Origin of the sequence: Microbacterium alkaliflavum, from assembly GCF_044325405.1 — a bacterium.
Lineage (GTDB): Bacteria > Actinomycetota > Actinomycetes > Actinomycetales > Microbacteriaceae > Microbacterium > Microbacterium alkaliflavum.
The window spans coordinates 57,672-105,773 of record NZ_JBIQWL010000013.1 but is presented as its reverse complement, the minus strand read 5'-3'; the positions used below and the strand labels follow the sequence as shown (position 1 = coordinate 105,773).

Here is a 48,102-nt window from a genome sequence, read left to right as displayed (position 1 = left end):
CCGAGCCCGCACGTCCCGAGCTCTACCTCACCGCCTGACCACCACCCACCCTCAGGAAGCAACGGAATGACACCACGCCACGGGACTTGACCTTCGTGCGCACAGTGAACTGCTGCCCCTTGCGATGCAGACGGTGGCTGTCGGCGCCGTCGCGGGCGACAGCCATTCCGGGTGCTTGCGCCCACCCGAGCTTTCATGACCGCACCAGGCCCGTAGGGCCTCCGGTGATGCCAGGCCGCTTCGACCAGCAGCCGGCGCGCATGCGTGTTGCCGGTCTTCGTGATCGATGAGTTCCCGCAGCCCCAGCGAGGACGCTGAAGGCGCAGCTACGTGCTGCGGCGTCGGATGAGCGGGGTAAGATCGGTGGGAAACGCAGGCAGCGGTTCTTTGTCCAACTCGGCCCGACCTCGCGCGGCGAGGTGGGCACCGAAGTCGGCCATTTGGAGGCGCACGGTCGTGAGCGGCGGGTCGAGCAACGCTGCAAGCGGTTCATCATCGACCCCGACCACCGCCAGGGTGTCCGGAACGTCCCAACCCAGTTCGTAGGCTGCCCGGAGTACGACCGCGGCGCAGATGTCGTTGAACGCGGCTACAGCCGTGATGCCCGCTTCTCTCCATGCCGGGAGCATGCTCACGCAGTCCGATATCGCTCGTTCATCTGCCCTGTCGATGTCGAAGGTCTCGGCGCACTCGACGCCAAGGTTGGAGCATGCATCAAAGATCGCTGCCCGGCGTTGCCGCGCCATGTCGGACAATTCATCGAGGTTGCTGCTGACATATCCGATGCGATCGTGACCTTGTTCCTTCAGGTGCGCCACCTGCTGAAGCGCCAATGCGTCAGTGAGCATACTCAGAAGTCCCCGGCCGTCTGGCATGCATCCCGACCAGGGTATGCCTGCCTGCTCGACCGCCGCGCGGTCATCCGCCGACAGCCCCCCGGGTGCGAGCACGAGGCCCGGGGTTAGATACTTCAGCGCGGTAACGAGCGGAAAGTCGACGCCACAGGACACCAGTACCATCCCCCACGACTGGACCTCCCGAGCGACGGCATCTCGCAGCAGCCCGCCGGTGGAGCCCATCGCGAGAACGTCACGACCCTCGGGCGGAACCCTGGAGTACTCCTGCAACAACACAATGCGGGAACGCCCCGACCGCAGCGCGATGGCCGCTGGATCGGGCACATAGCCGAGCGACCGCGCGGCTCGAAGAACGCGTTCGCGCGTGGCTTCGCTGATTCGCCGGCCGGGCTTGTCGTTCAGGACGTAACTCACGGTCGCTCGGGAAACCTGAGCGGCCTTCGCGATGTCTTCGCTCGACACTCGGGTCCTCGGCATGACTCCCCCTCGATTCCACCACTTGACAAAAGGTTACACGTTGGTTCAACGTGGACTACACGTGTAACCATGGGCGGTTACACGAGACACAGACTTCGAACAAGGTCTGAGCCCAGCAGCAACCCCAGCCAGCACCTTCGGGTGCATGTTCAAAGGAGAACCCCATGACCGGTCTCGCTCGGTCCGCGTCCCGCACACCCAGCGTGTGGTGGGTCGCGGTTGTTGCAGGGATGGCGTCCTACATCGACGCGGCCGCCCTTGTGGCGAACGGTATCGCCCTGGTGATCTACCAGCACACCGTCGGTGTCACGCCTGGCGAGATCGGTATACTTTCCGCTGCGCTGACGTTCAGTGTTGCGATCGGTGCGCTGGTCGGCGGTCGATTGGGCGACCGGTTCGGGCGGCGTCCGGTGTTCCTTGTGACGCTCGCGCTGATCGTGATCGGCGGGACATTGCTGATTTTCGGGACGAGCCTCCCGTTGCTGCTGATCGGGGAGGTGCTTGTCGGACTGGGTATCGGAGCGGACATCCCGGTTTCCGTCGCGACGATCTCGGAAGCGGCATCGGATAAGAACCGGGGCGCGGTCGTCGTCCTGTCGAGCCTGCTGTGGGGCGTCGGCATCCTCGCCACCATTGTGATCTCGTCGTTCGTCGGCGGCATGGGGTACCTCGGCGGTCAGATCCTGTACGCACACTTCACGGTGATCGCACTCATCGTCCTGCTGCTCCGACTCGGTATCCCCGAATCCGAGACGTGGAAGGTTGCGCGGGAAGAGCGCCGCCACGGCGTGGAGACGATCCGCGCCGACAAGACCGCCGTCCGGGACCTTTTCCGGGCTCCGTATATCGTGCCGTTCCTCGCGCTCTTGGCGTTCGCCACGCTCACGAATCTCGCGGCGAACACCAGCGGACAGTTCAACGCCTATGTCGCCGTCAACCTCGCGGGCGTGTCCGTGGAGGCGTTCTCGCAGGCGGCGCTCTGGGTGTTCCCGGTCGCGCTTCTGGCGGGGATCTGGTTCATGAAGGTCGTCGACGGCCCGCACCGGATGCGGTACTACGCGGCGGGTGGCGTGATGATGGTGAGCGCCTATCTCATCCCCGTGGTGTTCGGGTTCAATTTCGTCAGCATTGTGGCGGTGCTGTTCCTGAGCGGTGTGGGCAACGCGTTCGCGTTCGACGCGATCAAGCGGGTCTGGACCCAGGAGTCGTTCCCCACGATGCTCCGCTCCAGCGCCCAGGGCGGCATCGACGCGGTCGCCCGGACCTGCGCCGCCCTGCTCGCCGCGGTCACTCCCGCGTTGCTGGCGGCAAGCCCGCAGCTGATGTACCTCTCCCTCGCGATCGTCACCGCGATCGGACTGCTCATCGCATGGATCACGTTCCGCAAGCGCACCCGCAACGAGTTCGACGTCGAGCAGGAGCTCGATCCGGACGCCGAGGCGGCGCAACCGGTCCCCGAATAGGATCCCGAACCGCCACCTCAGGGAGTGCTCGTGAACACCCAGTCACCGACACCGCCGCGGCTCGACAAGCTCCGGGTCGACCATCTGAAAGACCCGCTCGCCCTGCCGGTGCGGTCGCCCCGGTTCAGTTGGCAGATCGCCCCGGGCACCAACAGGGACACGACCCAGCGGAGCTATCGGATCCGGATCCATCGGCGTGAGCCCGGCGACGCCGCGGGACCGCTCGCAGCTGACACCGGTGAGGTGGCCTCTCCCGATAGCGTGACGGTGCGGGTGCCCGGATTCGTCGGCCAAGAGGGAGCGGACTACACGTGGACCCTTGAAGTGTGGACCTCGGATGCCGCCCGTCTCACGAGCGGGGGGACCTTCGGCATCGGCATCGGCATCGAGTCCACCTCCTGGCAGGCGCCCTGGGTGGAGCCGGAGCAGGACACCGTGATCGCCGAAGGCCCCCTCGGGCTCTCGCCTCAGGCTGCCGAGGCGGGCAAACCGGTCTTGCCACTGCGCGACCGGCTCCACCCGCCGCGTTTCCTGCGTCACGGGTTCTGGCTCGAGAAGCGTCCCATCCGGGCACGCCTGCGCATCACGAGCCAGGGGGTTCACCAACCGTTCCTGAACGGCTCACCGGTGGGAGACGAGGTCCTCGCTCCCGGGTACGAGAGCTACCACCGCAGCATCTCGGTCATGACGCATGACGTGACCAGGATGCTTGCGAAGGGCCCGAACGTCCTCGGCGTCATCCTCGGCGATGGCTGGTACGCGGGACGGATCTCGTTCCTCGGACGTAGCGCCCAGTACGGGGACAGGCTCCGTGCAACCTGGCAGCTCGAACTCACCGACCCCGACGGGAGAACCCACCTGATCCTGCCGGATGAAGGCGTGCTGTCCTCTCGCGGGCCGATCGACTGGTCCGACCTGTTCATCGGGGAACGATACGACGCGAACGCGGAAATCCCCGGCTGGGACACGACCGACTTCGACGACACTGACCGGACACTCTGGAAACCCTCCCGCACGGTGCCGGTCACCGTGCCGCTCACACCATTTGTCGGCGAGCCGATCCGGCGAGTGGCCGAGCTCCCGGCACGGCACGTCACCTCGAACAGCGTCGGGGAGACGATCGTGGACTTCGGCCAGGTGTTGGCCGGGCGGGTCCGCATGCGGGTGCGCGGTGAGGCCGGCACGACGGTGCGGCTCGAGCACACCGAGACACTCGACTCCGCGGGAAGCTTCGTCAACAACATCCATGGCGTGAACAAGGATCAAGTCGACGAGTATGTGCTGGCGGGTCGACCCGACGGGGAGACGTGGGAACCACTGTTCACCTTCCACGGATTCCGCTATGTACGGCTGAGCGGCTATCCCGGCACCCCCCGACCCGAGGACTTCACCGCCGTGGTGATCTCCAGCGATCTTGAGCCAACCGCAGCATTCACGAGCTCCGATCATCGACTGGACCGGCTGTTTGCCAACACGGTCTGGTCCCAACGGGCCAACTTCCTGGCCGTACCCACTGACTGTCCACAGCGCGAGCGCGCCGGCTGGACCGGCGACCTTCAGATCTTCGCCCCAACCGCCGCCACCCTGATGGATGTCGCCTCGTTTCTCGGACGATGGTTGGGCAACGTCAGAACGGACCAGCGCGACCACGGCGGGATCGTGCCGAACATCGTCCCCGAGCCGCCAGCACTCGCCGTTCTCGAAGACGACGGATCGGAGTTCGCCCAGATCACCGCCGCCGCCGGCTGGGGGGACGTCATCACCGTTGCGCCGTGGGAGCTGTACCGACACTACGGCGACATCCGATTCCTGGCCGAGAATTTCCAGGCCATGCGCGACTGGGTGAACTTCCAGACACGGGATGCCGCCGCGCTGCAGCCCGAACGACTACGCGGCGTCCACTTGAGCGGCGAGCAGGCCGCTCGACACGAGCTGCTCTGGAACGGCCGGCTGCACTTCGGCGACTGGCTCGCCCCTTCCACCCTGGCCGGGTACCTCGAAAACCCCGCCGACGCCGTGATGATCGCACCCAGACTGACATCGGAACTCGTCGGCCCGATGTTCCAGGCCCGATCCCTCGACCTGCTCGCCTCCACCGCGGACATCCTCGGCGAACACGCCATCGCCCACCGCAGCCGCGACCAGGCCGCAGCCGTGCGGGACGCGTTCGCCAGCGAATACATCAGCCCCGACGGGCGCATCAGCCCAGCACTGCAAGGCGTGTACGTCCTCGCGCTCGCATTCGACATGGTCCCGGCGTCGCTGGTCCCGGCGGCGACCGACCGACTCGTCGAACTCGTGCACGCCGCCGACGACCACCTCGACACCGGGTTCCTCTCCGTCCCCTATCTGCTCGACGTGCTCTGGGAGAACGGGCACCCCGAACTCGCGCGAACGCTGCTCTTGCAGGACACTCCGCCGTCATGGCTGTACGAGGTGAAGATGGGAGCCACAACGATCTGGGAGACGTGGCGGGCCATCCACGAAGACGGCAGCGTCGAGATGGCCTCGATGAATCACTACGCGTTCGGCTGCGTGGTGGACTGGATGATGCGACGCCTCGCCGGGATCCAACTGATCGAGCCCGGGTATCGGGCCGCCGCCATCGCCCCGGACCTTGACGGATTCCTCGACCGGTGCGAAGCGCACGTCGACACCCCCTACGGTCGACTTGCGACCCATTGGGAGCGACACCGTCACGGCGCGGTCCTCACCATCACCGTGCCCGTCGGCGGGCGTGCTCGGGTCGTGCTCCCTCCGGGTTGGGCGCTCCCATCGGGCCGTGACGACCTCGCGTCGGGCACCCATGTCCTTGAGATTGCACGCAGTCACGGTCCGGACACCAGGTCCGTTCCCGCCTGACAGATCAGGCCTGGCGGTGTTCCATTCCGCCACGAGCGACCGGATCGAACCGTCCGCGACCGCTTCCACCCTCAGAAAGGCCTCTCCACGCATGAACCCGGCACCCTTCTCCGCGCAGGTCGTCGCGGACCGCATTGCCCGGATCGAAGACCGGCTCGGGGTCTTCATGTACCTCATCGAAGGCGAAGACCACGCACTACTCGTCGACACCGGCTTCGGCGTCGACGACCTGCGGGGCTTCGTCCGATCCCTCACCAGCAAACCGATCACCGTGGTCCTGACCCACGGGCACGTGGACCACGCGTTCGGCGCCCACGCGTTCGACCGCGTGTACCTCCACCCCGCCGACATCGACGTCATGCGAACCCATGTCGACCCGGCCCTGGAAGCTCACGCCGAGGCCTCAGCACAAGGGCGGCCCGTCCAGCGCCTCCCCGACCCGGCCAGCTTCCGCACCCTCGAGGTAGGGACAAGCTTCGACCTGGGTGGACTCCGCGTCGAGGTCCACGACGGACGCGGCCACACACCCGGCTCGATCACCCTTCTCGTCGTCGAGGAACGCGTCCTGATCACCGGCGACGCCGCCAACCAAGGCACCTTCCTGTTCCTCCCCGAATCCAGCACCATCACCGAATACCGATCAATGCTGGAAGCGCTCGCTCACCGCCTCGAGGGGCGCTACGACCGTGTCCTCGTCTCGCACCTCTCAGGCGAAATGCCCGTCACCGTCCTGAGCGACCTGATCGCACTGTGCGATTCGATCCTCACCCGAACCGACGACGCACAACCGTTCGAGTTCATGGGCCTGCGCGGTCTCGCAGCCCGCCACGTCGACCCCAGCCTCCCCATCCCGTCCATCGCGAACATCGTGTACGACCCCGACCGCATCACGAGACGGTCGCCGACGAGCAAGTCTTCGACCACGCCGGGGAACAGCGCCGCCGCCGGGCCCGCCGTCGCAACCGTGCACGCGCAGGAAAGAACCTGAAAATGCCGATCGATCCGTACCTGAGGACGCAGTTGCGTCACCTCGATAGCATCAATTCGTTCACTGATCTGCTCTCCGACCCCTCCCTGATCGCATCCCTCGATCGTTCCAGAGAGGACCCGGGGCCGTGGGTGCCTCCGACCCTCACCATTGAGGAGGAAGACGTGCCGGGACCTCACGGGCCGGTGCGCATCCGCAGATATCAGCCACCCGGCAGGAACACGAACAGCCTGCCCCAACTCGTTTGGCTGCACGGCGGAGGCTTCGCGTCCGGCGACATCGACATGAACGAGGCCCACATGGTCGCCTCAGAACTCGCTGCAAGAACACCCGCCGTGATCGTCTCCGTCGACTACCGGGTCGCCGCCGGCGACGTCGTCCACCCGATCCCGCTCGACGATGTCGAAGCGGTATGGCTGCACCTAGATGGCTCCGATCATGTTCGGCGGGCTGCTCACTGCACTCTTATCCGTGACAAGTCAACACTGGCGGTATCGTCGTGCTGATCGTCGTGGGAGTCGGATCGTGAGGGCCTTGCTGCGGAAGCGCAGAGACCTTCATCGCCGCAAGTTCCATCGGTGGTGCCGGCATGGGCATGGTCACGTCCGCGACATGGGGATGCTTCTTCCGGACGCCGCCCAGCCCGATGAACTGGGCTTCTCGCTGACATGCGCGATCTCATTGGTCGCTGCCGCGATCCCTGGGCCCATCAGTGTGCGCACCGACCGCAGGTTCACGAGTTGCACCACTCCGTCCAGGCCGCGCGGGTCTGCACTTGTATCAGCTTTTCGCGGTGGCCGCCGAGTTCGCGGACGTAGTCGTATGCTTCGTCAGCCGTAAGTGCCCCGATGCGGACGGCCAGTCGGAGCAGGTCCCACGTGGTGTAGGTGCGGATGCCGTGCTCTTCGGCACGTTGTGCGGCGTCTCGGTCGTCGGTGACGAAGAACGCGGTGAGCCGCCGGTTGGTGATGATCGAGATGGTCTCCGCCTCCCCAAGATGCCGTGTGACAGGGTCGCCTGGGGCGGCGAGGGAGGTGCGGATCGTGGTGGTATCAACGATCTCCTGACCGGTCTGCAGCCGCAGAGGTTCGCCGAACATAGCGTGTGCCTGCGCCATGGTCTCGAGGCCGGGCTCCTGGGCGCTGCGGTCGCATTCGCCGGCGACGGTCCCGCACCAGCGGCCATTGCCGCGGACGAGCGCAGCCAGCAGGTCCATGCGTTGGACCCGCGCGAAGCGGACGAGGACGGTGTTGTCGGGGAAGAGGAGGTGGGTGCTCACGTGGCCACGAACCCGAGTGCCCGCGCAAGTTCGTCGATATCCGCGTCGGGGGTGTCGGGTTCGTCGATCTCGATCTCGTCTTCGTCCACGTCCAGCATCCACGCCAGGGTCGCTTTGGGGAGGCGTCCCTGGGAGATGAGCTCGATGTGGGCTGCCTGCAGTTCGAGGGGGAATCGTCGGGAGGCGGCGGCGTCCATGCGCTCGGTGATCTGATCGGTGCCGTCGTCGTTCCATCCGGGATACCGGCGCAGGATCTTCTGCGTCGTCCATCCCAGCATCTGATCGGTGGCCGGGGACGTCGGGCACCGCAGCGCGGCCAAGCGTCGGCGTAACGCGTCGGAGGACACCCCCCAGCGCCACAGGTTGGCGGCGACCTCATCACCGGACACGTTGGCCCAATCGACTTGCGTCAGCAGGTCGGCTGGAAGGAGCAGCTCCGCGGCGAAGGCATTGGCGGCGGCTTCTTGCGCGTCATTCTCGGCCGCGGTCGCCGGTTCCGGTGTGTTCGCGTGGCCGTGGGCGACGTGGCCGAGTTCGTGGGCGAGGGACCAGTTCTGGTGGAACCAGTTGCCGGTCTCGTTGAGGATGATCACGACTCGCCCGGCGATGCTCGCCGAGCACGCGTTGCGCAACCCGCCCACGCGGATGACATCGATGTGGTAAACGTCCGCCAGTTGTTCCGCGAACGGGCGGATGAAGTCGTCGCCGAGCGCATCACGAACGGTGGCCGCGTCGGCGGGGACATCGCTCGACTTCTCAGGCAGGCGCGCCTGCCGATAAGCGAGGGACACCTTCTCGACGGTCGACTTCAGGTCATCCCAGTCGGCGTGCCGACTGCCGGTGTCGTGGTCGAACTCGTGGCGCGCGACCACCAGGGCCTCTGCCGGGTCGCGCTCCCCGGTTGCCAGCCAATACATCGAGGTGTTCAGAACGTAGGAGAGGGCGGCCAGTTCGGCGGCAGAGAAGCCGCGGCTGCCGTTGACGGCGCGGGAGAACGCATCGGGGGTCATCCCGATCTCTTCTGCAATGCTCGCGTGGGTGCGCCCGGGGAGGACCTCGCGAACGCGCGCACGGACGCGCTCCCCAACCTCCATGACGACTATGCTACCAGAATTGGGATAATCCCAATCGATTCGGCTGTGGGGCGTTGGGACATTGGGGTAGTGATGGAGCGGTTTGAAGAGGGTCTGCGGTGCCAGGACGTACACTCGGGGCTGCGGAACATCGACCCGAACTCGGCGATCCTGACCCCGCTGACGGAGACGCAGAAGATCGGCATGGCGGCGAGTCTGGCCGCCCTGGTCCGTGGGCAGGACGTGGTCTCGGATGCGGAATCGCTCCGGGCGGTCGCCGCCGAGCAGCTGGATGTCAGCCCGTACGCGTTCAACGACGTCATCTACTCGTTGGAAGCCGCCGGGTTCGTCACCAACATCAAGAGGTCCTCGACCCGGATCGTGTCGTTCAACGAGCAGGTCCCGATCTACCGCAACATGTACGAGGGTCTCGGCACCGCCTGGCGGGACAACGCGCCCACCGAACTCGAGCAGCAGGTTGTCGGCCTGGTGGACGGACTGGCGTCCGCGCCCATCCCGGTCGAGGAACTCTCCGCGCGGCTCGGCCTCGATGAGGCGGAGCTGCCGCAGGTGCTCGATGTGGCGACAGAGTCAAACCTGGCACGACTGGTCGATATGAAGGATGGTCGGATGGCGTACTCGCCGTTCATGGGGTTCGAGCACCCCGAGGCCCTCGCTGACCTGGTTGCCACGCACGGCGGCCACGAACTCGCCGACGCGTTCGCAGCCCTCCGTGGCGAGCAGGGCATGCCGCTGTCGCGTGCCGGTGACGTGATCGGCCAGGCGGTCGCCGGCGGGTTGCTGATGGCGCCGTCGGTGGACACCTCTGGTGGGGTCGCCGAGTCGTTCCCGGTGCTGCCGTACTCCGTGGACACGGGCCTGCTGCGCGAGCGCAAGCCGGTGTTGGAGAAGGCTCTCGCGGTGATCGCGAGCCTGAAGTGCGGCGAGTACTACGGCGGCGCCACTTCGCTGGAGCGTGCGCAGCTGGTCCGGGTGATCAACAAATGGCTGGACCCGAACCGCGGCTCGCTTCCCCCGCACAGTTCCCACCGCCGTCAGTATGGGCTGATGCACCGCATGGGGATGATCCGGTTCGACCCCGACACGATGCCCGGCGGGTCGTGGGTGGTGCCGACGTTCATCGACTCCACCGACAACCGGGCCGCGCTCGAACTCGCCCGCGACCTGCTCACCTTCGGCGAGTCAACGGGGAACCGGGTCGGCGATGATCAGGCCCGCGCGGCGCTCGCGCTGGGCAGCACGTACGTCTCCCCGATGCAGACGATCGGCCGGGTCCGGGAGAAGAAGAGCATGAACGTCGCCCAGTGGGAGAACGTCATCAGCGCCGCATACGGACGGGCCGCGCTGTGAGCGAACTGGACCTCGGCCTGAAAGTCGCCTCTCGCCGGCTGCTGTGGCGGATGGGATACTCCACCCGCATCGACGTGCCGCTGCGCGCGTTCGGCTCCTCCAGCACCCCCACGCCCGGCCCGCGCACCCCCATCGAGTCGTACACCGACCTCGACGTGCTCGGCGTCACCCTCGCCCCCGGCGCCGCAATCGAAACGGCGATCGTCGACTGCAAGACCGGCGGCAGCAGCGCGATCAGCCGCATGTTCTGGATCCGCGGGCTGTCGGAGTTCTTCTCCACCACCTCGGCGTACATGGTCCGTGAGCGGGAGATCTCCCGCGGCGGTCGGCAGCTCGCGACCCGACTGCGGATCACGGCGCTCACCAGCGCAGAGGTCACCGCCCTCGAAACCCTCCACCCGACCGTGCTGCCCGTCGACCACCTGCCCCTGGCTCACCTGTTCGACCGCGCCCATGTCGCCACGGTGAAGGAGCGGTGGGCGGAGCAGGACCGCAAACTGAAGTCGCTGCTGGAGTACCGCGAGTTCGACTACTGGATCTACGACCGGCACCTCAACCTGATCCAGATGGTCGAACACCTCCGCGGGGTCCGCCGCCACCTGGACGGCCGCAACCCGCAGCACCTCGCGATCCTCTTCGACTGCGCATGGCTCTACCTGGTCGCCGCGTTGCACGCCATCCAGGCCATCCGAGGCGTGCACGTGTCCAATGTCGCCCTCGGCCTGAAAGAGTACGTACTCGGCGGTGCCGAGCAGGTCCGCGAGAAAGAAAACCTCGGCTCCCTGCTGGCCGAGCTGCGCCGGGAAGGCAAGCTCCCCGACACGGTCAGCATCGACCCTCTCCCGCAGTACTTCCCCGCCATGGTCGACCTGTTCACCCGGGTCATGCGACGAAGCGACACCACGATCACGTCGCTGCAATACCTCGAGTACCTGGCCAGCGCCACCATGGTCGCCGCGCGCACCACCACCGCCGACGGATTCGGCACCGCCCACGACGACATCGCCGCGAAGATCGCCGAGAACGTCGTCGCGTTCCTCGTCGAGGCCGCGGAACTTGACGGCCGGATGCTCGCCGCCGCACGCACCCGCCTCTTCGGCTCCGGCGCGGCGCCCGCACCCCCCGCAGCCGCCAAGGCGCCCACTTCCCGCAAGACCGACCCGCACGTGGAGCCGGACGCGTCCCCGGAGCTCGATCTGGGGATCAGCGACCCTCCGGCGCCGTAGACGAGTTGCCGCCAGGACGACGGATGCGCGGATTCTGGGAACCGACCACGCCGAAGCGATCCGCTTCGCCCGCCGCCGCAGCGAAGCGCTGCAGTTGGCGTTGCCGCTCGAGCCGCCGACCAAGAAGACCCGAGCGGGAACCCGCCGGAAGGCCAGCGACCTTCTCGACGAGGCATTCGAGACCGACACGCTCGTCCAGCACGCACGGCAGCAGACCCGCTGGCCCAAGCCCCGCGCGGCGATCGCCCTCGATATCGACGTGTTCGGTGCCGGCTCGAACGGTCCGCGCATCGACAGCATCTGCAAGTGGCTGCTCGACGAACTAGCCGGGCGGGTCTACACCGATGACCGGCAGGTGAAGCTGCTGTTCGCACGCACCTGGCGGCAACAACCACTATCAGCCTCCGACCTCGCCACGTTCTGGGGCGACGCCGGCCCACCCCTCCCGGACGACACCGGGAAGCGGTCGGCGATGAGGTATGTCACGGCGCAACCCCGCGCCAACATCCTCGCTGACCTGCGGGCAGCGTCCCGTCTGGACGAACGATGGGACCCGTTCGACGACGACCACGGCGGGCGCTACGCGGATCCGCACCACGCCAGCGCCCACCGGGATCACCTCGTGGACTATCGGGCGCTGTTCGACCCGGACGATGAACGCGACGCCGGCGAAGACCGGCTGCTTGGTCACCAGATCGAGTACGCCGACCAAGTGCAGCAGCAACGCCTGGTGGACCTCATCATCTCGTCCCTGTTCACCCGGTTGCCCGTCGACGACCACGACCTGTGGGGTCGGGTGTGGGACTGGCTACCCTACAGCCCGTACATCTTCCACCTCGGGGTGCTTCCGGAACGTGGTGGGAGCACCACGTTCCGGCATAACCTCTACCGCATGCTCGCGACCCGACGTGACCAGTTCCCTCGGTTGTTCCCCATGCGGTCCACGAGCGGGATCTCGATGATCTTGTTCGAGGACGCCGACACCGGCAAGGACCTCGACAACCTCGTCCGAACCGTGCTGCCGGACGTGCTCACGGTGCTCCGCCCGCCACGCACCGACCTGCCCGGCTGGATCGCCGAGGAAGCAGACCCCGCCACCGGGTCCGTCGATATCCCCTTCATCGAGGTCGCCGCACTCCCGTCTCAGGGCACGGACATGCCCGCCGGATCCGTCATCTTCGGACTATCCAGCGGACATCGCCACCAAAGCTGGTGGGACAGCATCGCGGACCACCTCGAGCGCACCCTCGACCCAGACACGCACTGATTCGCGGTCCCCGTGGACAACCCGTCACCGGCATGAGAGACTGCTCTGTTCTGCCGGGAAGGGGAACCACCGTGCCGCACGCAGAAGAGAACATCGACTGGGAACGGATCATCAGCGATATGATCGCGTGCAACACCGCGTCCGCACCCACCGAGCCCGGCGTCTATCGGATGCCGTGCGGGAACTGCTACGTCGACTTCTTCCACGCCTCGGACGGCACCGAACGGTGGCTCGTCCCCGGGGACGAGCGCAGCTACACCCGCGACACCGTCGCCACCTTCCGGCACGGCGACTACCCGTGGGAGCGGATGTACACGCTCGGCCATGCCGCCGCCGAGATCCGCCGTCGCGCCACCGCCGACGGCACACCCGTTGATGCCCTGATCGAGGAGCTGGCAGCGGCCGCCGCCGCGGAGGACGCGGCCGAGCCGGAGGAGATCGCCCGCATCGCCCGGGAACGTCCCGCCGATAGCGAGGAGATCCCACTCGCCGAGCTCGCCCGGAAGTTCGGGATCGACCTCGACGAACTCTAGGAATATCGATCCCGATCTACCGAAACACTGAACGCCGCGAGAACCTGCAAGACACCACACCTGCGAGGAGCGCTAGCCGTGAGTGAGTATCCGTGGTTCGACTTCGACCAGGTCGACTACGTCACCGCGGACACCCACTTCAGCCACGCCCGGATCAGCGAACTCGCAGACCGCCCATTCACCACGGTGGACGAGATGAACGCTGAGCTGATTCGCCGCTGGAACGAGACGGTCGCCCCGACGGATGTGGTGCTGCACCTCGGGGACGTCGCGCTCGGCCCCATCGAGGAATCGATCGCGCTCACCGCGCAGCTCAATGGTCGCCGATTCCTGGTGCCTGGAAATCATGACCGAGTGTCGCCGGCGACACAGTCCAAGAAGGCGATCGAACGGTTCGCGCCGCTCTACGAAGCGGCCAGGTGGACGGTTCTGCCGGAGGTGATCGAGGGCACCCGGCGCGGATACCGGATCCTCGCCTCCCACTACCCCTACAAGGGCGACTCCCAAGAGTCGGACCGGCACACAACGCACCGGCCGCGGTGGGACGACGGGATCCCGCTGCTGCACGGCCACACTCACGCGCGCGACCACGGCCCGAACGGGCACCAGTTCCACGTCGGCGTCGACGCCCACGACTACGCGCCCATCCCGTTCACCGTCATCGACGCCTGGATCCGCGAGCTCCCCGACGTCGAACCATGGCTCGACGTCGCAATCCGTGAAGCCCGTCAGACCATCGCGAACCTCGACGGCAGCGAGACCTCAAGATCCGACGCCCTGTTCTACACGATGGGCTACAACGAACTGCGGGTCGTGCTGGAAGAACTCCTCGCCGCGCTCGACTCCCCCCACCCACCACGCCACCGAACACCTGGGCCGTGTTGATCAAGTTTGGTTGGCGTCGGGTGGGCGAGTCATGACGGGTGGCGCGGCAGGAGATCTCTGACAAGGTCTTTGAGCACAGCGGGCACGAGATCGAACGACTCCGCGCCCAGAACGCCGACCTGCTGCGCACCGTCTCCCAGCTACGCGAGCAAGTCCGCAGCCTCGAGGACGATCTCGCGATCGAACGCACCGCCATCCGCGAACTCACTGGGCAGCCGGCAAACGTCACCAGCGATTCGCTTCGGCGACCGTGAGGTAACGGCGGAGCGGAACACCCGTTGCGATGCTGTCCCGCTCCGCCGCTACCTGGCTGGGCTATCGGGTGAGTGCGACGCTCTTTCCCGTCACTTCAGTCCCGAAGGTGATGGTCTGGTTGAGGCCACTGTATCCGGACATGCAGGGGTTGTTGCCTGCGTAGGACCAGCAGAGCTTCGCTCGGTAGTTGTTGCTCTTGAAGTTGCCCCGGTTGGGCCAGGTCCCGCTGGCGCCGGTACCGTCGAATCCGTACCACAGGTGCGGTGACAGGTAGCCCTGCCAGCATGCTCGGTCGCCGCTGCAGTTCGGCACCACTCCGAACGGTTGCATCTGCGGCGGTGCGGATTCGATGGCCACGAAGTCCCCAGTGGTGGGGTCCACGGTCAGCAGAGCTGGGTTGCCGGACTCGAACATGTCTCGCTCAGCTTCCGTGAAGCTGCTGAGCGGGTCATCCTCCACCGCCGCGGCGGCGGGGAGCCCTGCCCAAACGGACGCAACGACGAACAGCACAGCAGCGACCGCCGCAACGACGCGAGGGCGCATGGCGGTCGCCCTCGCGGTGGCGTGGGTCACGCTGCCCAACGGATGGACGAGGCGCGGTCGTTCATCGCGGCGCCGACGTTGCTCGAGTTCACGTAGTAGCCGTAGGACGCGCCGCCGTAGTTGGTGTTCTCGAAGATCGCGGTCTTGCAGTTCGAGTAGGACTTGAACGACGTGATGCGGTTGTCCCAGCCGAGCGGGGCGAGGCTGGTGTAGCCGTGGGCGTAGCCGTAGCAGCCATTCTGGGTGACGCTCGCTGCGTACGACGCGCCGCCGTAATTGTTGTGCTCGTAGAAGATCCCGATGACGGTGCTGGCGAGCGGTGCGACCTCGGCGCGAGCACTGCTGGAACCGTCGACGAGTTCGTCGCTGACTTCGAGCGCACCGTCGGGGGTGGACAAGACGATGCCGTAGGCCTCGTACACGGCGTCTGCGAGGTTGGCGTCGGCGTCGACGCACAAGGACTTCCCGGTATCGAGTTCCTGCCAACAGCTCTGGGTGCGGTCGATGGTGTCTGCAGTTGCCGCGGGTGCCGTGACGGCGGCGGCTCCGATCATGAGCAGGGATGCGGCGAGGGCGGCGAGTGGACGTTTCATGATGTTGGTCTGTTCCCTTCGGATCGACGATCTTCGTTCAGAGCCTTGCGAGGATCGCTACTCACACGCCAGAGCCCGACGAATACTGAGACCCTTTGCTCCGCACGGACAGTCGCCCCGACAGATCCGCAGGGTGGGAGAACATGGGTAGTCGAAGATCTCGCGTGTCGGAGGGAGTTGGCAGCAGTGGCGGAGCCCTTGCGTGCGTCCCGGTATCGGCAGGATCTCACCTCGGTCGATCACGTCGAAGACGACGTGCCACTGCTACTGCGCCTGCGCGATGGAGATGACACCGCTCTGAGCGAGCTCCATGACCGCCACGTTCGGACGGTATATCTGTTCGCGCGGAGCAAGGTTGAATCCTCATCAGACGCCGAAGAAGTGACCCAAGATGCATTCTTGTTGTTGTGGCGAAAGTGCCGTCGTATCGACCTGGCCGGCACATCTTGTCTGCCGTGGTTGTTGACCACGGCGAACTACCTGGCCCTCAACGTTCAGCGGGCGAGCAGGCGTAGGGCGAAGCGGGTTACGACTGTCCTGAGTGAAGACGATCTCACCTCCCCGAGCGAAGTAGACGCCGAAGCCGCGAGGAACCTGGAACTCGAACAGGTCCGAAGGATCATTACGGCTCTCCCGCCGATGGACCAGGACGTGTTTCGGCTGTGCATGGTCGAAGGGCTCAGCTACAAGCAGGCCGCGTATCAGCTTCACACCAGTCACTCGGCCGTACGGAACCGCCTGTCTCGGGTGCGCGGGGCGTTGAGAAAGCAGATGGACCGATGACCGTCGACGAGCCGAACTACGACCGGATGCGCGATGACCTCATGCGTGAGGTTCGGCGCCGCACAGACTGGAAACGGTCACGCAAGAGGGTCGGCGTCTTCATCGGCGCCGGGGTACTTGTCGCTGCTACGACGGGTGGGGCTCTGATCGCTCTCGCCTCCGCGGAGCTGCGCCACAACTCCGCGTACTGCTACGAGTCCCCTTCTTTGCAGAGCCGCGCTCAGCAGGTCGGAGATCCGTCCCCCATGGGAGACGACCGCGTTGTCCGCGCGATCGACCTCTGTGAGTCCGTGTGGCGAATCGGCGTGCTCGGCGGCGAGGACGACGGACCACCCCCTAACGACGGGCGGATCTATCCGGTGCCGGAGCTGATCGTCTGCTCACAACGTGACGGGACGCTCGCGGTGTTCCCGGACGAGAACGGTGTGGCCTGCAGCGATCTCGGCCTGGAGCCACCACGGTGACAATCACCCCGATCCGGGCGCTGCCCACCACGGCGCCGCGGACGCCCGATCGGCGCACGCGCACAGGATGGATCGCGTCGTTTGTCGTCGGGGTGATCGTCGCGGCAACCTACATCGTGTACGCGGCATGGCAGTGGTCGCAGTTCACGGTGAAGTCCTGGGACCTAAGTATCTTCGCCCAGTTGCTCGACAACTACGCCCGGCTACAACCGCCCATCGTGAACATCAAAGGCGATGGATACAACCTCCTCGGCGATCACTTCCACCCCCTCCTCGCGCTGATCGCGCCCGTGTACGCTGTCGCACCCCACGCGTTCACTCTTCTCGTCGTCCAAGCCGTGTGTTTCGCGGTTGCTGCCGCAGTCCTCACCCGTACCGCCACCGATAGCCTCGCCACCGTCGCGGGCGGGATCCTCCTCGGGCTCGCGTTCGCCTTCAGCTGGGGTCTGCAATACGCCGCAGAAGCCCAGTTCCACGAGATCGCCCTCGCCATCCCCTTGATCACCCTGTCGCTCAGCGCGCTGCTCGAGCGCCGCGATCTCGCCACCGTTCTATGGGCGGCACCACTGGTATTCGTCAAGGAAGACCTCGGCCTCACCGTCGCGATCATCGGGCTCCTTGTCGCCTACCGCTCGCGCAAACCCCTCGGGCTCTGGCTCACCATCTGGGGAATCGGCTGGTTCGCGATCGCCGTATTCATCGTGCTCCCAATCCTCAACCCCCAAGGCTCCTGGGCGTACGCGACCAACGCCAACCCGCTCACACTCCTCGCCGACCCTGCCGGCCTCTTCCACCCATCGAAAGGGCTCACACTCACGCTGATCCTGGTGATCAGCGGCGGGCTCGTCCTCCGGTCACCGATCGCTCTCGTCCTCCTGCCGACCCTCGGGTGGCGATTCCTGTCCAGCAACCACGGGTACTGGGGGCCGAGCTGGCACTACAGCGCCATCCTCATGCCGATCGTGTTCGTCGCCCTCCTGGATGGCATCAACCGCGGCCCCGCCACCCGGTGGGCCTGGGTTCGCAGCTACAGCCGCCACGGCGCCGCAATCGCCGTCACCGCGGCAACACTGCTCCTCCCCACACTCCCGCTCTGGTCACTTCTCACACGCAGCGCTTGGGAACCGGCCGACCGGGCCGAGGCAGCAACCACAATCCTCGACACGATTCCCGCCGGTTCCTCGGTCGAGACCGACATTGGCCTCATGTCCTATCTCGTCGACGACCACGACGTCTACTGGCTCGGAAACACCAACCCCACCCCGGACTGCATCCTCATCGACCGGATAGCCGGAGGCACACCAAACGAATGGGGCACCGCCCTTGAGGTCGCTGCCCGACTCCACCCAGGAGTCACCTACCACGTCATAGCCAAGCAGAGCGGATACGAGCTCGCCTGCCACGAGCTGTGATGTCCAGGGACGTTGCTACGTGAATCGCGGGTGATCTGGTAACGGGCGAGGGCCTCCCGGTGTGAAGTGGAGCTGTCTCGGAACCGCGGCACGCAACACAGGAAGCCCTCGTGTCCCACGGTGAGGCTGCTCTGACGCCGCGCGCACGACCCGCTCCAACTCCGTGAGGACCTTGTCGACACGCCACCGAACGTCCTCTAAGGGTCGGTCCGCCGCGGCGGCAAGTCATACGTGTCCCCGGGTGTGAACAGTTCGCCTGCCGCGGGGCCGGATCGAAGGGTGCGCGCTTCCCGTCTGAAGCGGATCCAACCGCGGCGTCGCCAGTGCACCATCGTCAGATATCGCACCGACGCCGATGACCACGCCTCCTGACGCGCCGCGGCATCGGGGTCGTGGGCGGCGAGCTCGGCGAACACCTCTCGGAACGTCGGCGGCTGACCCCGTTCGCGCGTGTGACGGTGGATGAACTTGACGGCGCGACGCGCCCACACCGGCGCCGTCTCGTCAGCGGTGAGCTGCGTGAACAGGGGCGCGAGATGCGGTGCCGACCACGGCTTCTCGTACACTTCAGCGTCGTTCGACACCACCCTGCGGCTCCCCTCAGCGGTCATCTCAGACCTATCACCGCCGAGCTCAGTCATGGGCATGGGCGTCGTCGGAAGCATGATCCTCGCCAGGGGAGGATGTCAGGTTCTCGCGTAGATCGGCGGGCGAGGCTGTGCTCGGCAACGGCGGCGCATCGATGACTGCTTGCAGTGCCGTGGTGTATTTCTCTCCGGTCGCCTTCATGCGTTCCCGGGCGGCGTGTTGCAGTCGACGCGAGGTTCGCTTCTTCTCAGTCATGATGAGCTCCTTTGATTGTTCGGAAGCGGATCCGCCCGTTGCGCCGCCATTGCACCGTCGTCACGTTCAGGCCCGACGGTGACGTCCACGCCTCCCATGCGTCAGCTCAGCGTGATCCGCCGGCTACTTCCACCTCTATGGCATCCATCACGGTCTCCACGCCGGTCAGGGCGAGGACGTCGATGGGGCGGGCTCCATCGAGGTGCGAGTTGGTGCTGGTCAGCCAGACATCGATGGCGGGATCGGTCCAGAGCTCGCGCAACCGCGCTCGAACGGCGGCGACATCGTACGCGACGCTCTCTTCGATGACGGTGCGTCCGAGCCGCGCGGCATCGTCGCCGAACAGCGGGCTCTCGCCTGTGGTTGTGTTATCGCCGGTCATGCTGACGTCCTTCCCGGTTCGAGGCAGACGCTCCCGTCAGGCAGTACTCTTTGGAGTTCGCGGGTCAGGCGCGCGCCGAGGGGTGTGAGAGTCATGGGGCGGCCGCGGGCTCCTGCGGTCAGAAGGGGACCGCCGGCGTCGCGGCTGAGCCGTGCGAGCTGCTTGCTGAGGGTGCTTTGGGTTGTCCCGATTTCGGTAGCCGCGGCCCGGATGCTGTTGTGGCGGGCGGCGATCAGGAACCGGCGGGCACGCTCGATCGGGTATCGCCCGTTGACGGTTCGGCGCAGGAGCGGCGATGCTCCCGCGAGCGGGTGCGGGTGCAGGGTTGCGACTTCGCTCGCGCTCCCGGCGGGGCGGATCGGGATCCCCGCATCCCGCAGTCGGCGACTGATCGTCGGGGTGGTGCATCCGACGAGGGAGGCGATCTGGCCGATGGTGAGCCGTTGGTCGAGGTACTGGTGTCGTAGCCATCGCTCATCGACCACATGCATGGGCGGTCGGCCACGACGCGTCGGGGTGGATCGGTCAGCGAGCAGCCGGGAGACGGTCTGTCGGGACACCCCGGCCAGTCCGGCGAGCTCGTACGTGCTGGAACCGGCCCGGTACCGATCAGTGATGCTGTCCGCGCCGACGCTCGCGTCGATCCGAGCGCTGGCAGGCCGGGCGGGAGGCCACGACGGCTCGCCGGGGGCGTCTACGGTCGTGCCGATGTCGAACGGTGCGAGCGGTGGCGTCCATGCGAGAGGTTCGTGGATGCCGTGGGCGGCGAGGAACTCGTCGCCAATCCGGTTGAGGTCCGCGCGCAGTTTCTCGGGGATGTGGCCCACGAACCTCGTCTCGGACGGGAGGGTGACGTCGGCGGCATCCCAGCCCTCTGGCATTGCTCGCAGGGGGTTCCCGGTGATCAGACGGAACAGGTGCGCCCGAGCGTGCCGGTGTCGGCGCCCCGCTCCTGCGTGCACATTGTGTCTGCGGCATACCTCGCGCCACTGCGTGTCGGGCAGTAGTGCGCTGCAGTCGAGGGTTCGTCGGCGCGCGTAGTCGATCGGTGGCTCATGGCTGTCGAGGTAGGCGACGAGGCGAAGGATCACTCCCAGTGCGAGGTGTTCATGTTCTCCGCGACCGAACTCGCGCATCACGTTGGTGACCTGCCGCACCGGCGCTTCCGAGTCCAGCAGCGCGAGGGCGGCGGCGTGGGTCAGCCGGGTGCCGGCGAACACGACGGCCGCGGCGAGAGCGGACGCCGCGATCTCCCTATCCATTCGTCCTGGGGCGAGCACGGCCGTCCACTCGTCCCACAACTGCGCGGGCACCTTCCGTGCCCGCTCCTCCGCGTCGACATCGACCAGGGCAGCGGATTGGAGGAACCCGGTGGGGCGGCGTGTGCGACCGAACGACGCCGCGATCAGCGACTGCACCTGCGGAGTGCTCAACGTGTAGGACGTGCTGGCAGCGAGGCGGCCGCGCAGCAACTCGATCGTGCGATCCGTGTCTCCCAATGCCGCGATGGCGATCGCCGTCCCTGCGGCCGAGGCGGCCGAGGTCGACGACGAAGACCAGGATGTGTCAATGCCTCCCCTGCGCAGATGCTCGAGCAACTCCGTCCCGAGCACCGCGCTGTCAACCTGGCCGTCGTTCAACATGACGCGAGCCGCGCGGGAGAGCAGCCGAACATCCTCGAGGACACGCACCGCGGGCTGCGGGGCGTCCGCGTAGATCCCGAACCTGCCTTCCCCCGTGGACACGACCCGCATCATCGTCCGCTGGGCATGCAGAACCGCCTCCGACGCCGGGATTCGATCTGTGTCGACTGTGAGGTCGGCGCGGCAACGGCTCGCGATCGGCCCGACCGCCGCACCGCGCACCCGGTTGTGGCACTGGCCGGGCACGGGGATCACGGCAAGCGGATGCCCCACCTGGCGCGGATGCCGCCCGCATGAGGGGCAGGCGTCGACGAGGATCCGGCGATGCCTCGTGCACGCGAACGCGAACGGGAACTGCCACGACATCCGCCACCGCCCACCCGAGTCAGCCAGACACTCCGGGCAGAACCGGCCTGCGGTCCCCGCGGCAGCGCACCGGACGCTGATCCTCCCATTGCGGGTGCGGCGGATCGCATGCCGCGCGAACTGCATCCTCGTCATCTCCTGAAACTGCGCCGCCGGGATTCCCGTCGCCTGCTCCACCCGACCCGCCTGCGCGTCGGTCAGTTCGGTCGCCCATGCGTTCGCCATCCACCATGTCGCCGACACCGCCGTCCCATGACGCTGCTCGATCAGACCCAGCGCGCACCCGACCTCCGCGATCGTCGCCCGGTTCGCAGCCGCCAACGCCTCCACCCACGAATCAAACGGCTCATCCGGCAGCGGCCGCACCCGAAACGGCAGCACCCGCACATCGGCCGAGCGCAATACGTTGTTCGTTGTCATGCGGCGGCCGCCTCGCCGTCCTTGTTCTGGCGGCGGCGTCGTGCTTTCTGGTTCCGCAGCTGCTGTTCGAGCTTCGCCTCGAGTTCACGTCGCTCGGTCTCGGCGCCCTCGTCGATGCGGATGTCGTCGAGCAGTTCCCGGTCGATGGCCTCCCGGCCGGTGCGGATTGCCCGGGATGCCCCGCGCCGGATCAGGTCCATCAGAGAGCCGATATTGCCGGTCGAGCGCGCGAACAAGTACCGGGACAGGTCAACCAGCATCCCGGGGCGGGCATCGGTGAGGACGAGGGCCTGTTCGATACCGAACAACAGCCGGTCCCATTCCTCCCGGGCCCTCTTGTGGGTGAGGGTGAATGGGCTGAGCCCGAGGACGGTCCATCGGCGGAAGGTCTGCGCCATTGCCGCTTCCTGTCCGGTGTGTCCTTCGCCGACCAGGCCTCGGGCGCGGAGGGCGACGCCAGCGAGCAGGAAGGTGGCGTTGTACTCGTTCGCGAGCCACTTCAGTTGGTTGGCGACCTCGACCCCGTCGCGGGTGCGCATGTTCAGGAAGTGCAAGTCGTCGACGATCACCAGCCGGGTGTCGTGCCGTTCGATGCATTCCGCCGCCGCCCGCGCCAAATCCCGACCGGCCATGGAGCGGTGCAGGATGCCGGCCGTGGCGGGGTGGGCGTAGAACCCGAGGATCATCATGTGGAGCCCCTTGATCGTCAGCCGCCCCGTCAACGTGACATGACACACCGGCAGATGCCTGACGTCCCTGTCCTGATCCAGCCACTCCCCGTCCTCGGCGATCCGCTGCTGGTGGAACACGCGGCCGAAGTTGTTCACCACGGTCGACTTGCCGAGCGCCGGCGGGGCGTCGATCGCCGCGGCAGACTTCACCCGGTCGGAGTCCTGCAGGTTCGAATCGAGGATGTCCGCCAACTGGAGTTCGATGTCCTCGACCTGCCGGGTGCGCAGCAGGATGTTCGCGTGCCACACCCGCCTCTCCAGGTCGTAGACGGCTCGGTCCTGCGGCGACATGCCGTCGAGCTGGTCGCGGGTGAGCGGTTCGGGGCGGCCGCGCGCGGGTCGTTCGGCGAAGTCCGTCCAGCCCTCATAGGTGGACAGGCTTCGTTGGCGCGTCGACAGCTGCGGTTCGCTGGTGGGGGTGGTCATCGGAGCATCTCCATCGGCTCGAAGTGGTAGTCGCCGCGGATGGTGGGCTCGTCGATGTCGTCCTCATCGTCGTCATCGCCCGTCTCGGGCAGGTCGACCCGTCGGCGCGGGTCGCGGACGGAACCGGTGAGCTCGGTGGCGAGATCGGACGAGGCGGTCAGCTCGGCGTCGAGCATCCTTTGCACGGTGCGCAGCGACCACACCCCGTCCGGGTCCGGGTCCTTGTCATTCAGCTGCGCGGCCATCCGGGCACTCATCCGCCGCTCCGACGGAGTCAACCCGCGCCCGGCGCCCCAGTCCTCCAACAGCTGCGCGGCAACATCATCCACCTGGGAAGGGCGGCCCTGCCGGATCGCGATCTTCTTCGCGTACTCCAGCGCGTCCAAACTGAACGGGGCGTCGAACGCGCCCTTATGCTCCCATTCGAGGGTGTGCCAAGTGTGGTCCTCGGGGTCGTGGAAATAGATCCTCGTGAGATCGTCCGGGTTCACGAAGAACGGCCATTCCGTGCCCTTGTCCCGGTGGATCGACCGGGCACGGTTGCGGTACTTCGCCACCGACTCGCCGGTGTAACGGAGCTTGTGGATCTCGACTCCGTAGTGATTGAACTGCCGCTTCACGACCGGCAGCAGCTCGAGCAGTACGTTCCGGTCGGTCGGCATCCGCAACGCCCCCGCCACGGCGAGGCCTTGGTCATACTTCTGCGCTGGGCTGAGGTTCACCCCGGGGAGGTTCGGATCGGTGAGGGAGTCGTGGGGGCGCAGGTGATAGACGGTCGCGATCCATTCGCGGATGATCTGCTCCAGCTGCGGAATCGTGTAGACCGCTTCACCCTCGGCGTCGTCCCCGCGACCTGACACGTCAGCGCCCTTGTAGCCGGGCAGTTCCTGCAGGAACGTGTCGAGGGTGCGGAAGAACCTCTCCACCGGGCTTTTATCCGTGGGTTGGTAGATCCGCGCCGGCTGGATCGAGATCCCCAGCCGCGCGCACGCACTGGTGACATGCTCCGACAGGTAGGGCGCGCCGTGGTCGACGATGATGGTCTCCGGCAGGATTCCGGCTCTTAAGAATCGTGGCACCCGGGTGTTGGTCGGGTCGACCAGGATCGTGCTCGGGAGGCCGTGGTACGGCCATCGTGCCGTGGTGTCCCAGTCCGGTGGGGTGTCGAACGGTTGGCAGGTTTCCATCAGTACCCCGGCGACGTCGATCGACTTCGTCGAACCGGGGGTGAGCCGCACGCCGAGGATGCACCGCGAGTACAGGTCCATCGCCAACGTGAGGTCCGCGCACACCCACTTGCCGGTCACCGGGGCGACCGCGAACACGTTCAGCGGAGTGGTGTCCATCAGAACGTACTCGCCCGGTCTGGTCGCCGACAATCGCCCGTAGGGCGCGGGCGGGCGGTTCGCGTTGGACCGTTTCCGTTTCGTGCTGCCCGAGAAGGTGGCACGTCCGCGGGTGAGTTCGTCGAGGATCTTGTACGCGGCGCTTCGTGAGGGCTCCCGCACCGCGCCGGGCCCGTGCGTGCGCTCGACCCGAGCGTGGATGCGACCGATGATGACGCTCTTGGCGACCTTCGACTCGGCCGTCTGCTCGTCGATCACTTGCCGAGCTGCCGCGACCCAGCGGTCGTCGAAGTTGACCAGCGACTGCCCGGGCTGGGCGCTCCGGCAGTCCACTAGCCCCACCTCCCCGGCATCCTTGTATTGCGCGATCCATCGTGCAATGGTGCGCTTCCCCTTCCCGAGTTCGGCGGCCTTCGCGGCGGTCCGTTCGCTCAGGCTGCGGGACGGGTGGAACTCCAGGCGGGGTTCACCGTCGCGGGCGGCGTGGCGGGTACCGGACTTGTAGCCGGTGAGCACCTCGCGGATGTGATCGGAGCGTTCGGCGGATTTCGCCTTGACGGAGTCGGTCGCATCCGACCAGATCACCGCCAGCGGGATGTCCTGCTCCTGGCGGGTGTGGCCGGGGATGTGGGTGTTGCCGCCCTCGCTCGCCGGCCGGAGCACCTCTGCCAGCCGCAGTCGGCGGGTGCGGCCGGCTCGGTCGCGGGTGATGATCGCTCCATCGCAGATCTCGACGATGGTGCACGGGTCGCCGTCGTAGACGAGTTCCGACCCGGCCTGCAGTGTCCATGTCGCAGTCATCGGAGTCCTTCCCTTTCTGGTGTCACGCCGCCTGCGGCGGGGTGGTCTCGGGGGCGGCGTACAGGTGCACCACCGGGCGCGGGATGGCCGGAAGCGGCCTGCGGGACACCCGGGAGCTGAAGGCCTCCCGGAGGTACGCCTGGACATTGCGGTGATACTCGGTCACCTCATCGGTCTCCCACGGGGCGGCCGTGGGAGGCTTCGGTGCCGTCACGCCAAGGGACTCGCATGCGCGGATGGTCACTTCGGCGGGTGACTCCGCCACCGGGGCTTCGGCGACCGCCGCTGTCTGGATCGCTTCGAGGACCTGCGCTGTCCTCAAGTGGCGGGTGTGGCCCCGAGTGTCCCGGGCGACCACGGTGCCGCCCACCACGCGGTGCACGGTGAAGCTCTCGCCTTTGTGAGTGATGGTCGCCCCGTGGCGAAGGGTCTGGTGACTGGTCATGTCGGCTCCAACAGGCTCGTCGTGTGCAACAGATGGGTGAGGTCCGTGCGCAGCTGCCGTCTCCACAGCAGATGCAGCACGAGGGAACGAGCGGCCCGCGGGTCGCCCGCGATCGGGGATGCGGCGCGCACCGCTTCCCCGAACGTCATCGGGGTTCGCACCTCGTCGACGGCAGCGGCGATCTCCGTGTCGACGAACTGGAACGGGCGCCGGTATCCGGCGAGGAACTGCACGTTGGCCAGCAGTACCGGGTCTGGTTCGGACTGCACGCGGTACTCCCAGCCGTGCGCCTCGACAACTCGCCGCGACCATGCCAACGACTCGCGCACCTTCGGCAGCGTCAGCCGGTCGGTGGGTTTCACGTCCACCACGCACACCGAACCGTCGGTGTGCGCCAGCAGATAGTCGGGGATGTGCTTACGGGTGGCGCCCCGGTCGGTGCCTTCCAGGAGGAACGGCTGCGAGAGGATCCACTCCACCCGCGGGTCGAAGTCGGCGAGCAGCAGATTCGCGTACTCGAGCCGCGACTCGTACCCGACGGGGGCTTCCATCGTCGCCGACCAGTAGCTGCCCGAGAAATGCTGCTGCTTCCGATACCAGCGGAACACGCGCCAAGGCACCGCCGTGTCGAACATGCGCAGCCGCACATCCTCCAGGGAGACGGCGTCGACGAGATCCTCCGGCCTGCGGATCCGGACCATCGACGCCGGCCCGGTCACCGCAGCGCGGCCTTCCACACCCGGCGCGGTATCCCGCACCCAGACCCGCGCCGGCAGCTCTGCGAGATTCGACGGCCGGCGGTGAACATGCCGCCATCGTGGGCGCTACACAGCCGCGACCGGTATGTGCATTTCCGCCATGAAATCGGGCTTCACGATTCAGGAATGCGCCATTGACTTTCGCGGGAAATCGAGATATCAGAATCCCGAATTTATGCCCAGTGAATGTCACATTCAGAGGTAGTGTACGTCACATAGATAACACCCCGTCAACCCCACCAATATAGGTACCCGGAGAGGCGGATTCTCGGGGAAAGTGGGCGCCTCGGCGGGCGGGGTGTGCGACACTCAAGGACATGACCATGGTGGAACCGATCGCGCCGGCGGACTCCCGCCTGGTCTTCGGGAACAGCCACATGTACACCGTCATGGTCGAGATTGCGGCCCAGCGGGGGGACACGTTCTCCTCCAAGCTGATCGCCGATGGCACACACCTGTCGCCGGGCATCGTGCACCCCCTGATCCAGAAGCTGCTGCGCGCACGCTGGATCGAGTTCGTCCAACGTGTCCCTGGGGAGCGGACCATCCTGTACAGGGTTCGAGAGAATCCGTGGTGGATTGCCGCCAGCTGCTATATCGACGAGCGGGCGTCGCTCGTCGAGCACAAGGCGAGCTGACCCGGCCCACGGTGACCACCTACCGCCGCCGGCCGCGCCGCTGCCGCCTCAGCTGACGGACCGGTTCATCTGTCCAACCGCGGACGGCAGCAAGTGCCCGACACCTGTGGCATCGACCAGGGTGGCGAAGTTCTTCCAGACGGTGTCGCGCACGACGTCAGGCGCGACACCGAGAGACCGTGCGATACGGGCCTCGACCGGTTCCACCCGGCCGGGCCGCCGCGGGGACGGGGAGAACCGATCACCGCTGGGATGGTCCGTCTCGACGAGAAGCCGCTCGCGCGGGATAGCCCGCAGCGCCTCGGGAGAGCGGGTCATCGAGTGGTTGACCGAGAAATAGCAGCCCAGCGCGACCGCCTCCCGGGTCTCTTCCGGGGTGCCCAACCACCAGTGAAGAACCGCCCCGGCACGCAGTCGAGACGCGCGCAGCACATCCAGCACGGCACCGGTCGCCTGATAGCTGTGAATCGAGACAATCCGTGGTGACGTCTCGACTGCCCGCACGATGACTGCGAACGTCGCCCGCTGGGCGTCGTGGGGTACGCGGGACGCGCCATCAAGCCCCACCTCCGCCACATACGGGGTCGACTGGACCATCGCCGTGAACCGATCCGGGTCGAATCCGCGGTGGGCACCGACAAGGCCCGGGTGACACCCCACCCCCCACACACTGGCACGATCCGAACGCGACTGCACCCGCGCGAACTCGTCGAGGGAGCGGGTTGCGATCAGGACGACCGCGCCCAGCTTCTCGAGCTCGAGCGGTGGAATGTCCAACGCCACGTGCGCATGCGTGTCCAGGGGAGGGAGGCGTCTCATCCCAGATAGTTTCCCAACTCCGCCAACCCTCGCGCATACAGGGCCCGCGCGTCAGCGACGGTGAGGCCCGGGGGCAGCGGGATCGTCATCAGGAAGCTCTCGTCCACGCCGGCATCGACGAAGTCTCGCACCGCGTTCTCGATCGACCGTTGTTCCGCATACTCCGCGAACCGTCCGCCGCGGTCGGCGAGGTACGGGGTGGCATCGGGCAGATCTGCCGCAGCGAACGCCGCGCGGCGCAGGACACACCCAAAGCACTTTCCGCAGTGCGAACCGCTGGCGACCTCACCCAGGTACTGCTGGTCGCTGTGCGAGCACGAGTTCGTTGCACTGAGAAATGCCGCGGCCCGTTCAGCGCCGACCAGCTCGACGACGCGCCGGTACTCGTCTCCCTTCGTCAGCGCCTGGAACGGATTCTCGATCTCGCCGTACCCGCCCAGCTCGGTCAGCAGCGACCCGACGCGCCAGAGGAACCAGGGCTGTGTCGTCCGGGTCGACAATGCCCCCACCCGCTCCGGGCCCAGTGGAGGGTTGATGGAGGCGAAACCGTTCTCGGCGATCCACAAGCCGTGACCGCTCTGGCTTGCCACCGCGAGCCCCAGCGCGAGGAACAGCAACGATCGCGAGCGACTGGAAGGCTCCCGCCGAAACCGTGTGCCGTTGAGGCGATGCGACCTGCGCTGCAGATGCACCTGGTGATGGTGGAGGGTCGTCCCGCTGAACAGCACCTCCAGGGCTGCGGCGACCCGCTGCTGCGGGGCACTCGCCCCCGCACCCGAGCTCGAATGAGACACCAACCGCTGACCCCCTCCGGGTCGGAGCGACGCCGCGGACACCAGCGCGCCAGACGCGGAGTCCGCCCCGCCGCTGACCAGGACCGTTCGCACCGCTGTGTCCGGGACGAGCGCACCACCCGCCTCGGGCGGGGCGAGCTGGGCGAACTGCAGGGTCCACCGGTCACCGGTGAGGAATGCGAGGGTCCGTTCGAAGCCCGCCGCGGCGGCATGCCACTCCTCCCCGTGGACCACGGGAACGGTCAGGACGAAGTCCCGCTGATTCCAATTCGACCCACCCCGTTCACGCCGCACCGAATGGTCGGCGACGTAGACGGTGAGGGCCACGCGGACGAAGTCGGCGTTGACCGAGGGAACTGTCCCGAGTTGGCGCAGGTCCGGCCTCAGCCCGGTATTGAAGGAGTCGCCTGCGGTGCCATCCCACAAGAACACCTCGTCCGCCCTGCTCTTGGCAGCATCCTCCCGGGACAGGCACAGCGCGATGCTCGTCACGACTCCTCCCCATAGATAGCAAGAAGATCCGTCACGCCGGTTTGGACCGCACTGCTGATGGACGGGCCGTCCAGGGTTACCGCGGCGACGTCGAATCGCATCGCCCACGCCTTCGCGGCCAGCCTGATCTCCTCTTCCGCGGAACGGCGTAGCGCGGCGCTGGGCTCTTGGCGGATGCGGTCACCGACCTCGGTCAGGATGGATCGCGCGATCATCAGCTCGACGGTGTGGCGCACGATCTGCGCCGGATCCCTCGGAGTCTCGAGCGTCCACGTCACCAGGTCCGCGACGATCAGTCGCGCCTCCCCGTCGGCGATCGTGCTGTCAGGCTCCGACTCGAACGCGGCCTCGACGATGCGCCGGCGCACCTCGAGTGGATCGTCGAGGGCGCGAAGCTCATCAAGGTCGAGCCCGGCCGCCTCCAGCGGGGCGCGCTCACCCCTCAGGTATGCGGTGGACAGTGTCGCGGCGCTGCCGGCTGGGCCTGCTACGCGGGCGGCCGAGCGCTGCGCTCCGCCACTAGAGCGGCCGCCACCGGAGCCGCCGGACCCTCCGGTGCGACGCGATCGGCCACCACCCGACGGGCCGGACCACAATCGCAGCGCACCCCCCACCCGCTTCGGATCCAGGTGCCCGTCGGTCGCGGGACCACCCGTCGTGGGCGCCGACGGTGCGGACGCGCCATCAAGCCAGTCACTCAGCGCATCCCTCATCCCGGCGGCAGCTGCACCGCCGCCACCCTTGTACACACCACTAGTTCCCATCAGAAACCACCCCCGGACCGAGAAGCGAGGTCAACGCCTTCGAGGTATCGGTCTCGTCGCCACCCACCACACGCCATCCCTCGAGAACGCCAACGTACGGCGCCTCGATGGAACGGAACAGCATCACCGTCGACGCATTCACATCGGTCGCACGCAACCGCGCCAGGGCGACCAGCGCCTCGGGCAGGACCCCCGGATGCAGGCGCGCCAACGTGATGATCGCGTTCACCGCCGCGAACTGCACGCCCGGCTCATCCTGCAGGCGCCGGCCCAGATGATCGAGCAGCACCGACAAATCCCCCAACGGGAGAGCCTGTAGCTCCTCCTGAGACACCGCCTCACGTTCAACCTGTGACCGCGACGCCAACGCCGCAGCAATATCCCGCAGCTGCTCCGGGAGCCCCTCGTCAACGAGCAACCGACCGTGGAACGCTGCCGCCAGCGTCAGGTACCCTCCAGCCGCCGCTGCATCAAGAGCAGGCGGAAGCTTCGCCCACCGAATCATGGTCGCCGAGAACGACTCCTCATCCCCGCCCTCCACACCATCCACGGCAGCGCCGTTGGAGCCAGACTCGGCAACCTCAGCCAGACGCTCCAGCCGCGGACGCAACACCCCCGCGCTAAGCCAACCCAGCAGCGTGTCGAAGTCGGCCGGCAACGTGCGCTCCAACACCATCAGCTTCGCGACCGCATCCGGCGACAGCGCAATCCCTCGCCGATCCGCGATCGACTGCCGCACGTTCAGGTCGTTCATGAACCGTTTGATACGCCGCGGATTCGCCTGCAACTTCTCGTACAGAATCGGGGTCAGTCGCGCCGCGCTCTGCATCGCAGACCGCAACGGCCCATCCTTCGGCAACTCCAGGTCATCGAGGCTCCCGGCCGCGACGCGCAACTCACCACACGCCCGCACCAACCCCTCGAAGGCATCGTCACCCCCGCACCCCTGCTTCGCCAGGAGCAGGAACAGATAGGCCCGCGTATCGAACGAGCTCAGCGCCGGAACCGGCACCGTCGTCTGCACGATCTTGTGGAGATACAGGCTCGCGACACTCTCCCGCCCATCCCCGACCAGAGGTGTTCCAAGATGCATCCGGATCGCCTCCGCGACTCGCGCCTCATCCGCAGCCACGACGAAGCACATCCCAGGAACCGACAAGAACAAGCGGATCGTCTCGAGAGTCTCTACCACGGTCGGCGGAAGGCACCGATCGAGATCGTCGACCAAGACGACGACTCGCGACACATGCGCGAGAGCCGGATCGGCCAACAGCTTCTGGAACTCCTCCTTGAAAGACGCCATACCCTTCGGCGAATCCAGAGACTCAGGGTCGTCACTCACCAAATCGAAAACATCGTCCAGCGACGGAAGCTGCAGGGTCAGCGCCGTCCGCGCCGCCATCTTCACAGCCTTGGACCAGTTCACCCGTCGCACCAGCGCCCGCAGCGCTGTCAACCCAGCGCTCCCCACAGGATCCGTCGCGTTGAACTCGGCACTCAACGCACCCAGGATCTCCGCGATCAGGCTCTCCTTCGCACCCACCGTCGGGTCGTACTGCCACGGATTCGACCGCACCACGACCACTACCTGATCGTCCGCGTTCTTCGCCGCGATCCGACTCTCAATCAGATGCAGCACCGTCGTCTTGCCACTACCCCAGGCGCCCTCCAGACCGAGCGCAACTGGGTCCAACTCGCCGTCGAACAACGCGTCGACCACGGTGTCCGCGATCGCATCGAACGACAGCAAATCCGTCGCCGACGGCTCATCCGACCACAACCGAAAATCCGACCCCATAACAACCCCCATTGCTTCGGAACCCAAAACTCAACCAACGCCCTGACCCTACGGATCCAGACAGACACATCCCCCCAGAAGCACCGTCCCCAGCCTGACCGCGTGTCCACGGAAGTTGGCATAAATGCCAAGTGCGTGCCATCTCATCGTGGAAAATGCCAACTTCGCGTGGAACCTACACATGTTCGCTACATCTCTACGGCCATGTCGGTGAAGCGTGAGAAGTGACCTTGGAATGCGACCGTGATCGTGTCGGTGGGACCGTTGCGGTGCTTCGCGACGATGAGGTCGGCCTCGCCCGCGCGCGGGCTGTCCTTCTCGTAGGCGGCCTCTCGGTGCAGGAGCACGACCATGTCGGCGTCCTGCTCGATCGAGCCCGACTCGCGGAGGTCGGAGAGCGCGGGCTTCTTGTCGGCGCGCTGTTCGGGGCCACGGTTCAACTGCGACAGTGCGATGACGGGGCACTGCAACTCCTTCGCGAGGAGCTTGAGAGCGCGGGAGAACTCCGAGACCTCCTGCTGTCGCGACTCGACGCGCTTGCCGCTCGTCATGAGCTGCAGGTAGTCGATGACGACCATCTTCAGGCCGACCTTCTGCTTGAGACGGCGGCACTTCGCGCGGATCTCGACGAGCGTCATATTGGGGCTGTCGTCGATGTACAGCGGCGCGTCGTTGATGCGGCCACGCGTCGCGGCGATCGTCGTCCAGTCGCGCGAGTCGAGCGTGCCCTTGCGCATGCTCTGCAGGGGCACGGCGCCTTCGGCGCTGAGGAGGCGCATCGCGATCTCGCTGCGCCCCATCTCGAGCGAGAAGACGATCGTCGGCATGTTGGCCTTGATCGCAGCGGCGCGCGCGAAATCGAGAGCGAGGGTGGAGTTGTGGGTCGGGATCATCGACTCACCAGCCAGGTACAGGTGATCTTCGTTATCGACCTGCACGCAGCGCACCGGAACGCTCTCGATGAGGCGTATCGCCGTGACATAACGCCTGCCGATGCGCAGAGTGTCGGCCGGGCGCTCTTGCTCATGCAGCGCGCGCTTCCTCTCGAGCCAGAACACGTCGTCGGTGGTCGAGAAGTTGAGGATGTAGCACGTGGACGACGCCTCTGAGCGGCCGTTCACGCGCTTGCTCGTGCGTCCGCAGCGGTAGCCGAGGCTCACGATCAGCTCGTAGACCGAGTCGGCGAGCTTCTTGTTCGTCACGGCGAACTGGCAGGATCCGACTCCCCTGACTACCGTTCCGTCGGTGTCGAGGAGACCGGCCAGCAGCTCGCGGCGCTGCGCCTCCGACGCCCGCAGGTACGCCTCGGGGACGTGCTTGTCGCCCAGCACGCCCGCCTGGCGCAGGAGCGCCGTGAACGACCCGTGGTCGCGGTGGCACTCCGCGCAGCGCCACGCTTCGCCTGAGTACGGCTTGCCGCAGTCGGGGCATGACAGGCGCTCGGGGTGGGCACCCTTGTTCTTCGGTCCGCAGCTCCGACCGCAGGTTCGCACATGCGGATGCCGCGCCGTGAACTCGGTGCCGCACACCTCGCACGTGCGGACCTGCACCTCGCGCTCGAGAAGCTGAATCGAGTACAGCATCCCGCCGCGGGACTCGGTCCGCAGCCCGCTGCGCGCGATGAGCGAGGGGATCTCGTCCGTCTCGCTGGTGATCCGGGCGCCATCGGTGTGCCCGTCTCCCAACCAGGCGCCGAGCGCATAGGGCGCCACGGGCAGGTCCGCCTCCGGCGCCTGCAACGCCCCCGCGTTGCGCACCGAGTGGTTTGCCCGTGCCTCGGCTCCCACGGTGAGCGTCGAGAGCATCTGCTCCGTCGTGATGACAGCCGGTCCGACCTGACCGCCCCGCCTCGCCGCGCGCGTCTCGGTCAGCCACTGATGCTCGGCGTCGGCGATGATCGTCGAGCCGTCTGAGAACTCGAGCTCGTAGCAAGGCCGGCCGACCATGACCTCGGTCGCCGCGACAACCCGCGTGGGTCGGCCGTCCGCGTCGTAGAGCTCGTCTCCCACCTGGACGGAACCCATCGTGGTCCACCCCGTGGGGGTCGGCAGCGGTGTGTCGAGCGCGAGAGCCTTACCCATAGCCGGTCGGGCCGCGATGATGATCATCTGGCCGGGGTGCAGGCCGTTCGTGAGCTGGTCGAGACCCGAGAAGCCGGTCGGGATGCCGGTCATCTGGCCGTCGCGACCGCGCGCCGCCTCGATCTCGTCGACGGCCGCGTCGACGGCGATCGTGAGCGGCACATAGTCTTCGGCGGCCTCGGCGCCCGTGACCGAGTAGATCTCGGCCTGCGCGTTGTTGACGAGGTCGAGCGCCTCGCCCTGTCCCGAGTAGCCCATCTGCACGATGCGCGTGCCCGCCTCGACGAGGCGACGCAGGAGCGCGCGCTCGTTGACGATCGACGCGTAGTAGCCGGCGTTCGCGGCGGTCGGCACGATCGAGGTGAGGCTGTGCAGATAGTCGGCGCCGCCTGCGCGCTGCAGCTCGCCGTTCTTGATGAGCTCGTCGGTGACGGCGACGACGTCGGTCGGCTCGCCGTGCGAGTACAGCGTGAGGATCGCCTCGAAGATCAGCTCGTGCTTCGGGACGTAGAAGTCCGAGCCGCGGAGCGTCTCGATGACATCGGCGACGGCATCCTTCGAGAGGAGCATGCCGCCGAGGGCGCTCTGCTCGGCGAGGAGATCGTGCGGAGGCGTGCGCTCGTGCTCACGGGGTCCACCCAGACGCTCGTCGGAGATGTCGGCGATCGACATGTGCTGTTCGTCCTCCTGAAGTGCGTCGGGTCTCGCGGGGCATGCGGGCACGTTCGAAGGCGGCGGTGCGAGCCCCAGCTTGCATCCCGTCCTGGTTCCAGGAGAGCACGAACCCCCGACATCACCCCTGACGTCGGGCCACCCCCGCGGGCCGCACCCCACGCTAGAGAGGCCGATTCCGGTACGCAACACAGCCTGTGGATAACTATGTGGAGAATCTGAGTGAAACGCCGCGTGGTCTGTGCAGAGTGCCTGTGGACAACCCTTGGGATTATGTGGGCGATGGGAAGTTTTCTGCCTTCTGATCAGTGACTTCCTGTTTCACAACCTGTGGATCCAGATGCGGTTGAAGTCGTGCTTGAAGGTTGCGTCTGATAGGGCGGGTTGTGCACAGATCGCGCTCGCGCGCGTGACGCCCGTCGCACGTTTCACGAAGCATCCCCTGGACATCGCCCGCCGGCCGGGTGTAGCTTCGGCCTTCCAGGCACCCTCAAGGCGGAGTTCGTCGCAGAACGACCGCCCGACGATCGACGTCGCTGTTGGAGGTGAATGTGGCCATCGCCGCCAGCCCCTCGCGGGTGCCAGTGCTTCGCGTCGCCTTCGCCGGCGTCGGGGTGGCGTTCGCCTACCTCCTGCTCTCGTTGCTGCTGGGTTTCGGCTCGGGTCACGCGCGGGCGGACGACGGTGATGGCCACGGGGGTGTCCTGGGAACCGCCGCGAGTGCCGTGAGCGGCGTGACGAACAGTGCGACGAGCGCTGTCTCGACGGTCGTGGACGCGGCGCCTGCGCCCGTCCAGCCGGTCGTCGCTCCCGTCGTGGAAGCTGCGCCCCCGCCCGCCCAGCCAGTCGTCGCCTCGGTCGTCAGCACCGTGGGCGAGGTCGTCACGACCGTCGTCCAGCCCGTCGCGACGGTCACCGCCTCGAATGTCGTCGCCGGTGTCGTGAACCCGGTCGTCGACACGGTCGGTGCGGTTCCCGTCGTGGGCGACGTCGTCGGAGCCGCGGGGCTCGACGACGCGCTGACGGATGCCGCGGCCGCGGCGGACACGACGCTCGATGACGTCGTCACCACGGTCGGTGACACGGGCGCGAGTCTTTCCGACGGCGGCCCACCGCTCGTCGATCTTCCCGACCTCGGTGTGCGGCCCCTGGGCGGCGTCATCCTGCCCGGCGGTGGTGTGAGCGCCGAATCGGCGTCGCCGTCCGTCACAGCGGCGCTCACGGCCGTGCAGGGCAGCGCCTCCCTCGTCGGAGCGTCGGCCTGGGCCGCCATTCGCTCGTCCGTCGGCACCTTCGTACGCGCCGTTCCCGTCTTGGCCGCCACGACCGTCGCGAGCCTCGCGCAGTCGCCTGTGGGTGGCATCCTGTCTTCCGTGCTCCCACCGGGCGTCTGTGCGCCCGCGGGGAGCTGTCCCACGGGGTCCAGCGGTGCGGGCCCCGGCGCTCTGGCGCTCGCTCTCCTCGCTCCGTTCGCCGCACACCGTGCCTGGGTGCGCCGACGCGGCTGGGAGGACGACGAGGCGCCGCCGGCGCCCGTTCTCGGCACCGACGTCGCCCCTGACTGAGGTCTGACTCCGCCGCCGACCCCCGGTGCGGCACAGAGTCATCGCGCGCTCGCGCGCCCCTTTCCTCAGTCAAGGAGCAATTCCATGAAGACGTTCATCGCGCGCGCCCTGTGGGGCACGCTGCTCGCCGGAGGCATCACGCTCTTCGGTGCCGTCGCGGCCAATGCGGCCGACACGAACGGCGAGGACGGCCTGCTCTCCGCAGCCCAGGCGATCATCGACATCCATCTCCCGGTCAGCGTCGGGGGCAACGCCGTCTCGCTGATCGGCGACTCCACCACGACGGCGCCCGCACCCGCGCCCGCGCCGGCTCCGGTTCCGGCGGCGCCCACGGCCACCACGAGCGGTGCAGACGGCGTCGGCTCGGGAACGCAGGCGCTCGTCACCGTGAACGCCCCTGTCACGGTGCAGGGCAACGCCGTCTCGGGGATCGGCGACAGCACGACCACTGCCGCCCCCGCCGCCCCCGCGGGCACCGCCGCCGCCCCCAGCGCCGGCACGCCCACGACGAGCGGCGAGAGCGGCATTCTCTCGGGCACCCAGGTGATCCCCGTGGTGAACCTGCCGATCACGGTCGGCGGGAACGCGATCTCCGGCATCGGTGACAGCACGACCGGCGCGTGCCCCAGCGCGCCCGCAGGATCCCCGGCCCTCACCGGCGGCTCCCCGTGGACGAGCGGCGAGGACGGCATCCTCTCCGGAACCCAGCTCGTTCCCGTGCTGAACCTGCCCGTCACCCTGGGCGGCAACGCCGTCTCCCTCATTGGTGACTCGGCAGTCGCGTCCCCGCCGACCGATTCGGTCACGCCGACGGAGNCACCGGCGGCTCCCCGTGGACGAGCGGCGAGGACGGCATCCTCTCCGGAACCCAGCTCGTTCCCGTGCTGAACCTGCCCGTCACCCTGGGCGGCAACGCCGTCTCCCTCATTGGTGACTCGGCAGTCGCGTCCCCGCCGACCGATTCGGTCACGCCGACGGAGCCGACGGGGCCGGGCGACGACTCGTCGACACCGGGCACGCCCGGCACCGCCGGCGCGCCCGGCATCACCGGCACGCCCGACACCGCCGGCGCGCCCGGCACCGCCGGCGGCAGGGGCACGAGTGCCGCTACCGGCGAGAGCGTGATCGCCGGCGCGATCGTCGGAATGGCGGCCGCAACGAGCTCGCAGACGCTCGCAGCAACAGGGGGAGAGAGTGGCCTCGGCCTGATCCCGGCGAGTCTTGGGATCGCCGGGCTCGGCGTCCTGGCACTCGTGCTGCGGCGCCGCATCGTGTGAATGAGGGACGGGCCGGTGCTGCCTGGCCCGGCCTGTCCCTGCTCCTCGGTGCGGAAAAGCGGATGCCGCGGACCCGAAGGTCCGCGGCATCCGTTCTGCCCTTCGACGAAGGGACGAAAGCGCCTTACTTGGCGGCGACCACCTGAAGCGTGATCACGGCGGTCAGGTCGTCGCGAAGACGGACCGTGGCCTCGTGCTCGCCCACCGACTTGATCGGCGAGGTGATGTGGATCTTGCGCTTGTCCAGGTCGCCCAGGCCCGCGGCCTTGACGGCGTTCGCGACGGCCTCGGTCTTCACCGAGCCGAACAGGCGGCCTTCGGCGCCGGCCTTGACAGCCAGCTTGACCTTGTTGGACTCGAGCGCGTCCTTGAGCGCCACGGCCTCTTCGTGGTCGTGGATCGCACGCGACTCGCGGGCGGCGCGGATCGACGCCACCTGCTTCTCGCCACCGCGGGTCCAGGCCACAGCGAAGCCCTGGGGGATGAGGTAGTTGCGGGCGTACCCGTTCTTGACCTCGACAACGTCACCGGCGCTACCGAGCCCGGCGACCTCGTTCGTGAGAATCAGCTTTGCCATTGCGGTGCTCCTTAGCGGCCAGCGCCGGCGTAGGGCAGGAGCGCCATCTCGCGGGCGTTCTTGATCGCCTTCGCGATGAGACGCTGCTCCTGCACCGAGACACCGGTGATACGACGGGCGCGGATCTTGCCGCGCTCCGAGATGAACTTGCGGAGGGTGGCGACGTCCTTGTAGTCGATGACGCCGACCCGGATCGCCTTTGCGGGGGCCGCGTTCTTCGCGCCCTTCCGCGGCTTGCGGCGCGTAGCGCTCGCCTTTCCAGCCATGATGTTTCCTTACTGAGAGATGAGATTCACGGATGCCGGGGCATCCGGATGCCTTTTAGAACGGGGTGTCGTCGCCGTACGACGTACCCGGCGTGCTCCACGCGTCGGCGGAGGTGTTCGCCGAACCGGGGGTCGCCCACGGCTCGTCGGCCACCTGCGGACGCGACTGACCGCCACCGCCGCCGCCACCACCGGCCGCACGCGTCACCTGAGCGGTGGCGTAGCGGAGCGACGGGCCGATCTCGTCGACCTCGAGCTCGATCGCGGTGCGCTTCTCGCCCTCGCGCGTCTCGTACGAGCGCTGCTTGAGGCGACCGGTCGCGATGACGCGGGAGCCCTTCGTCAGCGAGCCCGCGACGTGCTCGGCGAACTCGCGCCACACGCTCGCGCGGAGGAACAGCGCTTCGCCGTCCTTCCACTCGTTCGCCTGGCGGTCGAAGTTGCGCGGCGTCGACGCGATCGTGAAGTTCGCGACGGGCAGACCGTTCTGCGTGTAGCGCAGCTCGGGATCAGCCGTGAGGTTGCCCACCACGGTGATGATCGTCTCGCCGGCCATGGTCGTTACGCGTCCTGCTTGACGGGCTTCGCGGGGCGGGCGGCCTTGCGGGCGGCCTTCTCCTCGGAGCGCTTCGCCTCGGCGGCGACCTGGGCGATGGCCTCCTCGGCGCGGAGCACCTTGGTGCGCATGACCTGCTCGCTGAGGTTCAGCTGGCGGTCGAGCTCCTGGGTGGTCTCGCTCGTGGCGGTGAAGTTGACGACGGCGTAGATGCCTTCGTTCTTCTTCTGGATCTCATACGCAAGACGGCGCTTGCCCCAGATGTCGACCTTGTCGATCGAGCCACCATCATTCGAGATGACCTTCAGGAACTTGTCGAGGTTCGGGGCGACCTGGCGCTCGTCGATCTCAGGGTTGAGGATGACCATGAGTTCGTACTGGTGCGTCACTTACCCACCTCCTTCGGACTAGAACGGCTGCCGGGCATTTCCCGGCAGCAGGAGGGTGTGTTGCACGTCGTCCGTCTGACCGCGCGTCGTGCGCGTGCGGACAACCCTCCTATGGTACCGGATGCCGCGCCGTGGCCCGAATCCGCCCGACGGACGTCCGCGCGGGTAGCGTGTGGCGCATGGAGTGGACGGCCGATGTCGCCGCCGGCGGCTGGATCCGCGACCGGCTCGACGACCCATGGCGGGGGACGATGCACGATGTCGTGCCGCACGGCTTCGCCGCGTACGCGCGGATCCTCCATCCGCGCGTCTCGGAGCTCTCCCGCGAGCGCGAGGAAGGCCGGATCGATCCGGCCGTACTCTCGGTCGTGGCATCCCATCTCGCGGCGCACTCGGGCACGCCCGAGATCCACGTCGCGGTCTGGGACGGGTGGGGCGGCCTCGTCGGAGGCCTCGGCGTCCCGCCGACGCCCGCGGTCGCGCGATCCTCGAACGCCGACGGGGAGGACTCCGCCGACCCCGCAGTGCTCGAGCGTCATCGCGAGATGCTGGCGCGCAGCATCCACGACCCGTTCAACAACGTCTTCCGCAAGCACGTGTGGCTCCCCGGCATCCTCTCCGACGAGATCTCGCGCGGGCCGCGGCTCGTCCTGCCGCATCGCGAGCACGTGCTGTTCCGCGGCACGATCGATGAGCTGATGGATGCCGCGTGGGCGCAGCGCGTGCCGTGGGCCGAACCGCAGGCGCCCCAGTTCACCGCGAGCCCCAGCCTCGTGTGGCCTGACGACCGCGCGTGGGTGCTCGCAACAGACGTCGATGCCGACGCCACGATCGTCGCCGGGCCGCCGGCCCTCATCCGGACGCTCAGCACGGATGCGCGGATCGAGGCCGACCCGATCGCGGAGGGGACGGTTCTGGGCCCGTTCGCCGACGCCGACGGCGCGTGAGCGCCTTCGACGCGCGGCCGCTCACCGAGCCCGTCGACCGGCGCGCGGCGCGCGACTTCGCCCGGCGGCTGCGCACGGACGGCAGGGTCGCGAAGCTCTTCGGCTCGTCGACGATCGTCGCGATCGTCGTGGGTGGATTCATCGCCGTCGTGTTCGGCGGCATGTTCCTCTCGGTGTTCGTCTCCATCCTCACCTCATTCCTCTCCTCGGGAGGAGAGGATGCCTGGATCGGCGTGCTCGTCTTCCTCGTGCCGCTCGTCGTGATCGGCCTCGTCGCGCCGCTCGCGATCTTCGGCTTCGTGCGCGGCATCTCCGGCCAGAACGTGCGGTGGTACCGGCTCGACGGCTTCGCCCGGGCGAACGGCATGTCGTACGTGCCGGTGCTCGCGAATCCCGCCCTGCCCGGAATGCTCTTCGGCGTCGGGAGCGGCCGGCAGGCGTCCGACCTCGTGCGCGGGGAGAAGCCGAGGTTCGCGGAGTTCGCGAACTACCGCTACACGACGGGCTCCGGCAAGAACCGCACGACGCACACGTGGGGCTATGTCGCCGTCAAGCTCGACGTGCCGCTGCCCAACATCGTGCTCGATGCGAAGGGCAACAACTCGCTCTTCGGCACGAACCTGCCGGCGACGTTCGACGCGCACCAGCGGCTGAGCCTCGAGGGCGACTTCGACGAGCACTTCGCGCTGTACTGCCCGGAGGGCTATGAGCGCGATGCCCTCTACCTGTTCACGCCCGACATCATGGCCCGCTTCGTCGATCACGCTGCGGCGCTCGATGTCGAGATCGTCGACGACTGGCTCTTCCTCTATGCCAAGCGCGACGTCTCGACGCTCGACCCCGCGACGTGGGCATGGCTGTTCTCGATCGTCGGCGCACTCCTGGACAAGCTCGCGCAGTGGGGACGCTGGCGCGACGAGCGGCTGGTCGCGGCACCCACCGCCGAAGCGACCTCTCTCGCGGCATCCGGATCCCGCACGCAAGCCTCGCCCTTCGCGACCTCGGCGGCGCTGCTGCGCCCGCCGCCCGGGGTCGCCCGCCAGGGCCGTCGGCTCACACGGCGCGTCTCGTGGGGCTCGATCGTGGCAGGGGTCGCCCTCATCGTGTTCTGGATCCTCAGCCAGACGGGTGTGCTCGATCTCATCTTCCGCTGAGACCGCTCTGCCTAGCGTCTAAGGCCGCACTAAGCAATAGCTGGACCCCGAATTCCTTCCGTGATGTACTGCCCCTTGCGGCCGGTCGAAGTGGACCCGTCGCTGATCAGACAGGTCCCAGGGAGGCCACGAGTCGCCCGGCGGGGCCATGACCCCCGGAGGTATCCCAGTGATGCGACCTCGACGCCGAATCGTCGGCGCCACGATGTTGAGCTGCGCGGCCGTCGCAGCCATGACCCTCGCCTACGCCGCCCCGGCATCCGCCGCGGCAGGCGACCCGACCATCACGCTGCCGATCAACGACAGCGCAGCGGGCGGCACGTACGACCAGGACTTCACCCGGGTCTACGCCAACACGACGCCCGACGGGACGCCCGTCTACATCTATGTGCCCGAGGGCACACCGCTCGACGGCTCGGCGCCCGCCGGAGTCGCCAGCCTTGACCCCGCGTTCGACCACGCCCCGGGCGACGACTTCACGCCGTGCGCCGACGCCGACGTCGCCGACTTCACGCTGACGCAGGCCGAGATCGACTACATGGGCGACCAGCTGGCGAGCCACGTCGTCGCGATCGACGAGGAGCACTTCGGGGCCATGCTGGCCGCCGACCCCGCCGACCCCTCGAGCGACTCGCTCGTCATGGTCGTCTACAACGTGCAGGACGACGCGTACTACGACTGCGCCGAGACGAGCTACACGGCCGGCTACTTCGCCCCCGACTTCATCGACTCGAACGGCATGAACGTCATCGTCGTCGACGCCCTCGACTGGGCGAACCGCGTCGGTCCGAACGACTCGCCGTGGCGCGACGACGACCCGTCCAACGACCGCCCGACGCTCTACGAAGGCGTCATCGCGCACGAGCTGCAGCACCTCCTGCACAACTACAGCGACCCCGGCGAGCTGTCGTGGGTCGACGAGGGTCTGGCCGACTTCGCGATCTTCCTCAACGGATACGACGTGGGCGGGTCGCACCTCACCTATCACCAGGTGTTCTACGCCGAGACCTCACTCACCCGATGGGGTGGGGGTCTGGAGAACTACGGCGCCTCGTATACCTTCTTCCAGTACCTCTGGGAGCAGGCGGGCGGCAACGGCGACGGCACCTACACACCCGACGGCCAGTACGACGGCGCCGGCGGCGACCTGCTGATCAAGCGCATCTTCCGGAACCAGGCCGACGGCATGGACGGCGTCCAGGCTGCGATCGACCAGTTCAACGCCGAGACGGGTGCGAACCTGCGCGACGTGAAGGCCCTCTATGAGGACTGGGCCGTCGCGGTGTACCTCGACGACGAGAAGTCGAGCCGCTGGGACATCAAGGCCGCCGACTTCGGCAACCCGGCCTCGACCACCTGGACGATGGATCTCGCGGACAGCTCGTTCTGGGACGGCCGCGGCAGCAACCAGGGCGCGCAGCCCGCGTCGAAGTGGGACAAACGCAAGAACGGCCAGGCCCCGACGGCGGTGCCCTACGGCATCCAGATCGAGCGCTTCCGCAACCCGGGCCCGACCGTCACGGTGGGCCTCGACGGCGACGACACCTCGTCGGTGCCGCCGCACAGCGGCACGACGCACTGGTACGGCGGCTATGAGAGCCAGAACGACAACGTCCTCGACGTCGACGTGTCGGGCGGTGTGACGTCGCTCGACTTCTGGGACTGGAACTTCATCGAGGAGGGCTGGGACTACGGCTTCGTCGAGGCGCTCGTGAACGGCGACTGGGTCACTGTGCCGCTCGTGAACGACGCGGGCACCGTGGTGACGAGCAACGACAACCCGCACGGCAACAACACGGAGGGCAACGGCCTGACGGGAACGTCGGGCGGCGCGTACTTCGTCGACGACCCCGTGTACATCCACCTGACGGCACAACTGCCGGCGGGTGCGACGGACGTGCGGTTCCGTTACTCGACGGACGCCGCCTACCTCGACACCGGCTGGTTCGTCGACGACGTCATGGTCAACGGTGCGCCGGCGACCCTCTCGTCGGAGCCGGGCAACTGGGTCGAGACGACCGGCGTGCAGGACAACAACTGGACGCTCCAGGTCATCGCGACATGCGACCTCACCCCGGGCGTGAACTCGCCGTTCGAAGTCACCGACGGCGCGGGCAACTACGTCTACCGCCTCACGGGCGACCTCATCTCGCAGGGCGGCTTCAGCACGAAGTGCGCGAACGGCACCAAGAAGGACTTCGCCACGATGGTGTCGAACCTCCCGACCGGTGACCTGACCTTCCTCGACGCGGGGTACACGCTCAGCGTCACCAACACCAAGAAGTAGGCGCAGGCTCGACGCCGGGCCGGGACGAGCGATCGTCCCGCCCGGCGTCGTCTCATCGTGCTCTCACGCGTCGGTCACCGCCGCGTCATCCGGCGCTTCCGGAGTTTTCGATTGCGGTTCAGGATGCCTCCACCCTGCGGGAGTCGTCTGGAGACGTCCCTGCTCAGGGAATCCACCGAACCCTCTTGGAGTGCATTCAGCATGTCTTCCACACCCACGAAGTCGCGGGCGCGCGCGCTCGCGATGATCGGCGGCGGCGTCCTCGTGGCCGCGACACTCGTCTCGACGGGCGCCGTGGCGTCGACCATCGCCTCGGGCTGGCACCGCCTTGACGGCGACAAGACCAACGACGTCAAGCAGGCCATCGTCTCGGGCCCGGCCAAGAACGTCATCCTCCTCATCGGCGACGGCATGGGCGACTCCGAGATCACCGTCGCGCGCAACTACGCCTACGGCGCAGCGGGTGAGCTCCCCGGCATCGATGCGCTCCCCCTGACCGGCTCGTACACGACGTACTCCATCTACAAGGACGGCCCGCAGCGCGGCCTGCCCGACTACGTGCCCGACTCGGCTGCGACCGGCACCGCGTGGGCGACCGGCAGCAAGACGTACGACAACGCGATCTCCGTCGACATCGACGGCAAGCCGATGCCGACGCTCCTGGAGATCGCCAAGGCGAACGGGCTGCGCACAGGTGATGTCTCGACAGCGGAGATCCAGGATGCCACCCCCGCCGTCGAGGTCGCGCACGTCGACGCCCGATCGTGCTACGGCCCGGACTCGACGACGTGCGGCGACGACGCGCTCGTCGCCGGCGGTCTCGGCTCGATCTCGGAGCAGCTGCTCGACGCGCGTCCCGACGTCGTGCTCGGCGGCGGACTCGCGAGCTTCCAGCAGACCGCGAAGGCCGGCGCGTGGAACGGCCAGACGCTCCTCGACCAGGCGACCGACCGCGGCTACCAGGTCGTGACCGACGCCGCGGGTCTCGCCGCAGTCTCGGCGGCGAACCAGTCGAAGCCCCTCCTCGGCCTGTTCACGCCGGGCAACTTCCCGACCCGGTACAACCCGACGACCGCGACGGTCGGCGGTGCCGACAGTCCGACGACGTGCACCGAGAACCCGTCGCGCCTCGACAGCGGCCTCTCGCTCGCCTCGCTCACGAACAAGGCGATCGATCTGCTGAAGTCGGACTCGAACGGCAAGGGCAAGGGCTTCTTCCTGCAGGTGGAGTGCGCGAGCATCGACAAGCGCGACCACTCGGCCGACGCCTGCGGCCAGATCGGCGAGACGATCGACCTCGACGAGGCCGTGCAGGCCGCCCTCGCCTTCGCGAAGGCCGACGGCAACACGCTCGTCCTCGTGACGGCCGACCACGCCCACACCAGCCAGATCGTCGACTCGACGCCGCCGACGTCGCTCTCGACGGCCCTCACGACCGTCGACGGCTCGGTCATGAAGGTGTCGTACGGCACCGCGGCAGCCGGCGGGTCTCAGCAGCACACCGGCTCGCAGGTGCGCATCGCGGGCTACGGCCCCGGCGCGGCCAACATCGTGGGCCTCACCGACCAGACCGACACGTTCAGCACGATCTCGGGCACGCTCGGCCTCAAGCTCGACACGGCGTCGCTGAGCAAGGGCGCCAAACTCAAGCCCGGCATCAGCGGCTCGGGCGACACCGTGACGATCTCGGGCACCGGCTTCGCCGGCGACCGTCAGGTCACCGTCGCATTCGGCGGCGAGAAGAAGCGGGTCGACGTCATCGACGGCACGATCTCGGCGACCTTCACGGCGCCCGACGCGAAGCTCGTCAAGGTCGTCGATGTCACGGCGAAGGGCGTCCAGAGCGGCGCCGTCGCGACGACGGTCTACGCCGTCCACAAGTAGGCGCATCGATGCGAACGGCCGGTCCCGGGAAGGGACCGGCCGTTCGTGCGTTCCGCCTTCTCAGGCCTCGCGCGTCGCCTGCCACACGGCCCGGCGCGTCGCCTGCTCGACGGGGTCGGGCACGGGCAGCGACGCGAGCAGCCGCTTCGTGTAGTCGTCCTTCGGATCGGTGAGCACCTGCACCGTCGTGCCCTGCTCCCGAATCTCGCCGTTGCGCAGCACGATGACCCGGTCTGCGACCTGGTCGATGACGGCGAGGTCGTGGCTGATGAACAGCGATGCGAAGCCGAATTCGCGCTGCAACTCGGCGAACAGCTCGAGCACGCGCGCCTGCACCGACACATCGAGCGCGCTCGTCGGCTCGTCGGCGATGAGGAACTTCGGGCGGAGCACGAGGGCGCGTGCGAGCGACGCGCGCTGGCGCTGCCCGCCCGACAGCTCATGCGGATAGCGGTCGCCGTACGACGTGGGCAGGTGCACGGCATCCAGCAGCTCGTCGACCCGCGCCCTCGCCTTGCCGATCGACGAATTGCGGCCGTGCACGACGAGCGGCTCGGCGATGCACTCGGCGATCGTGAGGAGCGGATTGAAGCTCGTCGCGGGGTCTTGGAAGACGAACCCGACGTCGGGCCGGATCTTCGCCAGGCGACGCGGCTTGACGCCCTTCATCTCCTGCCCGAGCACGGTGAGCGAGCCGCCGAGGACCTCGGTGAGCCCCACCATCGCGCGGCCGATCGTGGTCTTGCCCGACCCCGACTCGCCCACGAGCCCGAGCACTTCGCCGGGCGCGATCCAGAAGTCGACACCCTTCACGGCGATGACGCCCGACGAGCCGAAGCGCCCCGGGTAGCCGATCTGCACCTTCTTCGCCACCACGAGACTGCCCTCGGGCGCCTCGGTCGGTGCCGGTGCGGCAGGATCCTGCGTCGCGCTCTTCCCCCGGCCGACGTGCGGCACGGCCTGGAGAAGCGCCTTCGTGTACTCCTCGCGGGGAGCGGCGAACAGCTCGCGCACGGGCGCCTGCTCGACGATGTCGCCCTGGTACATCACCACGACACGGTCGGCGAGGTCGGCGACGACGCCCATGTTGTGGGTGATGAGCACGATCGTCGCGCCGAACTCGTCGCGGCATGCACGCAGCAGTTCGAGGATCTCGGCCTGCACCGTCACGTCGAGCGCCGTCGTGGGCTCGTCGGCGATGATGAGCTTCGCGTCGAGCACGAGCGCCATCGCGATGACGACGCGCTGCTTCTGGCCGCCGGAGAACTGGTGCGGGTAGTCGTCGACGCGCCGCTCGGGCTCCGGGATGCCGACCTTCCGGAGGATCTCGATCGCCTTCGCCTTCGCCTCGGCCTTCGACACGTTGCCGTGCGCGCGCAGGCCCTCGGCGATCTGGAAGCCGACCGTGAAGACGGGGTTCAACGCCGTCGACGGCTCCTGGAACACCATCGCGGCATCCTGCCCGCGCATCTCCTGCAGCTGATCGTGCGTCGCGTGCACGACGTCGGTCTCGCCTCCGTCACGCCCGCGCACGATGATCGCGCCCGACAGGGTCGCCGTCTCGGGCAGGAGTCCCAGGAGCGAATTGGCGGTGACGGTCTTGCCCGATCCCGACTCGCCCACGATCGCGAGCACCTCGCCCGGGCGCGCTTCGAGACTGATGCCGTTGACGGCCCTGACCGGCTCGGCGTCGGTCGCGAACGTGATGTGCAGGTCGCGGACGGATGCCACGGGGCTTTCACTGAGGGCGCTCATGCGGCACCTCCCGCACGGCGACGGCGGCGCAGGCGCGGGTCGCTCAGGTCGTTGAGGCTCTCACCCATGAGAGTGATGCCGAGCACGACGAGAACGATCGCCGTGCCGGGCGGGATCGCGGTCCACCAGATGCCGCTCGACGCGTCGGCGACCGAGCGGCTGAGGTCGTAGCCCCACTCTGCGGCGGACGTCGGATCGATGCCGAAGCCCAGGAAGCCCAGGCCCGCGAGGGTCAGGAGGGCCTCCGACGCGTTGAGCGTCACGATGACGGGGATCGATCGCAGCGAGTTGCGCAGCACGTGACGGGTCAGGATGCGTCGGGTCGGCACGCCGATGACGCGCGCCGATTCGACGAACGGCTCGGCCTTGATGCGCACGACCTCCGCGCGGATGACGCGGAAGTATTGCGGCACGAACACGACGGTGATGGAGATCGCCGCCGCCAGAACCCCGCTCCACAGCGTCGAGCGCCCGCCGGAGATGACGCTCGCGACGACGATCGCGAGCAGCAGCGACGGGAAGGAGTAGATCGCGTCCGCGATGACGACGAGGACGCGGTCGAGCCAGCCGCCGAAGTAGCCGCTGAGGAGGCCGATCGAGATGCCGAGGAAGATCGAGAACACGATGGCGGCCAGGATCGCGAGGATCGCCGTCTGCGCGCCCCAGATGGTGCGCGAGTAGACGTCGAAGCCGGCGACCGTCGTGCCCCAGATGTTGAGCGCGTTCGGCGGCTGCTGCGTGCCGAACTTCACGCCGTCGACGCTGCGCTGCACCCAGCTGTACGGCGCGATCCACGGCGCGAAGACTGCGACGACGACGAAGACCACGAGAAGGACGAGGCCGGCGATGAGCATCGCGCGTTGCAGACCGACACTCTGGCGCACGTGGGAGAGGA

The 48,102-nt window shown here is 67.6% G+C and carries 44 protein-coding genes (1 of these 44 cut by a window edge); 20 read left to right on the top strand and 24 right to left on the bottom strand.

Going from position 1 to position 48,102, the window contains the following annotated elements; translation table 11 throughout:
* Positions 1–326: 326 nt before the first annotated feature.
* Complete coding sequence (locus ACH3VR_RS21285; protein ID WP_397558342.1) at positions 327–1,319, bottom strand: LacI family DNA-binding transcriptional regulator; 993 nt, start codon at positions 1,317–1,319, stop codon at positions 327–329.
* A 179-nt stretch (positions 1,320–1,498) separates the two neighbouring features.
* On the opposite strand from ACH3VR_RS21285, the gene ACH3VR_RS21280 reads away from it, so the two are divergent.
* The 4 genes from ACH3VR_RS21280 (at position 1,499) to ACH3VR_RS21265 (ending at position 7,153) form a co-directional block, all read left to right on the top strand.
* Entirely contained in the window at positions 1,499–2,797 is a 1,299-nt protein-coding gene (locus tag ACH3VR_RS21280) for an MFS transporter (protein WP_397558341.1), read from the top strand.
* A gap of 24 nt (positions 2,798–2,821) precedes the next feature.
* Positions 2,822–5,659 carry a family 78 glycoside hydrolase catalytic domain gene (locus ACH3VR_RS21275; RefSeq protein ID WP_397558340.1) on the top strand — a complete coding sequence of 946 codons (2,838 nt, stop codon included), beginning with the start codon at positions 2,822–2,824 and terminating at the stop codon, positions 5,657–5,659.
* A 91-nt stretch (positions 5,660–5,750) separates the two neighbouring features.
* Entirely contained in the window at positions 5,751–6,647 is an 897-nt protein-coding gene (locus tag ACH3VR_RS21270) for an MBL fold metallo-hydrolase (RefSeq protein WP_397558339.1), read from the top strand.
* Positions 6,648–6,649: 2 nt separating this feature from the next.
* Positions 6,650–7,153, top strand: coding sequence for an alpha/beta hydrolase (locus ACH3VR_RS21265; protein ID WP_397558338.1), 504 nt, complete (start codon positions 6,650–6,652; stop codon positions 7,151–7,153).
* A gap of 227 nt (positions 7,154–7,380) precedes the next feature.
* Here ACH3VR_RS21265 and ACH3VR_RS21260 read toward each other — a convergent pair whose 3' ends face one another.
* Together ACH3VR_RS21260 and ACH3VR_RS21255 are read right to left on the bottom strand one after the other, a co-directional pair.
* Positions 7,381–7,926: a hypothetical protein gene (locus tag ACH3VR_RS21260; protein ID WP_397558337.1), complete on the bottom strand. Its 546-nt coding sequence runs from the start codon at positions 7,924–7,926 to the stop codon at positions 7,381–7,383.
* On the bottom strand, positions 7,923–9,020 hold the full coding sequence (locus tag ACH3VR_RS21255; protein WP_397558336.1) for an XRE family transcriptional regulator: 1,098 nt from the start codon (positions 9,018–9,020) through the stop codon (positions 7,923–7,925). Before ACH3VR_RS21255 ends, ACH3VR_RS21260 begins: the two co-directional genes overlap by 4 nt.
* A 72-nt stretch (positions 9,021–9,092) precedes the next feature.
* On the opposite strand from ACH3VR_RS21255, the gene ACH3VR_RS21250 reads away from it, so the two are divergent.
* The 6 genes from ACH3VR_RS21250 (at position 9,093) to ACH3VR_RS21225 (ending at position 14,535) form a co-directional block, all read left to right on the top strand.
* Entirely contained in the window at positions 9,093–10,370 is a 1,278-nt protein-coding gene (locus ACH3VR_RS21250) for a hypothetical protein (protein WP_397558335.1), read from the top strand.
* A complete protein-coding gene (locus ACH3VR_RS21245; protein ID WP_397558334.1) occupies positions 10,367–11,596 on the top strand; it encodes a hypothetical protein in 1,230 nt (409 codons plus the stop codon). Before ACH3VR_RS21250 ends, ACH3VR_RS21245 begins: the two co-directional genes overlap by 4 nt.
* 94 nt (positions 11,597–11,690) lie before the next feature.
* A complete protein-coding gene (locus ACH3VR_RS21240) occupies positions 11,691–12,863 on the top strand; it encodes a hypothetical protein (RefSeq protein ID WP_397558333.1) in 1,173 nt (390 codons plus the stop codon).
* 71 nt (positions 12,864–12,934) lie between these two features.
* Positions 12,935–13,396, top strand: coding sequence for a zinc ABC transporter ATPase (locus ACH3VR_RS21235; protein ID WP_397558332.1), 462 nt, complete (start codon positions 12,935–12,937; stop codon positions 13,394–13,396).
* A gap of 78 nt (positions 13,397–13,474) precedes the next feature.
* Entirely contained in the window at positions 13,475–14,281 is an 807-nt protein-coding gene (locus ACH3VR_RS21230) for a metallophosphoesterase (protein ID WP_397558331.1), read from the top strand.
* 38 nt (positions 14,282–14,319) lie between these two features.
* Positions 14,320–14,535, top strand: a complete 216-nt coding sequence (locus ACH3VR_RS21225; RefSeq protein WP_397558330.1) for a hypothetical protein — start codon at positions 14,320–14,322, stop codon at positions 14,533–14,535.
* 61 nt (positions 14,536–14,596) lie between these two features.
* On the opposite strand, the gene ACH3VR_RS21220 is transcribed toward ACH3VR_RS21225, so the two are convergent.
* Positions 14,597–15,109, bottom strand: a complete 513-nt coding sequence (locus ACH3VR_RS21220; RefSeq protein ID WP_397558329.1) for a hypothetical protein — start codon at positions 15,107–15,109, stop codon at positions 14,597–14,599.
* Complete coding sequence (locus ACH3VR_RS21215) at positions 15,106–15,672, bottom strand: hypothetical protein (protein ID WP_397558328.1); 567 nt, start codon at positions 15,670–15,672, stop codon at positions 15,106–15,108. Before ACH3VR_RS21215 ends, ACH3VR_RS21220 begins: the two co-directional genes overlap by 4 nt.
* 186 nt (positions 15,673–15,858) lie before the next feature.
* Here ACH3VR_RS21215 and ACH3VR_RS21210 point away from each other — a divergent pair, with 186 nt between their 5' ends.
* The 3 genes from ACH3VR_RS21210 to ACH3VR_RS21200 are packed head-to-tail and all read left to right on the top strand — an operon-like array spanning position 15,859 to position 18,331.
* On the top strand, positions 15,859–16,455 hold the full coding sequence (locus ACH3VR_RS21210; protein WP_397558327.1) for an RNA polymerase sigma factor: 597 nt from the start codon (positions 15,859–15,861) through the stop codon (positions 16,453–16,455).
* Positions 16,452–16,919 carry a hypothetical protein gene (locus tag ACH3VR_RS21205; RefSeq protein WP_397558326.1) on the top strand — a complete coding sequence of 156 codons (468 nt, stop codon included), beginning with the start codon at positions 16,452–16,454 and terminating at the stop codon, positions 16,917–16,919. Before ACH3VR_RS21210 ends, ACH3VR_RS21205 begins: the two co-directional genes overlap by 4 nt.
* Positions 16,916–18,331 carry a DUF2079 domain-containing protein gene (locus ACH3VR_RS21200; protein ID WP_397558325.1) on the top strand — a complete coding sequence of 472 codons (1,416 nt, stop codon included), beginning with the start codon at positions 16,916–16,918 and terminating at the stop codon, positions 18,329–18,331. Before ACH3VR_RS21205 ends, ACH3VR_RS21200 begins: the two co-directional genes overlap by 4 nt.
* A 197-nt stretch (positions 18,332–18,528) precedes the next feature.
* Here the strand turns inward: ACH3VR_RS21200 and ACH3VR_RS21195 are convergent, their stop codons facing one another.
* From ACH3VR_RS21195 to ACH3VR_RS21160, 8 genes are all read right to left on the bottom strand, one after another.
* Complete coding sequence (locus ACH3VR_RS21195) at positions 18,529–18,918, bottom strand: hypothetical protein (RefSeq protein ID WP_397558324.1); 390 nt, start codon at positions 18,916–18,918, stop codon at positions 18,529–18,531.
* A gap of 46 nt (positions 18,919–18,964) precedes the next feature.
* Positions 18,965–19,174 (bottom strand): hypothetical protein, encoded by a 210-nt coding sequence (locus ACH3VR_RS21190; protein ID WP_397558323.1) that lies wholly within the window; start codon positions 19,172–19,174, stop codon positions 18,965–18,967.
* Positions 19,175–19,280: 106 nt separating this feature from the next.
* A complete protein-coding gene (locus ACH3VR_RS21185) occupies positions 19,281–19,556 on the bottom strand; it encodes an antitoxin Xre/MbcA/ParS toxin-binding domain-containing protein (protein WP_397558322.1) in 276 nt (91 codons plus the stop codon).
* Positions 19,553–21,985 carry a TniQ family protein gene (locus ACH3VR_RS21180; RefSeq protein WP_397558321.1) on the bottom strand — a complete coding sequence of 811 codons (2,433 nt, stop codon included), beginning with the start codon at positions 21,983–21,985 and terminating at the stop codon, positions 19,553–19,555. Before ACH3VR_RS21180 ends, ACH3VR_RS21185 begins: the two co-directional genes overlap by 4 nt.
* Positions 21,982–23,142: a TniB family NTP-binding protein gene (locus ACH3VR_RS21175; RefSeq protein WP_397558320.1), complete on the bottom strand. Its 1,161-nt coding sequence runs from the start codon at positions 23,140–23,142 to the stop codon at positions 21,982–21,984. Before ACH3VR_RS21175 ends, ACH3VR_RS21180 begins: the two co-directional genes overlap by 4 nt.
* On the bottom strand, positions 23,139–25,289 hold the full coding sequence (locus ACH3VR_RS21170) for an integrase (RefSeq protein ID WP_397558319.1): 2,151 nt from the start codon (positions 25,287–25,289) through the stop codon (positions 23,139–23,141). Before ACH3VR_RS21170 ends, ACH3VR_RS21175 begins: the two co-directional genes overlap by 4 nt.
* Positions 25,290–25,311: 22 nt before the next feature.
* Positions 25,312–25,734, bottom strand: a complete 423-nt coding sequence (locus tag ACH3VR_RS21165) for a hypothetical protein (RefSeq protein ID WP_397558318.1) — start codon at positions 25,732–25,734, stop codon at positions 25,312–25,314.
* Complete coding sequence (locus tag ACH3VR_RS21160) at positions 25,731–26,453, bottom strand: TnsA-like heteromeric transposase endonuclease subunit (protein ID WP_397558317.1); 723 nt, start codon at positions 26,451–26,453, stop codon at positions 25,731–25,733. Before ACH3VR_RS21160 ends, ACH3VR_RS21165 begins: the two co-directional genes overlap by 4 nt.
* Positions 26,454–26,809: 356 nt before the next feature.
* On the opposite strand from ACH3VR_RS21160, the gene ACH3VR_RS21155 reads away from it, so the two are divergent.
* The gene (locus ACH3VR_RS21155) at positions 26,810–27,130 is read left to right on the top strand and encodes a hypothetical protein (RefSeq protein ID WP_397558316.1); all 321 of its coding nucleotides are present in this window, start codon (positions 26,810–26,812) and stop codon (positions 27,128–27,130) included.
* A 48-nt stretch (positions 27,131–27,178) separates the two neighbouring features.
* On the opposite strand, the gene ACH3VR_RS21150 is transcribed toward ACH3VR_RS21155, so the two are convergent.
* The 5 genes from ACH3VR_RS21150 to dnaB form a co-directional block, all read right to left on the bottom strand.
* Positions 27,179–27,913: a TatD family hydrolase gene (locus ACH3VR_RS21150; RefSeq protein WP_397558315.1), complete on the bottom strand. Its 735-nt coding sequence runs from the start codon at positions 27,911–27,913 to the stop codon at positions 27,179–27,181.
* A 32-nt stretch (positions 27,914–27,945) separates the two neighbouring features.
* Complete coding sequence (locus ACH3VR_RS21145) at positions 27,946–29,235, bottom strand: 7-cyano-7-deazaguanine synthase (RefSeq protein ID WP_397558314.1); 1,290 nt, start codon at positions 29,233–29,235, stop codon at positions 27,946–27,948.
* Positions 29,232–29,603, bottom strand: a complete 372-nt coding sequence (locus tag ACH3VR_RS21140; RefSeq protein ID WP_397558313.1) for a hypothetical protein — start codon at positions 29,601–29,603, stop codon at positions 29,232–29,234. Before ACH3VR_RS21140 ends, ACH3VR_RS21145 begins: the two co-directional genes overlap by 4 nt.
* Positions 29,604–29,988: 385 nt before the next feature.
* Positions 29,989–31,779, bottom strand: coding sequence for a KAP family P-loop NTPase fold protein (locus tag ACH3VR_RS21135; RefSeq protein WP_397558312.1), 1,791 nt, complete (start codon positions 31,777–31,779; stop codon positions 29,989–29,991).
* Between the two features lie 206 nt (positions 31,780–31,985).
* Positions 31,986–34,550 (bottom strand): replicative DNA helicase, encoded by a 2,565-nt coding sequence (dnaB, locus tag ACH3VR_RS21130; protein WP_397558311.1) that lies wholly within the window; start codon positions 34,548–34,550, stop codon positions 31,986–31,988.
* Between the two features lie 551 nt (positions 34,551–35,101).
* On the opposite strand from dnaB, the gene ACH3VR_RS21125 reads away from it, so the two are divergent.
* Positions 35,102–36,115 carry a hypothetical protein gene (locus ACH3VR_RS21125; RefSeq protein ID WP_397558310.1) on the top strand — a complete coding sequence of 338 codons (1,014 nt, stop codon included), beginning with the start codon at positions 35,102–35,104 and terminating at the stop codon, positions 36,113–36,115.
* A gap of 881 nt (positions 36,116–36,996) precedes the next feature.
* Complete coding sequence (locus ACH3VR_RS21120; protein ID WP_397558309.1) at positions 36,997–37,392, top strand: hypothetical protein; 396 nt, start codon at positions 36,997–36,999, stop codon at positions 37,390–37,392.
* A gap of 124 nt (positions 37,393–37,516) precedes the next feature.
* Here the strand turns inward: ACH3VR_RS21120 and rplI are convergent, their stop codons facing one another.
* Genes rplI through rpsF form a run of 4 tightly spaced genes read right to left on the bottom strand, consistent with a single transcriptional unit; the run spans position 37,517 to position 39,180 of the window.
* Positions 37,517–37,969, bottom strand: a complete 453-nt coding sequence (rplI, locus tag ACH3VR_RS21115; protein WP_397558308.1) for a 50S ribosomal protein L9 — start codon at positions 37,967–37,969, stop codon at positions 37,517–37,519.
* An 11-nt stretch (positions 37,970–37,980) separates the two neighbouring features.
* Positions 37,981–38,235: a 30S ribosomal protein S18 gene (rpsR, locus tag ACH3VR_RS21110; RefSeq protein ID WP_345800961.1), complete on the bottom strand. Its 255-nt coding sequence runs from the start codon at positions 38,233–38,235 to the stop codon at positions 37,981–37,983.
* A gap of 55 nt (positions 38,236–38,290) precedes the next feature.
* Positions 38,291–38,791: a single-stranded DNA-binding protein gene (locus ACH3VR_RS21105; RefSeq protein WP_397558307.1), complete on the bottom strand. Its 501-nt coding sequence runs from the start codon at positions 38,789–38,791 to the stop codon at positions 38,291–38,293.
* Positions 38,792–38,796: 5 nt separating this feature from the next.
* Entirely contained in the window at positions 38,797–39,180 is a 384-nt protein-coding gene (rpsF, locus tag ACH3VR_RS21100) for a 30S ribosomal protein S6 (protein ID WP_397558306.1), read from the bottom strand.
* 179 nt (positions 39,181–39,359) lie between these two features.
* On the opposite strand from rpsF, the gene ACH3VR_RS21095 reads away from it, so the two are divergent.
* From ACH3VR_RS21095 to phoA, 4 genes are all read left to right on the top strand, one after another.
* Entirely contained in the window at positions 39,360–40,127 is a 768-nt protein-coding gene (locus ACH3VR_RS21095; RefSeq protein WP_397558305.1) for a hypothetical protein, read from the top strand.
* Positions 40,124–41,281, top strand: coding sequence for a hypothetical protein (locus tag ACH3VR_RS21090; RefSeq protein WP_397558304.1), 1,158 nt, complete (start codon positions 40,124–40,126; stop codon positions 41,279–41,281). The genes ACH3VR_RS21095 and ACH3VR_RS21090 overlap by 4 nt, the downstream gene beginning before the upstream one ends.
* A gap of 172 nt (positions 41,282–41,453) precedes the next feature.
* Positions 41,454–43,568, top strand: a complete 2,115-nt coding sequence (locus ACH3VR_RS21085) for a hypothetical protein (RefSeq protein WP_397558303.1) — start codon at positions 41,454–41,456, stop codon at positions 43,566–43,568.
* Positions 43,569–43,769: 201 nt separating this feature from the next.
* Positions 43,770–45,452, top strand: a complete 1,683-nt coding sequence (gene phoA, locus ACH3VR_RS21080) for an alkaline phosphatase (protein ID WP_397558302.1) — start codon at positions 43,770–43,772, stop codon at positions 45,450–45,452.
* Positions 45,453–45,512: 60 nt separating this feature from the next.
* Here phoA and ACH3VR_RS21075 read toward each other — a convergent pair whose 3' ends face one another.
* Positions 45,513–47,207 carry a dipeptide ABC transporter ATP-binding protein gene (locus tag ACH3VR_RS21075; RefSeq protein WP_397558301.1) on the bottom strand — a complete coding sequence of 565 codons (1,695 nt, stop codon included), beginning with the start codon at positions 47,205–47,207 and terminating at the stop codon, positions 45,513–45,515.
* Positions 47,204–48,102, bottom strand: the 3' portion of a protein-coding gene (locus ACH3VR_RS21070) for an ABC transporter permease (protein ID WP_397558300.1). It continues 106 nt past the right edge of the window; 899 of the gene's 1,005 nt are visible here — the last part of the coding sequence; its start codon lies off the right edge, out of view; it ends in the stop codon at positions 47,204–47,206. The genes ACH3VR_RS21075 and ACH3VR_RS21070 overlap by 4 nt, the downstream gene beginning before the upstream one ends.

Excerpts from the sequence above, each read along its gene's own strand:
- ACH3VR_RS21280 (WP_397558341.1), top strand. The coding sequence starts at position 1,499 with ATGACCGGTCTCGCTCGGTCCGCGTCCCGCACACCCAGCGTGTGGTGG.
- ACH3VR_RS21270 (WP_397558339.1), top strand. The coding sequence starts at position 5,751 with ATGAACCCGGCACCCTTCTCCGCGCAGGTCGTCGCGGACCGCATTGCC.
- ACH3VR_RS21265 (WP_397558338.1), top strand. The coding sequence starts at position 6,650 with ATGCCGATCGATCCGTACCTGAGGACGCAGTTGCGTCACCTCGATAGC.
- ACH3VR_RS21255 (WP_397558336.1), bottom strand. The coding sequence starts at position 9,020 with ATGGAGGTTGGGGAGCGCGTCCGTGCGCGCGTTCGCGAGGTCCTCCCC.
- ACH3VR_RS21250 (WP_397558335.1), top strand. The coding sequence starts at position 9,093 with ATGGAGCGGTTTGAAGAGGGTCTGCGGTGCCAGGACGTACACTCGGGG.
- ACH3VR_RS21215 (WP_397558328.1), bottom strand. The coding sequence starts at position 15,672 with ATGAAACGTCCACTCGCCGCCCTCGCCGCATCCCTGCTCATGATCGGA.
- ACH3VR_RS21205 (WP_397558326.1), top strand. The coding sequence starts at position 16,452 with ATGACCGTCGACGAGCCGAACTACGACCGGATGCGCGATGACCTCATG.
- ACH3VR_RS21190 (WP_397558323.1), bottom strand. The coding sequence starts at position 19,174 with ATGACTGAGAAGAAGCGAACCTCGCGTCGACTGCAACACGCCGCCCGG.
- ACH3VR_RS21185 (WP_397558322.1), bottom strand. The coding sequence starts at position 19,556 with ATGACCGGCGATAACACAACCACAGGCGAGAGCCCGCTGTTCGGCGAC.
- ACH3VR_RS21180 (WP_397558321.1), bottom strand. The coding sequence starts at position 21,985 with ATGACAACGAACAACGTATTGCGCTCGGCCGATGTGCGGGTGCTGCCG.
- ACH3VR_RS21175 (WP_397558320.1), bottom strand. The coding sequence starts at position 23,142 with ATGACCACCCCCACCAGCGAACCGCAGCTGTCGACGCGCCAACGAAGC.
- ACH3VR_RS21170 (WP_397558319.1), bottom strand. The coding sequence starts at position 25,289 with ATGACTGCGACATGGACACTGCAGGCCGGGTCGGAACTCGTCTACGAC.
- ACH3VR_RS21165 (WP_397558318.1), bottom strand. The coding sequence starts at position 25,734 with ATGACCAGTCACCAGACCCTTCGCCACGGGGCGACCATCACTCACAAA.
- ACH3VR_RS21155 (WP_397558316.1), top strand. The coding sequence starts at position 26,810 with ATGACCATGGTGGAACCGATCGCGCCGGCGGACTCCCGCCTGGTCTTC.
- dnaB (WP_397558311.1), bottom strand. The coding sequence starts at position 34,550 with ATGTCGATCGCCGACATCTCCGACGAGCGTCTGGGTGGACCCCGTGAG.
- rplI (WP_397558308.1), bottom strand. The coding sequence starts at position 37,969 with ATGGCAAAGCTGATTCTCACGAACGAGGTCGCCGGGCTCGGTAGCGCC.
- rpsR (WP_345800961.1), bottom strand. The coding sequence starts at position 38,235 with ATGGCTGGAAAGGCGAGCGCTACGCGCCGCAAGCCGCGGAAGGGCGCG.
- ACH3VR_RS21105 (WP_397558307.1), bottom strand. The coding sequence starts at position 38,791 with ATGGCCGGCGAGACGATCATCACCGTGGTGGGCAACCTCACGGCTGAT.
- ACH3VR_RS21095 (WP_397558305.1), top strand. The coding sequence starts at position 39,360 with ATGGAGTGGACGGCCGATGTCGCCGCCGGCGGCTGGATCCGCGACCGG.
- ACH3VR_RS21085 (WP_397558303.1), top strand. The coding sequence starts at position 41,454 with ATGCGACCTCGACGCCGAATCGTCGGCGCCACGATGTTGAGCTGCGCG.
- phoA (WP_397558302.1), top strand. The coding sequence starts at position 43,770 with ATGTCTTCCACACCCACGAAGTCGCGGGCGCGCGCGCTCGCGATGATC.
- ACH3VR_RS21075 (WP_397558301.1), bottom strand. The coding sequence starts at position 47,207 with ATGAGCGCCCTCAGTGAAAGCCCCGTGGCATCCGTCCGCGACCTGCAC.